Raw genomic sequence first — 57,671 nt, forward strand, 5'->3', positions numbered from 1 at the left:
AGTAATCGGCAGCCGGTGGCCACCGGGAGGTCAATTCTGAAATGTTATGTTCAGTAATCCAAGGCCAAAGCCTTATAAAACGAGCGATTGTCGTTGAACTGAACATAACGTGCTACCGCCCCAAATAAACCGCTGTAATTTGCTCGCGTTCATGTCCAAGCTCCTGAGAAATCGCATATCGAGCCACCGTATCGTTGGCACGCTCCTCTTCACTCAACTCACCACGAATTGGACCACCACAGGCCGGTGCGTGTTTGCCAGTTAGCTCCAGATAGCGCTCTTGTGCATAGCGATGACGTAAACCATGTAACTTGGATAAACCTACTTTTTGCGCCTCACGTTCATAGAGTCGCATTTGCTGCACATACATTAAATGCGACGGAATCAATGAGCCCTTCCCGGCCACTAACCGCGCCCGCCTTAGAACATCGCGCTGTTCATCTGTGCGTATAGGGATTTCTCGTGCCCGCCCTCCTTTACACCAGGTAGACTTCAATCGAATAAATGTATTTCGGTCTGCGTAGTCTGGGCTAAATTTGATCGCTTCTTCTCGTCGCAGGCCAAAGGCCTTTTGTAGCTCCAGACTTATTTTTAAATGGGGGTCGCTGATTTTTTCGAGCAGCTCAAGATCCAGGTCACGCGCTTTCGATACATTGGTAACAAAAACACGAGACTCGATGCCGTAGTAGGCATTATCTTTAGCGACGACGTTTTGCTTACCGATTTTTTCAGCCCACCAACGCAAATCGGCCAGGCGATTCTTGATCGTACCCGGCGCAAGATTTTCATCGAGGTATTTAGCCACTAACGCATCAACATGTTTTGGCTTGAGAGATTTAACCTCCATACGCCGATAGCCCAGCTCATTAAGGTGACTGGCCATCGTTTGTAACAACTGAAAACGTTCAGCTTGCGTACTGCGACTGCCATCCTGATTGCGTTCGCACAGGCTCTTTAATTGATAGTTTAGATCTTTCACAGACAACTCCTCGTCGAGAAATAAAACGTGTTTATATTCTCGACAAAGGGGAGTATTTAGTCGTGGAAAAACCTTTCAGCCAGGAAAGTAAAATTCATTACGAACTGGAAAAATAAACCAGCAGAACCATTGTTAGAGCGAAAAAAGGAGAACACATCCCTCAAAAAATTACATGTGAATTTTTCAACAGCCTTTCGGGGCCATTTTCCGACCCCTATTAGATAGGGTGAACTGTTTTTAATTGTCTATTCGTTCCGGTCAGGTTTGCTGTCTGCTCTTGTATAGAAATGACTGTTCAGAACAGACAAAGAGTCTCTCGAAACAGACATGCGACCGTTCAAAACGGTCATCATAAAACTGGAACAGTGCGGTGTTAAAGTCTTGGTCAGTGTTTATGACTGTCCAGCCACCGCAGTGAATGGAGAAGCAATCTTATTGATTACTAACGTCACGGGACACCACTCCCACAAACCTGAATAGCGGCATAACCAACAGTGCCAATCCCCGGATGGGTACGACGCTGTTTCGTTTTCACGCTTTAGACAGCTTTACTTTCTTTTGCCAGGCATTCCTCCTTATTTACGTATAAAGCTAAGTGATAAGTCACTCATCGCGGTTGCGTGAGTCAACTTGAAAAGCTCTTTCGAGCCGGTTTGCTATTGAGGATGCAATAGCCACATATGGAATTTGTATTGTCGATGTGTTGGACTAGAAGAACCCTAATAATGCTTTCGGCATGTTAGAAAAGTTACTGCAGGTCAGATTTCGTAAGGGGCCGCACCCCACGTCACTGCATTTTATTTGCAGTGACGTAGGGTAAAAAAGTGATGAATAAGATTGAGGGTAATCTTAATATTACATCTAAAAGCACCCATCTGATTATTCACAGGAGCTACAGATCGCTTTAACAGGCCGTTAAGTATTCAAACTACTATAAATCGCTGCTAGGGGCTTTGCCCCACGCGCATGGCAAGTGCAAGGCTTCGCGCTTCCTCACCCGTTCAGATTCTCTCGCTTCGCTCACTCACTTAGCTGCGGCTTCCGGTGAGCCACTGGCCATTTGCTACCCCCACGCTTCGCCAGCGGTTCAGAAGCGCAGCCGGGCGCTGCGCTCGTTAATCAATTAATGCACTTAAAAGTAATAATGAAAAGGCTGACAATCTTTAGCTTATAGTGAAGCATAAAGCGGTCATAAGCGGTGCGAACTGGTTTCGGCGTTCATTGATTTGAACACTGAACGGACATTACAAAAACCACCCATACGGGTGAGAGCAACTTTGTAAAATTACCGGTACTATTTTGTGGGATTATAAGAATCTATAATTGGACAGCCTGTCGCCGCTTGAATAAATTTGGCAGCTGTAGTGGTAATAGCTAAAAGAAGTAGCATTTGAAACTTAAAAACAGGACTAATAACAAAAGGAGAAAGGAACTATGGGAATTAAACCAGGGCCAAAAAAAACCGCTAAATCAACTGGGAAACCAGATAGGCGTCAACGGGATAATAAAAAAACTCCCGGGAATACACCATCACTTAAGCCTCACAAACACAAGAAAGGTGATTAAGGAACTTTTCGACAACCTTCAATTCATCTGGAATAAATGATCTGCTGTCAAGCCGAGAGCAGACTGCACGACCTTATCAGCCCTTAAAATCCTTTAAGGGCGAGATTAAGCTTGAGTCACTATTCATAAATATATCGATACTTAATTTACTGCTTTTGCCTATAACCTCAAGCACATTAAAGAATTATCTTTCTAAATACGTTGAACGCTAAGCCCTACCTTTTAATCGACCCATCAAATTAGTATTAGGCCATGTACAACTCAGGCTGACACAGTCCATGGCACAACTCAGATTTCCTCCTCGTCTTATCAGGTTACGTGATGCCCCCATTTATATGGGTATCGATCGCAATAAATTCAACAAGGACGTCCGCCCATACCTAACTGAAATACCTTTAGGAAAACAGTCGGTCGCCTTTGAACTACTTGAAATTGACGCTTGGATAGATAACTATGTTAAGTGCAATGGGCGTCGTCCTAAAGCCTCGAAACTGGAGGACGATGTATGTCAAAACGCAACACAATGCCAGGGCTCCGCCTTAAAGGCGACATCTGGCACATTGAAAAACGCTGTAAACACGCCGAAGGTGGCTGGCTCCGTGAAAGCACGGGAACGGCTAGCCGCATTGAGGCAGAGGAATACCTGATACAACGTCTAGCAAACGTTCGGCAGGAGACAGAAAGACGATCACTGGCTATTTATACCTTTGAGGAAGCCGCTCTACGCTATCTTGAGGATATTGCCCATAAGTCGTCTGCAGTTGCCGCAGCGATCCATCTTGATCAAATGCTGCCTTTCATCGGTCATTTACCGCTGGAGCAGATACATGATGGAACGCTTAAGCTCTTTATTGATAACGAGGCAAAGCGCGATTTAGCGCCTAAATCAATCAATAATGCTCTCGTCGTCATCACGGCAATCCTCAACCGAGCCGCACGGGTTTGGCGGCATGATGATGGTAGACCCTGGTTAAGGCAGGCTCCGCCAAAGATAACAAGGCTATCCACAAAAGGGCGTCAAGCAAAAGCTTACCCCCTTTCATGGGCTGAGCAGGATACGTTGTTTAAGATCTTGCCCAGACATTTAGCGGATGCAGCGCTCTACGCAGTACACACAGGATGCAGGGAATTAGAGGTATGCATGCTGCGATGGGATTGGGAAATATTTGTTCAAGATCTAGGGGTTTCAGTTTTTGTTTTACCGGAAACCATCACCAAGAATGGAACAGAACGAATTGTGATTCTCAACTCAGTGTCCGGTAGTGTTATTGAAGCCAGACGTGGCATCGACCCCCACTACGTTTTTACGTACAGGGGGCGGCCGATGAAAAGGCTACACAGCAGTGGTTGGCGGCACGCATGGAAGAAGGCAGGTTTGCCCACCCATGCTGGTGTCTTGAAAGGTGTACACAATCTCCGTCATACCTTTGGACGTAGACTGAGAGCAGCAGGTGTACCACTGGAGACGCGTAAAGCTTTATTGGGGCATGCGAATGGTGATATCACAACTCACTATTCGGCCGCAGAAATTGACGAACTGCTGACTGCCACAGAAAAAGTTGTAAGCCGAGGAATTGCACAAACACCAACGCTCTCTCTAGTGCATAAAAACGCACAAATGAGGAATGTCGGAAAAGTGTCGGAAGAAAACAAAAAAGGCCACCCGAAGGCAGCCTTTTGAGCTTTGTAAGCAATTGAAATGCTTACTAATAATGGTGGGCCGTGCTGGATTCGAACCAGCGACCAATTGGTTAAAAGCCAACTGCTCTACCAACTGAGCTAACGGCCCCAGAAAGTGGCGCTATAATAGTGTTTTGATGATAAAAAACAAGCCTTTTATAGAGTTTTTTTACTTTTTTTCTGTTTTTCTTCGCGTTCTGCCTACTTTTAAAACAACCTGTTTATTTTTCTATCAACTCATATAACGAGTTGGGTCGGTTACGCCTAAACGCTCAAAACCTTCGCGGCGTAAATGGCAGCTGTCGCAGTGGCCGCAAGCCTCGCCTTGGTCGTTAGATTGGTAGCAGGAAACGGTTAATGCGTAATCAACACCCAGCTCTAGGCCTTTGGCAGTGATTTCAGACTTGCTGAGATTCATTAACGGTGTGCGTATTGTTAGCTTATTACCTTCTACCCCCGCCTTGGTGGCCAGGTTGGCTAAGGTCTCAAAGGCCGCGATGTATTCGGGGCGGCAATCGGGGTAGCCGGAGTAATCCACGGCATTGACGCCTATAAATATGTCCTGCGCCCCCAGCACTTCAGCCCAACCCAACGCTATAGACAAAAATACCGTGTTGCGAGCGGGCACGTAGGTAACGGGTATGCCCTCACCGCCACATTCCGGCACATCTATGGCTGTGTCGGTAAGTGCTGAGCCGCCTATGCTGCTTAGGTCTAAGCTAATCACCTTGTGCTCTACGGCGCCCATTTGCTGTGACAACTGCTCTGAGGCCACTAACTCAGCCAAGGTGCGCTGGCCGTAGTTGAAGGCTAAGGTGTAACAGGCATAGCCTTCGGCTTTGGCCATGGCTAAAACAGTAGCGGAGTCTAAGCCGCCTGAGACTAAAATTACTGCTTTTTTCGCTGTATCCGGTGTTGCTATTGCTGTCATGCCTTAATGCCCTGCTGCGTCTTCCCATAAAAGTTTGTGTAATTGCAGTTGAAAACGCACCGCTAGGTTGTCTTCGACTATCCAGTTGGCCAGCTCAGTGGCGTCTATTTCGCCAAAGCTGGGGGAGAATAAAACCTCATCCACTTTGCTAAGCAGTTGATATTCATCCACTTTAAATCTTGCCCATTCATAATCTTCACGATTACAGATAACAAATTTAACCTGATCGTGAGGGTTGAGGCGCTGCATGTTTTGGTAGTCATTGCGGCCAACTTCTTGCGAGCCAGGGGTTTTCAAGTCCACGACCTTCACCACACGCTCATCTACCCCCTCGGTACTAATCGCGCCACTGGTTTCCAAGGAGACCTCATAACCCTGATCACAGAGTGCCTTTAATAGCGGCCAGCAGTTTTTCTGCGCCAGCGGCTCACCACCGGTAACGGTAACAAAGCGAGGCTTATAACTGGCCACCTCGTCCAAAATACGCTGCTGCGACCACTTCTCGCCGCCGTGAAAGGCATATTCTGTGTCGCAGTAGCCACAACGCAGCGGGCAGCCGGTTAGGCGTACAAATACGGTAGCAAGGCCTGCAGTGCGGGTTTCGCCCTGCAGGGAGTAAAAAATTTCGGTAATGCGTAAATCAGTCATTCATTGGGTTCTATATGGTGAGAGCCCGCTTTAAAGTCCACAGCTTGTTAGCTAAACAGTCTAAGAGCGGAAAAACGTGGCGGCTACAGTGATAGCCTTAAAATGCGCGCATAATAACGAAGAACCGCAGCTGTCGCCAGCTGCGGTTCAAAAAACAACCTACAATGTGGACTTACTAGAACCTATCGCGCAGGAACTCGCGGGCTTTATCTGCCGCTGAGTTAACCCCTTTGCCGTACTGGGCGACGACCTTCTCCAGCCAAAAACGCGATTTCTCTTTGTTATCTTTCAAGAAGTAGACAGTACCCAGCTTATACATTGCATCCGACTCTTTGGGATGCTTGGGGTATAGCTCTAGCAATTGGGTAAAAGACTGCCGCGAGGCCTCTAGATCTACCGGTTTAACTACCAGGTAAAGCTCACCCAACCAGTAGTAGGCATTAGGAGCATACTTGCCATCGGGAAAGTCCAGTAAAAAACTGTGGAAAGCGGTAATGGCCTGGGCGTATTGACGCTTAGGCACCAAGCTATACGCCGCATCATAGGCGTCTTTTTCGCCTTCGCTGCTGGGCTTATCAATCGACATGGCGGCAGAGCTATCACTAGCACCAGCTGAGTCATTTGCTGCGCCACTATTAGCCACCAATGTACCTAAGCGCTTATCTACATCTATATAGCGCTCGGTAGACTGCTGCTTAAAACGCTCTAACTGGTGGGCTTGCTCTTCAACCATACCGCGCAACATACGAACTTCATCTTGCAGCAGTTGCAGCTGATAAAACAATTCGCCTTGAGACTGCGCATTACCCAGCTGAGCTTGCTCTGGTGCAGCGGCCACGGGCATAGGTTTATGGCTGATGGAGGCATCTACCACCTCTACCTGCGAAAACACAGGCAGTGAAAATAGAAAAGCCGCGCTGCTGAGCAGCGCGGCTATGGAGGGGGCATGCTTTGGCATACTAACCTTCTCTATATTGATTACTTAAGTTCTACGCGACGGTTTTTAGCGTAAGCAGCTGCGTTGCTACCGCTAGCAACTGGACGCTCTTCACCGTAGCTGATCACTTCTATACGGTAGCGCTCTACACCGTTAACAATTAGGTAGTTGGCAACCGCGTTAGCACGACGCTCACCTAATGCCATGTTGTAATCGCGAGTACCGCGCTCATCAGCGTGACCTTCTAAACGAATTTTGCTGTTGCTGCCTTTTAAGAACGCAGCCTGTGCATCTAAATCAGCACGGGTATCAGCAGACAAAGTGGCTTGGTCAAACTCAAAGTAGAAAACGTTTTTAAGTTTTGCCATGGCTTCAGCTTTTGCTTTCGCTTCAGCAGCGGCTTTTGCTTTGGCGGCAGCTTCAGCAGCGGCTTGTTGTTCGGCAGCGGCCTTGGCGGCAGCTGCTTGGTCACTGTCATCCGTCTGGTTAGACGCACAACCAACCATCAAAGCACATGAGAAAAAGGCTATTAATAATTTATTTGTATTCATTTTTCATCCTAGGTCGTGAGCAGTTATTAAATTTTTCGTTGTTTAGACAGTAACAAACCATGTACAGCTAAGCGCAACTGCTATATACACTTTTGAGTGAGGTTATACTGCCAGCCCCCCACTCATTACGCAATGTTAGCGCGCATAGTTTATCTATTAATATGTCGTTGAGCTATTAAAATAGCTGTAGTTTTGCGAGCTAACCAGCATTTTTTACTTATTCTGCTAAAAAGGGTGACCAAGCAGGCTCCCTCACGTCACCAAAGCGTGACGGCAGATGAAATTTAACCCCGCCATCTACCGATACCGCCGATAAAATACCTTTACCTCTATGCTGGGTAGCATATAACAGCATAGTGCCATTGGGCGCTATGCTGGGGGATTCATCCAGCGCAGTCTCGGTTAATATTTCTATATCACCGCGCTCTATATCCATTAACGCTATATGAAAATCGCCCTCACCCTGATGCACCATAATAATACCGCGACCGTCGGGTAAAACTCTGGCACGGGCATTGTACTGGCCTTCAAAGGTTAAACGCTCTTCATAACCACTGGCCAAGGTTACTTGGTAGATTTGCGGCTTGCCGCCACGGTCAGAGGTGTAAACCAAAGATTTACCATCGGGCAGCCACGAAGGTTCAGTGTCAATCGCATAGTGGCGAGTAACCCGCGTTAATTGACGGCTAGCTAAATCCATCACATAAATATCGGGGCTGCCATCTTTTGAAAGCACCATGGCCAGTTTAGTGCCATCAGGCGACCAGCTAGGCGAGCCATTAATACCGGTAAAATTTGTTATTTGGGTGTGCTGTTTGCTTGCGAGGTCGTATATGTAAACTGCTGAGCGGGTAGTCTCAAAAGACACATAAGCAATACGGCGGCCATCAGGGGCCCAAGCTGGTGCTAACAAGGGTTGGTTTTGCTCTATTAACACCTGCTCGCGAGCACCGTCTATATCCGACAATAGCAGCCTATAGGTAAACTCACCCACACCCCGTTGCGCCGCAGAAACATACAGCAGCTTGGTGCTAAAGGCACCGCGTATGCCGGTTAATTGCTGGTAGACCTTATCGCTAATATGGTGTGCCAAATCGCGCAGCGCAGTTTTGGCTACGGTTTTTGAAATCGTTAAAATGGATTTTTGGCCGTAGACATCAAACAGCTCTACCTCAGCCTGTACCTGCCCCAGCACTTCACTTAGACGGCCTACCACCAAATAATCTGTATTAGAGCGACGCCAATCACTAAAGTGTACTTCGCTGGCGCTGTGCGGGTGATCCAACATATCGCTGCGTCGCATAGGCGCAAACTGGCCGCTGCGGTACAAATCGGATTCCACAATCTGTGCCACATCCTCGGCTAAGGAACTGCTCCCCTGCCAACTAAAGGGCACTATAGCCACAGGGGTTGGGTTATCACGCCCCTGGGTAATCTCTATGGTTAGCTCAGCCTGCGCTGTGGCGCTAAGCAGTACTAGGGTTGTTATAGCTAATAAAAAAACACGCTTCACCGGCGTAAATCCTCTGGTTTAAATTTCATTCGCAAACGACGGAACTGTTCTTGGAACACTTTGGGGGGCAATTGCTGCAACTCGGGGAATTGCCGGGCGCGTTTTACCGCCGCAACTGCCGAGCGATCAAAGGCCACATTGCCACTGCTTTTTACCACGCTGACATTTATCACTTCACCTGTGGGTACTAAATCTAAAACTAATTCGGCCTCCATACCATTTCTGGCGCTGGCGGGACGACTCCAGTTGCGCTCTATAGCCTGAGTGATCAGCGCGATTAGGCTGTTGGCTAACTCCGCCTCGGTTAGCTCCTGCTGCGTCTCTTGCTCATCGCTAATCGCATCGGCAATATCGGCCGCCACAGTTTGCAGCAGCTTATCTTTTTCGGCCTGCAGGCGACGCTGCTCAGCCAAACGCTGTTGCTCTTGTGCTAATTTATTGGGGTCTAGCACATCCTTATTCAATACCTTGGGCTGCTCTTTGGGCTGCGCCTCTATAATCGGCTTGATGGGCTGCGGCTTGGGTGGCGGCGCTTTTTTAACTTTGGGCTTGGGTTGGGCTTTGGGTTTTTCCAGCGTTACCAGCTTGGCCTCTACATATTTGGGTGTTTGCCGCTTGATCACGGTACGCTCACCCGACCAGTCGATCAGCAGCGCAGCCACAATTAAGCTGTGTATTAGCAAAGTTATAACCAAGGGCAGAGTCAGCGACTTTAACATGGCAGACTAGGGGCTCTCAGTCACTAGGCCTACCGAAGGGGCACCGGCAGCCTGTAACACTGTCATTAGCGTAACCACATCGCCATAGGGCACAGCTTGATCACCCCACACCAACACCACGGTATCGGGTTTACGCCGTAAAATTTTACCGACCTTATCTTGTATCACCCCTAGTGAGGCAGACTTTTCCTGATCATCACCCAGATTAATGTAATAGCTGCCATCGGCCTTTACCGACACGATTAAGGGTTCGTTATCCTGTTTACCCACTGGCAAAGCAGCGGCCTTGGGCAGCTCTACTTTAACCCCTTGCATGAGCATGGGCGCAGTGACCATAAAGATAATCAGCAGCACCAACATCACATCTATGTAGGGCACCACGTTAATCTCTGACATGGGCTTGCGGCGTTTATGTCGTCTAGACATGGCGCTACCCTTTCGCCGCGCTGCTGTGGGTTTGGCGGTGCAATATGCTAATAAATTCGTCAGAAAAAGTTTCGTACTTATTCATTAAGGATTCAAAGCGAGCCGAGAAACGGTTAAAGCCCACCACCGCCGGTATTGCCGCAAACAAGCCCATAGCCGTAGCAACCAAAGCCTCAGAGATACCCGGCGCCACGGTGGCCAAAGTGGCCTGATGCATCATGGCTAAACCTTGGAAGGCCCCCATAATGCCCCATACTGTACCGAATAAGCCCACATAGGGGCTGGTGGAACCTACTGTGGCCAAAAAGGCCAAGTGCTTTTCCATTTGTTCTTCTTCGCGAGACAAGGCCACTCGCATAGCACGCTGAGCACCTTCAATGATGGCATCTGGATCTATATGGCCCTGCTGGCGCAGGCGGGTGAACTCTTTAAAGCCAGCGCGAAAAATATTTTCCATACCCACTGTTGCCTTACCGGCTTCGGTATTGGCGGTGCCCTTGCGAAACAGCTGGCTTAAATCTATACCCGACCAAAACTGCTGTTCAAACACACGCATAGCCGTATCGGTAGCACGAAAATAAAACATGCGCTGCACAATCATAAACCAGGAAATCACCGAGGCTAAAAACAGCGTTAGCATAACCAGCTGCACGGTAATACTGGCGTTGAGAATTAAATCGATGACAGAGAGTTCTTCAGCCACGGTCGCTCCATTATTGTTAGCGTTGTTGGTGTGTAAATGCCGGCTAGTTTAACCGCCCTTGCGGTAACTTATAAGCCTGTTTAAGCACTATGGGTTCGCATTTATAGCTTTATTTTATGTTTTGAGCTGTGCAGCGGCAGTTATCGCTTAACTCAGGGCTAGCTAAACGCGACCAAGCCGCCACAAGGCGATAGGCGCTATAACTGTAACGCCTCGCGCATGGCCTTGGGGATGCGCTTAGGGTTCATACCCTGCTGGCTAACGCAGACGATTTTGACTACACCGCGGCATAGCAGTTCACTGCCGCGATAAATTAATTGCTCCATAGTCAGCTGGCAGGCACCGGCGGCAATTACCGTTGCGCTAACACTAAGCTCATCATCTAGAGCGGCGGGTTTAAGGTATTCAGTATTGACGCTTTGCACTACAAACATCAGCTCGGCGTTAAAAATATAGTTTTTACCAAAGCCTAAGCTGCGCAAATACTCGGTGCGTGCGCGCTCCATAAACTTAAGGTAATTGACGTAGTAAACAATGCCGCCGGCGTCGGTATCTTCTATATACACCCGCAGTGGCCATGCGAAGTTGTGACTCATAGTTATGTAAACTTATAGGTTGCAGTGGTTAACAAGTTGGGCCTACTAGCCTTCAGGGTAGTCATAGCCGAAGTGGGCATAGACTTTACGGGTAGCCATGCGGCCGCGATTCGTACGCACTAAATAGCCTTGCTGAATAAGATAAGGCTCTAGTACATCTTCTATGGTGCCGCGCTCCTCGCTAATAACTGCGGCGAGGTTATCCAGCCCCACGGGGCCGCCGTCAAACTTTTCTAACAGGGCTAGCAGTAAACGCCTATCTAACTGATCAAAGCCCTGATCATCGACATTGAGCATATTCAGCGCCAAGTCAGCGGTGGCGGCATCAACTGCGCCATTACTTTTCACCTCGGCGTAATCGCGTACCCGTCGCAATAGGCGATTGGCGATACGCGGGGTGCCGCGTGAACGCTTAGCGATTTCATGGGCACCCTCTTCGCTCATAGCCACCCCTAGGTGCTGGGCCGAGCGCTGTACTATATGGCTGAGGTCTTTGACCGAGTAAAACTCCAACCGCTGTACTATGCCAAAGCGATCACGCAGCGGTGAGGTTAACAGCCCGGCACGGGTGGTAGCCCCTACCAGCGTAAAAGGGGGCAACTCTAGCTTAATGGAACGCGCCGCCGGGCCCTCGCCTATCATAATATCCAGCTGATAGTCTTCCATGGCGGGGTATAACACTTCTTCTATATGCGGGCTGAGCCGGTGTATCTCGTCTATAAACAGCACATCACCGGGCTCTAGGTTGGTCATTAAAGCGGCTAAATCACCCGCTTTTTCTAATACTGGCCCCGAGGTGGTTTTAAGCGACACCCCCATTTCATTGGCCAGGATATTTGCCAAGGTGGTTTTACCCAAACCCGGCGGGCCAAAAATCAAGGTGTGATCTAAAGGCTCTTTGCGCAGGGTAGCGGCGCGTACAAAGATTTCCATTTGTTCGCGCACCACCGGCTGGCCACAGTAATCGGCCAAGGTTTTGGGCCGTATGGCTCTATCGATAATATCTTCGTTAGGTTCTTCGGTGGCGGCTATTAGCCTGTCGATTTCTATCATAGTGGCTTATTTATTTACCATGTTTTTGAGCGCTAAACGTATCAGGCTTTCACTGCTTTGGGCATCGCCATCGTTTACTTTGGCTATGGCTTTGCTGGCCTCTTGCGGCTTATACCCCAGGGCGATTAAAGCACTCTCGGCTTCGCTAGCATAATCCGGCCCTGCGGCGGCGGCCATCAGTGGCAAGCCGCTGGTGCTGGAGGTTTGCCAATCTTTAAGGCGGTCGCGCAGCTCTACCAGTAAACGCTCGGCGGTTTTTTTGCCCACACCGGGCAAGCGCACCAGCGCGGCGACGTCATTATCGTGCACACAGCGTACAAAGTCGTCAGTTTCCATGCCCGATAATAGGGTAAGCGCCAGCTTGGGGCCAACACCACTGACTTTAATAAGGGTTTTAAACAGCGCCCGCTCACGCAACTCGGCAAAGCCATAGAGCAGCTGGGCATCCTCGCGTACTACCAGGTGCGTGTGTAAGGTTACTGCCTGACCTATGGCGGGCAGCTGGTAAACCGTACTCATAGGGGCTTGTACTTCATAGCCCACGCCTTGCACGTCGACGAGTAGCGTGGGGGCTTGCTTCTCTAATAAAACGCCGTGTATACGACCTATCATACAAATATTCTCATTATCGGATACGGCCACGGCGCATACGGGTAGCACCGGCCATATTAATTAAACTGGCTTGAGTATGGGCATGGCATATAGCGGCAGCTAGGGCATCGGCGGCATCTTCCTGTGGCAAGGCGGGCAGCTTGAGCAGCATTTTAACCATGTGCTGTACCTGCTCTTTTTTAGCCGCGCCAGTACCCACTACCGCCTGCTTAATTTGCAGGGCCGAGTATTCACTAGCCTCTAAACCCGCCGCCATACAGGCCACTATGGCAGCTCCCCGGGCCTGCCCCAGTTTGAGGGCAGCACCGGCATTTTTTGCCATAAACACCTGCTCTACTGCCACCTGCTGCGGACAATAGGCCACGATGAGCTCATTAATGCTTTCAAAGATTATCTTTAAGCGCTCAGGTAACTCAGCATCGGGCAGGCGTATCACGCCGCTGGTAATATAATCGTGTTGATTACCTACCACATTGATAATACCAAAGCCGGTTTTACGCGAGCCGGGGTCTATACCTAGTATGATTGCCATAAGCCTTTAGCTATTGTGATTAGCACCCTTATTTTGCTGGCTAGCTTAGCGAACATCTGTATGTATTAACAGTGTTTTTAGCCACTAATTATATCAATATAAGCTTTAACGGCTTGCCGTAGGCACCCGCCTGCGGCTATGCTTTTAATACGCCTGCAGCTAGATCAACTTTTAACGCAATCTTAACAATAACAACACCCACCTTTTAAAGGCCGCTGTTACTCAACTATGAAGATATTTTTATTTGGCCTTAGCCTGCTGATAAGCGCTTTATGCTCAGCTGCCCAGCAAACCATCACTCTCTACGCCTACCACGATGCGCCACCTTTTGTGATAGATAGCAAAGCGGGCAAGGGCCTCAATTTTGATTTTTTCAACACCCTAAAAAACCATGCCCCAGCCGACATACGTTTTGAATACCAATTTATAACACGGCCCGAACTCAATAAACGCCTAGCCGCAGGCTTACCCACCATAGCTCTATGGGCCAACCCAGTTTGGTTTAAAGATACTCAACAAGAAAAATACTTATGGTCACGCGCCCTATTTAGCGATAAGGATGTGGTGATCGCCAGAAAAGGTAGCAGCCTACTCTATCATCAACCCAGCGACCTTAACGGCCTAACGGTAGGCACACGCACAGGCTATTACTATGCTGGGGTCAGCGAATTAATGAGCGAGAATAAAATACAGCGCATGGACGTAAGCAATGATAAGGCCAATATTGAGCAACTAATACGCGGCGATGTTGATGCCATTATTATTTCAAAATCCAGTTTTTTCTATTACGCCAAACTGTTAAAGGTGATTAGTTCCACCGCCATCGTAGGCCAACCTCACAGCAGCTATAAAAGGCATTTACTGATCAGCCGCCATTATCAGGCACAAGAACAGGCCATTAACGATATATTGCTGAAATTATCCAAGGATGAAAACTGGCGTTTTCGCCTAACCATCTACGGCTTGCAAGAGCTGTGGGGCTCAGAATCACAGGCACTAGACTTCACCACCGCCCAATAAGGCTAGTGAAAGCTAGCGGTAGATTTAAGAGCCTGCTGTGCTAAACGCCGCTGCCAATCGCCAGCACATTGCTGCTCGCAAGCCTGCTCACTATCCAATAGCAACTGCCTAGCGGGTGCGGTTAGCTTCACCCCTATTTTTAATAAGGCAGCTTGTAGCAAGCGGCGCATGTTTGCGGCATCGCCTTGCTGCTCAGCCTGCAATCTATGCTCCTCGCTATCAAACACACAGGTCACTATTAAGCTGGCGGGGAAACGGGCGTAATCAGCCCTATGGGTCAGCCACTGAAAGCCCGGCACTTGCTGCAACAGACTTTCGCACACTGCGGTCAGCGCCACGGTTATTGCCTGATCTAACTTTTTTTGCGTTTTACTTTTAGGCCTGGCCATGGAGCGCACTCTTGATTGTATATAAAAAAGCCGCTGGGCTTGAAAAAAACACAGCGGCTTGCGTATAGCTTTGGCGGTTATTCTAACTCTGCCAATACTTCATCGGAGATATCGGCATTGGTATAGACGTTTTGCACATCGTCTAAGTCTTCTAACATATCAACCAGCGCCATAATTTTTTCGGCACCGTCTTTATCTAGCGGCACCGTGGTAGCCGGCAGCATGGTGATTTCGGCATGATCCGGTGTTAAACCCGCAGCCTTCATGGCGTCTTTAACACTTAAAAAATCTTCGAAGGCAGTACTAACATCAATAGAGCCATCGTCGTTAGTCTGTACATCTTCGGCCCCTGCCTCTAGGGCAACTTCCATTATCTGTTCTTCATCACCTTGCTCAAAGCTAATTTGGCCGGTGCGGGTAAACAGGTAGGCCACCGAACCATCGGTACCTAAATTACCGCCGCGCTTGGAAAAAGCATGTCTTACCTCGGCCACGGTACGGTTACGATTATCGCTTAGGCATTCTACATAAACAGCCACGCCGCCCACACCGTAACCTTCGTAGGTGATGGCTTCGTAGTTATCTTCATCATTGGTGCCAGCGCCACGGGCCACCGCTTTTTCTATAGTGTCGCGCTTCATATTAGCGCCTAGCGCTTTATCTATAACAGCGCGCAGGCCGGGGTTGTCTTCTGGGTTGGGGCCACCGGCTTTGGCAGCCACCACTAACTCACGAATAATTTTAGTAAATATTTTGCCGCGCTTGGCGTCTTGCGCCGCTTTGCGGTGTTTAATATTGGCCCATTTACTGTGACCCGCCATGAATCTTTCTCCGGTTTTGCTTTTGCAACGCGCTAAGGAAATAGCGCTTGTATCTTGGTTTGGTTTTAGTGCGTGGTATTGTCTATGTGGTTTCCGGCTTGCGCCGGAATGACTAACTAATAAGAAAGGGGACAGAGCTGAAGATCTGTCCCCGTAAGCCTGCGGCTTACTCGGCTTACTGCTTAGGCTTTTCGCGCAATTTAATATTCAACTCACGCAACTGCTTTACATCGGCGGCACTGGGCGCGTCGGTCATAACACAGGCTGCACTTTGGGTTTTGGGGAAGGCGATTACATCGCGTATAGATTTAGCGCCTGTCATTAACATCACCAATCTATCCAAACCAAAAGCCAAACCACCGTGTGGCGGGCAACCGTATTTTAGGGCGTCTAATAAGAAACCAAACTTCTCTTGCTGCTCTTCGGCCCCTATACCCAATACGCGGAATACCGCTTTTTGCATAGCAGGCTGGTGTATACGTACAGAACCACCACCTAGCTCGGTGCCGTTTAACACCATGTCATAAGCTTTGGATAAAGCCGTGCCGGGGCTGGCTTCCAATTCTTCAGGCGTGCAAGACGGCGCAGTAAAGGGATGATGCAATGAAGTCCAGGCTTTACCATCGCTGGTTTTTTCAAACATGGGGAAGTCTACTACCCATAGTGGTGCCCACTCGCCTTGAATTAGGCCTAGGTCTTCACCGACTTTAACGCGCAGGGCACCCAGTGCTTCGTTAACGATTTTTTCTTTATCGGCACCGAAGAACACGATGTCGCCATCAACTACTTCTAAGCGATCCATCATTTGTAATACGATGTCGTCGGGCATAAATTTTAAGATAGGTGATTGCAGGCCTTCTATACCAGCCGCTTTATCATTGACTTTGACCCAGGCCAAACCCTTAGCGCCGTAGATGCTGACGTATTTGGTGTACTCATCGATTTGCTTGCGGCTGATTTGCGCGCCACCTGTGACTTTAAGAGCAGCAACGCGGCCTTCGGGGTCGTTAGCCGGGCCGTTGAACACTTTAAAGTCCACTTGTTGCATCAGGTCGTTAACATCGACCAACTCTAGCGGTATGCGCAAGTCTGGTTTGTCGCTACCAAATCGGTCCATAGCTTCGGCATAAGGCATGCGTGGGAACTCACCCAAATCTACCCCTTTCACCTCTTTAAACAGCTCGCGTATCATCTGCTCGGTGATGGCCATGATTTCCTGGTCATCCATAAACGAGGTTTCTAAATCGATTTGGGTAAATTCAGGCTGGCGGTCGGCGCGCAAGTCTTCATCGCGGAAACACTTGGCGATTTGATAATAGCGATCCATGCCCGACACCATTAGCAGCTGTTTAAAAAGCTGTGGTGATTGCGGCAGGGCGAAAAACTGGCCTTCGTGGGTGCGGCTGGGCACTAAGTAATCGCGCGCGCCCTCTGGGGTGGCCTTGGTCAAAATAGGCGTTTCTATATCTAAAAAGCCATTGGCATCTAAAAAGTTACGCAGGCTAGAAGTAATGCGTGAACGCAGCTTTAGCTTTTCTAGCATTTCGGGGCGACGCAAATCGATATAGCGATACTTTAAACGTACGTCTTCACCTACTGAAATATGTTCATCTAATTGAAACGGCGGCGTGGCAGCAGCGTTAAAAATTTCTAACTCTTTTCCTAAAACCTCTATGGCACCGGTGGCCATATTAGGGTTAACCGTGCTTTCGGCACGGGCGCGTACGCGGCCCTTCACCTGAATAACATATTCACCGCGCACACTGTCGGCACGTTTAAAATGCTCTTCGGTGTCAGGGTCAAATACGACTTGTACTATGCCCTCACGATCACGTAAATCTAAAAAGATAACACCACCATGGTCGCGGCGACGATCCACCCAGCCGTTTAGAGTTACTTCTTGATCGATGTGATCGGTGTTTAAAGTGCCACAATAATGACTGCGCATGGTTTGATAATCCTGTAAGTAAAATTCTATGCTTTGCGTGAGGCTAGGCTGCTATTAACCAGCGCTAGATGAGCTACCCGCATCGGAGCCGCCAGCCACATTCTTTTTGCTGCCGGTTTTAAAATCGGTTTCATACCAGCCACCACCTTTAAGGCGAAAACCCGCCGCTGATATTTTCTTTTTTAAGTCTGCCTTATTGCAGCTGGGGCAATCCACCAAAGGCTGCTCGCTAATTTTCTGCAGAGCCTCTAACTGGTGCTCGCAAGATGTACACTGATACTCATAAATTGGCATGATTAAAGCCCTCTACCACCACAAGCTGATCAAAAAACAAGCTATAGCTATAAATTAAAGCGCGCGATTATACCCTAAAACTAGGGCCACAGTGAAAGGCTATACGGCCGGTAGTGGGCTGAAAGTAAAAAAATACCGCTATGCAAGCGTATAACCCAACCAACGGCCGCCATAACAACAGCATCATGGCTTTTGCAGCGCCTAATGAGCGTGCTACATTGCTCCCAGCCATTCATTCAGCATAGGTAGCAGGCTATGAGCCAACAATTTGCCAGCGATAATATCTCAGGTATATGCCCCACAGCTATGCAGGCCATGACCCGCGCCAACCAAGGCCATGCCAGCTCCTACGGTGAAGACCGCTATACCGCCGAGGTATGTGAGCAATTTAGGGCCCTATTCGAAACCGACTGCGATGTTTACTTTGTGTTTAATGGCACCGCTGCTAACTCCCTGGCGCTGGCTAGCCTATGCCAAAGTTACCACAGTATTATTTGCCACCAGTCTGCTCATGTGGAGACGGATGAATGCGGTGCCCCAGAGTTTTTCACCCACGGCGCCAAGCTGCTGCAGGCCCAAGGCGAACTGGGCAAGCTAGACCCGCAGGGCATCGAAGCTCTAGTCAGCAAGCGGCAAGACATACACTACCCCAAACCGAAGGTGATCAGCCTTACCCAAGCCACCGAATGCGGCACGGTATACAGCCCCGAGGAACTACATAATATTCAAAAGGTGGCGGCCAAATGGAATCTCTATACCCATATGGATGGCGCTCGCTTTGCCAATGCCGTAGCCTCACTAGACTTAGCCCCTGCGGATATTACCTGGCGCGCCGGTGTGGATGTACTGTGTTTTGGCGGCTCTAAAAACGGCTTAGCCATAGGCGAGGCGGTGATCTTTTTTAATAAGCAGTTGTCCGAAGAGTTTGCCTACCGTTGCAAACAGGCGGGGCAGCTGGCCTCCAAAATGCGCTTTATGTCTTCACAGTGGCAGGGGCTATTGCATAACGATGTGTGGCTGCACAATGCCCAGCATGCCAATGCCATGGCTAGCCGCTTAGCACAAGGCCTAGCTACCATAGAACAAGTACAGCTGTTATTTCCGGTTAGCGCCAATGCGGTATTTGTGCAAATCCCCAGCGCCATTAAACAAGCCTTACACAATAAGGGCTGGCAGTTTTATGATTTTATCGGTGCTGGCTCAAGGCTGATGTGCTCTTGGGATACCCAGCCAGAAACTGTTGATCGCTTTATCAGTGATGTACAACAGCTCAGCCACTAGCAAAGCCTAGGCCCGTATGCGTCCCAGCGAGGGTCTGGCAAAAAAGCTGCGCTCGTTATCCACAGTAGATAACTCCGAAGCCTGCGCTGCTGCGCCGAAATGTTCGAGAAAATAACTAACCTCAGGCAAGTCATAAGCCGCCAAACGCGCCTGCAAATCCTGATAGGTATGCTGATACTCGTGGTTGCCATTATCCAGCTCGGCCTTGGCTTTTAATAAGGCAGAGAGACTATCCGCTGCTTTTATATATTTACGCTCCAGCCAATTACTGGCCTGTTCCTGTATATATTCAGCCATGGCCTGCTGTATTTCACTAGGCAACATGGCCAGCAAAGCCTGCTCGGCATCCTGTTCTATGACTCTATAGGCTTGCTGTATCTCTTTGGAATAATACTTAACCGGAGTGGGTAAATCCCCGGTAATCGCCTCAGCGCAGTCGTGATACATCGCCAGCGTAGCCAAGCGCTCAGGCTTGAGGCTGCCCTTAAAAACACTGCGATTAATCACCCCTAATAAGTGGGCTATCACCCCCACCTCCCAACTGTGTTCCATCACATTTTCAGGCAGCGTGTTGCGCTTTAGGCTCCAGCGCTGTATCCAACGCAAACGCCCAATAGTAGATAAAAATAAACTCATAACGGCTTTCCCCTCGTCATTATTTGACCTAGACTGCCTCACTATATGTCGTCAATGGCGACCTGTAAATATACACAGCTTTTGATGTGTCGCTTTTTCAAGCACATCTATAACTAAAGGGGAGTTTAAGCATGAGCGCAGCATGGCCCTGCCGCTGGGACTTATTATTACGTTACCGGCTAATAGAAATTATTGCCCTATGGGAGGGACGGCTCACCACCAAGCATTTATGCAAGAGTTTTGGCATAGGTAGGCAGCAGGCCTCTAAGGATATAAATCAATACCTGCGTGATATTGCGCCTGATAACTTACACTATGACAGCAGCCTTAAAGGCTACGTCCCCACCCCTCACTTCCAACCCAAGCTTACCAGTGGCAGCGCGGATGAATACTTACACATATTGTCGCGCAACCAAGATATCAGCCACAGCTTTGAAGGTTTAGATCTACAACTGGCCAATACCGAACTCATGCCCATACCCCAACGCAGCATACAGCCGCAGCTGCTGCGCCCTATAGTGCAAGCGGCACGTGAAGGTAAACGGCTGGAAATAGCGTATATTTCACTCAGCAACCCAACTATTGAAGAACGCATCATCGAGCCACACACCTTGGTGTTTACAGGGCTGCGCTGGCATGTGCGTGCCTATTGCGAAAAACATAGGGATTTTAGGGATTTTGTACTCAGCCGCTTTCGAGGCCAACCCGAACTGTTAGACAAGGCCTTAGTCGCTGCGCAACAAGATCAACACTGGCAGCACAGTGTCAGCATAATACTTAAGCCCGACCCTAGGCTCAGCCCAGAACAGCGCGCCATCATAGCTGCCGATTACGGCATGAGCCGAGGCGTGTTACGCATAGATAGCCGCGCAGCACTGGTCAAGTACAGCCTGCAGGCACTCAATATAGACCCACACACCGTAGACCCTAAGCCCGAGGCACAGCAAATTATTATTAGCAACCGCAAAGACATAGAGCCCTGGCTGTTTTAAGCGCAGAAAATAACTATTAAATAATCAAACACTTAGGCACAAAAAAGGCGCAGCCCCAAGAGGATGCGCCTTTTTATGCTGTGATAAAACTTAAGAAGCTGCGAATTCTTTAAGCTTTTTCAAAGGTCTAACCTTAACAGCGATGCTGGCAGGCTTGGCCTTGAACATTTGCTCTTCGCCAGTAAAAGGGTTGATACCTTTACGGGCTTTTTTAGCTGGTTTTTTAACCGTGGTAACTTTCATAAGACCGGGGATAGTAAATTCACCTAGGGCACGCTTTTTGATGCTGCGCTCAACCAATACTTCTAGCTCTTCAAATACGGAAGCAACCTGTTTACGGCTCAACTCAGTATTTTCAGCAATCTCATTAAGAATCTGACTCTTGGTCATTTTCTCTTTGATAGCTGTTGTTTTACGTTTTGGTGCAGGCGCAGCTTTAGCAGCAGCTTTTTTTGCTACTGGTTTTTTAGCGGCGGCTTTCTTCTTTGGTGCAGCTTTCTTTTTAGCGGTAGCCATGACAATCAACCCTTTTTATTTGTGTTCGGTTTGTAAGCATTTAAGTATTAGCCGCTATTTAACGTTTTAAAGGCATAACACAGGGTGCATTTAAACCTATATACATAGCGTCTGTGGGTTTTATAGATCAGTTAAACCTACAATACAAGGGTTTTTTAGCCATAAATTTGTAAACAGCAAAAAAATACCGCCGTTTTATTACTTGGGCACAAATTCTATAGATAATTTTGCTAATTCTGCGCGCAGCCGTGAAACCGCTAAGGCCAAATTTTGCTCACTATAGGCTAGCGCTGGCGCAAAACCCCAAACGGGGTTAGGCCAAGCAATATCAGTTTTAAAACGCGCAATATGGTGAACATGCAATTGCGGCACCATATTGCCCAAGGCGGCCACATTCATTTTATCGGCGTTGCAGTGCTCCATTAAACTGGCGCTGAGCGCGCTGGACTCTTTTAGCAGCTGCTGTTGATCTGAGCCATCAAGCTGATAAATCTCGCTTATGTCCTCACGCCTGGGCACCAAAATCAGCCATGGGTAGTGGCTATCGCGGTTTAATAACACCTGGCATAGGGGAAAATCCCCTAAGTGCACACAATCTTTGGCCAACTGTGGGTGTAATTCAAACATAGTTCTCTCTTATTAATAGCTTAGGGCTGTACGCTGTAGAGCTACACCCGTAAAATGGCGCTCTTATCTTCTATCGATTTTTTAAAAGGCAGTATACACAATGCGCGCTAGCCAGTACCTAATAGCCACTGTTAAAGAAACTCCATCCGATGCGGTGGTTATCAGCCATCAGCTGATGCTGCGCGCCGGCATGATACGCCGCCTCTCCTCAGGTTTATACACTTGGTTACCCATGGGTCTGCGGGTATTGCGCAAGGTTGAGGCCATAGTGCGCGAAGAGATGAATCGCGCTGGCGCACTAGAAGTCTTAATGCCTGTAGTTCAGCCCGCCGAATTGTGGCAGGAATCCGGCCGCTGGCAGCAATATGGCCCCGAGCTGTGCCGCCTTAACGACCGCCACAATAATGAGTTTTGCTTAGGCCCCACCCACGAAGAAGTCATTACCGACATGGTGCGCAATGAGTTGCGTAGCTATAAGCAACTGCCCGCTAATTTTTACCAAATACAGACCAAATTCCGCGATGAGATACGCCCCCGCTTTGGGGTGATGCGCTCGCGGGAATTTATCATGAAGGACGCCTACTCCTTTCACGATAGTGCCGAGTCTTTGCAGCAAACCTACGACGCCATGTATCAAGCCTATAGCCGTATTTTTGAGCGCTTTGGCTTAGACTTTCGCCCCGTAATTGCCGACAACGGTTCCATAGGCGGCAGCGGCTCGCACGAGTTCCATGTACTTGCCGACTCAGGTGAAGACGATATCGCCTTTAGCGATAGCAGCGATTACGCCGCCAACGTAGAAATGGCCGAGGCCTTAGCTCCCACTGGCGAGCGCCCAGCGGCCAGCCAAGCGCTAACTAAAGTAGCCACCCCTGGCCAACACAGCATAGAGGACGTTAGCCAAGGCCTGAATATTTCCCCCGCGCAAATTGCTAAAACGTTGATCGTATTAGGCGAAGCCGAAGATGATCAAGAGGCGCCTTTAGTAGCCTTAATTGTGCGCGGTGATCACGAGCTCAACGAGCTTAAGGCCGAAAAACTGGCCGGCGTGGCCAGCCCGCTACAGTTTGCCAGCGAAGAGCAGGTAAAAAATGCCACCGGTTCAGCACCCGGTTCAGTAGGCCCTATAGGCTTAGACCTTGCCATGATTATTGATCGCGCTGCCGCCCACTTGGCCGATTTTGTTTGCGGCGCCAATGAAGAAGGCTACCACTACACCGGTGCCAACTGGGATAGAGACTGCACCATCAGCGGCAACGATAAGGTAAGCATCGCCGATATACGCAATATTGTGAGCGGCGACCCCAGCCCCTGCGGCACTGGCACCGTGCAAATTAAACGCGGCATAGAGGTAGGCCATATATTCCAATTGGGTGATAAATATTCCGCTGCGCTAAATGCCAGCATCTTAAACAAAGAAGGCCGCGAACAAGTCTTAACCATGGGTTGTTATGGCATAGGGATTAGCCGCGTAGTCGCCGCTGCCATAGAGCAAAACTACGACGACAACGGCATTATTTGGCCAGACGCTATAGCCCCTTTCCAAATTGCAATTATCGGCATGAATATGCAAAAGTCTGAGCAAGTCAGCGAACAATGCGAGCTGCTTTATCAACAGCTAACCGACTTGGGCTATGACGTCATACTGGATGATCGCAACGAACGCCCCGGGGTAAAATTTGCCGACATGGAATTAATGGGTATACCTCACCGCCTAGTGATAGGCGACCGTGGCTTAAAAGATGGCAACATAGAGTACAAAGGCCGCCGCGACAGCGACAATCAGTATATCGCCATCGCCGATATACTGGACTTTGTAAACAATACCCTCAGCAAACCCTAAGCCGCTTATGCGTCAACTCTTTATCGCCAAGCTATTCCTGTGGCTATTATGCTTACCCATAATGGCCACAGCCAATAACCCGGCAACACTGGCCGAGCAGGCAGAACAGGCAGAGTTACGCGAGTTTTTAAAAAAAACCATTACCTCAGCAGACAGTTTTGATGATCGCTTTGATGCCGAAGTGTGGCTGGTAGATATGTCGGGGCGGCTGGCGCGCTTTGTTAAAAAACCCAAGCAGCGCCTTAAAATGCTGCGCGCCATACATAGAGAGGCCACCAAGGCAGAGCTAAAACCCGACCTGGTATTGGCCTTAATAGAGGTGGAAAGCCACTTTAATGAATACGCTATTTCCCGGGTAGGTGCCCAAGGCCTAATGCAGGTAATGCCTTTTTGGAAAAATGAAATCGGCCGCCCCGAAGATAACCTCACCGATATAGACACCAACCTCAGCTATGGCTGCCGGATTTTGCAGTTTTATCTAAAAAAAGAAAAAGGTAACTGGATGAACGCCCTAGCCCGTTACAACGGCAGCTACGGCAAATACTGGTACCCCGAGCGGGTTATGAATGCCTGGCGCAAGCGCTGGTTTGTGAATGAAACCTAAAACCTGTACTCGCCTTAACTGCCCGCCAACATAAATTGCACCAAGCCCGCCACCAAGCTTATCGCCACCAAAGCCACAATAATTTTAGACAACTTTTGCTGCTGCTCGGGTGCCATAGGCTTGGCATGCTTTTCGGTTAACTTAACCAACACAAATAAAGCCACAAACAAGCAGGCTAATATACTGAACAAGGTAGCCATAAACCGTCCTCTTAACTGGCGTTGGCAGCTCTTGCCGCCAACAGTTCTCTAGCCTGTGCATACCAAGCCGAAGGGTTATCGATTTCACCATCCTCTCGCAAGGGCGGATAGGCCAATTGATTAGCCAGGCAAAAATCCCGCACCTTGGGGTGGCCCCATTCAAAAAACAATCTGTCGTAAGTCGCCTGATCGATTCTTTGCTGATCATATAAACCCGCTTGCTGACGCTGATGGCGGGCTTCAGTCAAAATAATACCAGCGGCCACCGACACATTAAACGACTCCACCATGCCCACCATGGGCACGGTGATATGTACATCGGCATAGGCCTCGCCCTGCTCGCTAATACCTACCCGCTCTGCCCCCAACATTAGGGCAGTGGGTTTAGTGTAATCCACCTCGTGAAAATCTACCGCCGTAGGCGAAAGGTGAGCGGCGACTATTTGATAACCCTGCGTTTTTAGCAACTCTACCGGCGGTGCAAGCTCACGGTAGCGATGCACATCCACCCAGCTATGGCTGCCCATGGAAGTACCTAAAAAGCGCTTATAATCACTGTCGCCTATTACACAGTGCACATCGCTAATACCCACCGCATCGGCCGTGCGAATGATGGCTGAAAGATTACGGCCCTTGTGTACGTAGTCGGTCAATACTGTTAAGTCGGGTTGGCGGCGCGCTAAAACTTGGCGCAGGCGCTCAATTCTTGCTGGGGTCATAGATGGCTATCGTTTATGAGGTCAAAAAACCTATAATAACAAAACTACTAGGCTTGGACTAAGCCTCTATCACTGCCAGCCATGGCAAGCGCTGGTACAAAATACCAATACCGCTCCCTGCCAAGCATAAAACTGCGTGGCTGGCACAAGGGGCATGATCATTTTAAAAAACAAACTAAGCTGTAAGTTATGAATCCATACCTACTTACTTTGCCTACTTACTTAGGACCACTCGCCCTATGAGTAAAAAGCTATCGCTAGCACGCTTGATAAAAAATACAGCCCTTATTTTATTATGCCTATTACCTATTGCCGCCCTAGGCAGCCGGTTTAATATTTGGCCCTACAGCCTGGGCCTGGCCTTATTTGCGGCAGCACTGGTAGGCGGCCTAGCCTTACAAGTTATCTGCGCGCTATGGCTAATCCAAAAGCCTCAGCCACAATACGCAAGGCCACTACGCCAAGCGGCGCTCTTTTCGCTGCCAGCGCTTATCATCATTGCCTTTTTTATGCGCGAGACTAGCAGTGGCATGCCACTACACGATGTCAGCACTGACACCAGCCAGCCCCCACTGTTTGATAAAGCCATACTGCTACGTGGCGATAATGCCAACAGCCTGGTATACACAGCCGCAAAAGCCCAAATACAGGCGCGGCTGCATCCAGAGCTAAGCCCCATCAACACGCCTTTCAATAAGCAAAAAAACTATACGCTGGCACTGGCTAGCGCACAACAATTAGGCTGGCAAGTGCATCACCACGATGCCCAGCTGGGAATAATCGAAGCGGTAGACAGCACCCTGTGGTTTGGCTTTAAAGACGACATAGTGATACGCACCAATAACCAGCGTGTAGACATACGCTCTGTCTCCCGTGTCGGCAAGAGCGATCTGGGCACTAATGCTAAACGTATAGGAAAATTTATCAGCCATTTCCAAACACTGGCCAGCGATTAATCTACACTGCTGATAACCAATAGTTTATAGTCAATTGCAGCGCACTCACTATCTTGAATTAAGTGGACACCAACAATAATGCCTTTAACCAGCCACCTTATACGAACACTATGGTTGTTCTGCGCCCTAGTCTTGCTGATACCAGCCAAAGCTTTAGCCGTCGACCTGGATGACGGCCGCAATCACTATAATTTAAATGAAGACATTTACTGGTTTGAAGATAAAAGCCAGCTAATGACTATCGCGGATATTATTCAACCGCAAAATCTGGATCGCTTTCAACTCAACCAAAAAAAGCTGTTTAACTTAGGGTTTAAGGAATCTAACGTATGGCTGCACCTACAATTACAACGCCCACAATCTCAAGCAGCCAATAAAGAATGGTTTTTAAGTATTGATAACCCTTTGCTGGACCATATTGAAATTTACCAATACAGCCAAAAGACATTAACAAAAACTACGGTATTGGGTGACCTGCTAAGTTTTGAAAAACGGCAGGTTAAGCATAGATCCTTTATCACCCCACTACGCTTTGAAAGCAATAATATAGACCTATTTATAAAAATCACTAGCAGTAGCGTACTAAAAGTCCCCTTATATCTGTTTGACGATATCAAGCTGGCCGAGCAGTATGGTTATACCAGTAACTATTACGGTATGTACTTTGGTGTCATTTTTTGTGCGTTTATCTATTGTTTTTTTAAGTTTATAAAAACTCGTGAGCGCTTTTTACTCTACGGGTTTAGCTACATACTTGCCTTTGCCTTTATACAGGCCACTCTTAGCGGCTATGCTTTTCAGTATCTATGGCCTCAGCGGCCAGAGTTCAACCAAGCCTCTATTATTCTTTCTGTGAGTTTAAGTTGCCTCTTTGGTCTACTAACCTGCAGGCATTTTTTAGCTTTACCAGAGAGTAAATCCAGCTTTGAAATAGCTCTTAATGGCAGCATAGCCTTGGCCATAGTGCTAACTCTACTCGTGCCTTTTGTCAGCTATCAAACAGCACTAGAAATCACCTTAATGCTAATCCTAAGTGCTTCCACTGCCGTGTTTGCCTGCACGATTAGCAGTATCAGCCTAGGCGACAAAACTGCCAGGCTGTTTTTATTGGCATGGCTGTGTATGGCACCAGGCATCGTCAACTACTGCCTTATTACAGCCAACTATGTAGATGTGGGCCTATTAACAGAAACGGCCATATTGGCGGGTTCAGCGCTGCAGGTAATTTTGCTAAGCCTGGCGCTAGATAACCGAAGTCATGAGCACTTTAAAAACAGCTTTGCCCTGCAAGCCAGTGCACAGCAGCAATTAGCACAACAAGTTGCCGAATTAGAAACCAAGCTTAACCACAGCCAAAGAGCAAGCCTGTTAAAAGATAGTTTTTTAGCCACCATCAGCCATGAGCTACGCACCCCTGTAAACAGCATAGAGGGCTCACTATCTCTGGTTGATACCAACACCATGGATCAACAACAAAGCCATTATATTAATGCCGCTTACAACTCAGCCCAAAACCTCACTACACTCATTAATTCCATTTTACACTTCTCTGAAATACAGGCAGGCACAGCAAAAACAAAGAAAGAAAGTTTTGAGTTAAGACCCATTTTTAATCGCCTTGCTGACGCTTTTAGACATCGCTGCAATACTAAAAACATCACTCTCAATTGGCATATCGATAAAAATGTACCTAATTATATTGTTAGTGACAGCGACCAGCTTAGCCTAATACTTTCGCAACTAGTCGATAATGCTATTAAATACACTGAGCAGGGTTCTATTACTGTTACCATTTCCACAGAAAAACAACAGCTGATTTTTTCGGTACATGATACTGGCCAGGGCATTAACCCCACTAAACTATCCTCCATCATTAAAGAGTTCCAGCACAACAACAGTGACTATATGCGCCATCACCATGATATGGGTATAGGCCTGTCTATATGCCATCGCATATGCTTACTACTTAATGCCGAGCTGCACATAGAGTCCACTTTAGGACAGGGCTCACTCTTCACTTTTGTGGCACCGCTGCAGCTACCTAATATAACCCAGCCACAAGACCATAGTGCTGAGCCGAATAGCCATAAGGAAAAAATTGTTTTAATTGCTGAAGACAACCCTGTAAACCAAATGGTTTTGAAAGGTATGTTAGAAAAGCTAGACTGCATAGTGCTAACCGCCAATAATGGCCAGCAAGCACTAGACACCTTGCAACAACAGCCGGTAGATATTATTTTAATGGACTGCCAAATGCCTATTATGGACGGCTTTGAAGCCACTAAAAAAATACGCCAAACCAACAGTGCCTATAGCAACGTACCTATTATTGCTGTCACTGCCAATGCCATGGCAGGTGACAATGAACAGTGCATAGCTCTGGGTATGAATGACTATATTAAAAAACCTATTAACCGAGAGTTGCTGGCACAAAAAATACAGCACTGGTTAAGAGAAGCCAGCTAATTCGCCAAGCGCCAGCCTATCAAACCGCAAATTGGCCCGCACTAGTAAGCGCCCTGTTGTAAAAGCGCGTGGCTAACGCTAATCTTAGGTCGACAGCTTTTAAGGATGTATGTTCCACGAATGAATTCTCAGTATATCAACCCTCTTTTAACCGCCACCGTTAATGTGCTAACGACTATGGCCATGGTTGAAGTGAAAGTGGGAAAACCCAGCCTTAAAGAAGGGACCAACTGCCTAGGTGATATCACTAGTGTCATTGACCTCAAAGGTGAAAAGCATCACGGCTCCCTTGCTATCAGCTTTTCTCAGGCGGCTATACTCAATATAGCTAGCAATATGCTGGGGGAAAGTTTTGATACCATTGATGAAGCCATTGCCGATGTAGTGGGCGAAATAACCAATATGATTACTGGCAATGCCAAGCAAATATACTCCGAAGGTGGCTTGGACTTTGCGCTTGCCACCCCCAAGACCCTTATAGGCAAAGACACCCCTGTTGCCCACACTGTTACCGGCGCCACTATCTTAATGCCCTTCAGCACTGATGCCGGTGAATTTTATGTAGAAGTCTGCTTTAATTAGCGGCGTTTCTTGTTTGAAAGCCCCCATGCCCCCTGCCCAACACAGTCCACACTGGCACATCTTAGGTGCTGGTGCCATAGGCTCACTCTGGTCAGCTTATTGGCAGCAACAACACTTTGCCACTACCGTTATTAGCCGCCGTCACTCAGGGCCACGCCAGCTAGAGCTGATCGCGCCACAGTCTCGCTTTGCCTTTAGCCAGCAGCAGCTCACCGCTGTAGACCTAGAGCAAGAGATACAACAGCTGCTCATTACCACCAAAGCCCACCAGTGCTTAGCGGCGTTTAACAGCATTCAACATAGGCTTAGCGATGACGCGGTAATCGTCGTATTACAAAATGGCATGGCTGTTAACACCCTACCAACACGCGCCCAACAGCGCCTCTACGCAGCCACCACCACGGATGGCGCCCACTTTAAAAATGATAAGACCCTGGTACATGCGGGCCAGGGTGAGACCTATCTAGGCCCCATCAACGCCTATGCCAAACAATTACCCGCAGACGCTCTAATGCAACAGCTGCCATCGGCCTTACACTTGCATTACTGCTTGGATATAGAGCAAAGGCTATGGCGCAAACTGGCAATTAACTGCGCGATCAATGCATTAGGGGTTAAATACCAATGCCGCAATGGCGAGCTTATTAGCAATGCAGCTATACGGCAGGAACTCATCGACTTGTGCCAAGAAATCAGCATGGTGGCAGCAGCACTGGAGCTGGGCCCTTGGTTTGACAATCTCTATCAGGAGGTAGCCAAGGTTGCGCAACTCACTCACAACAATATTAACTCCACTTTACAGGATATAAACCAAGGCAAAACCACTGAAATCATAGCCTTAAACGGCTATTTATGTGACATTGCCAAGAGTTTGCAACTTGCCACACCGTTGAACCAAGCGCTGTTAGAGCTGGTATTGGCCAACAGCCCAGCGCAGTAAGCCTGCCCTGAATACTAGCGGCTCAGGGCCTCTGCAAGCCTGCTGACCACTTACACCGGTAGTTATTCTTTAGCCGTTGCTATAGCGACCACCACATCTTGAATAGCGCCACCCTCGGTATTCCAGCGATCCAAAATAGAGGCCAATTGCTGCGCCTGCTCATAGAGAGACAACAACTCTTCGGGAGTCTCTTTGGCACCGGCATAAGACTTCACCTGTCGCAACTCCAACGCCAGGGGATGCTGGCCGTCTTCCATACGCTTTTGCTCTAGGCGCCAGCGTATGCTGTGCACCATCGTGCGGTAAAAAATAAGCTTGGTATGCAAGCTCACCGTATCGAAGTGATGTATATCACCAAAGGGCTTAAAATCAGTGGCAAATAAGGTGGCTGTTTTGCCGTTGTTGTCAGCCGCTACCGTCGCTTTGCGCTCGTGGTCACACAGCAGCGCCAAGTCTCCAAACAGCTCACCCGGGGTTATATGGTTTAAGGGGTGCTCCTGCTGCGGGGAGTTTAAATATACCGACAGCCCGCCCTTAATCAAAAAATATAACCACGAGCCTCTATCGCCGCGGCGCATGATTGTTTCGCCAGAGTTCAGCTCCACGATGCAGGAAAAATCCATCAACACGGCGAGCTGCTGCTCATCTTCACGTTGAAGCTGATTAAAAAAAGGGATTCTGCGCAGCAGGGAGGCTATATCTTCGGGCTTAAACTCACTTAAATCTTTAATTTTCATTCGTTAATATTTTTATAGTAAGGCGTTAAATTTCAAAATGTCCCCTCAAGATAGACTGTATCTAGGCATAAACAAAGCCTTGATACAGCCTATGGCTATAAAGAGCCATAACAGTCGCTAGCTAAATGATCCCAGCAATAGCGCAATTGGGGGTAAAAACCGCAAAAACGGCTAAAGCCACCGCAAAAATCACAATTACTGGCAACTAACTCTTTACATTAGCAACCACTGCGCTACATTAAAGCTGTAAGCAAAATGGAATAAAAATCACTCAATGCTTGATGATTGTATTATATATACGGCATAGCAAGCTAATCGTAGTCGCATCGGTCAATACTGGCTCTGCCATAGACAATGTCATAGAATAAAAGCCGATCGTATTAGATATACCTGCTTGCTGTGTCAGGCAGAACTACAATAAAACGGCTAAAAGCCAGAAAATACTCAAAACAATGAATAAAATAAGCTCACTGATACTCGTTTTTTTAACGCTAATATTCACCGCAAACAGCCATGCGCAAGATAGCGCTTTTGATGAGCTGACCATGAATGGCCTAGCCTCTTTTCAAAAGCTGCGCAAAGAATATTACATAGGCGCGCTATACCTAGAACGCAACAGCCAAAACCCCGAAGAGATTATCGCCATGCCCGGCAACAAGCGCATGGACATACGGGTGGTAGACGACACTTGGTCACCTAGACGCTTTGCTAAAGAGTGGACCGGCTCCATACTACTGAATAACGAGCCCTCCAGCTTAGAAAAGCTTACAACGCAAATTCAATCCTTCACCCAAATCCCCAGTAACGACCTGGTAACCGGTGACCGCCTGACTATAGATATGGCTGAAGGCCGCCACACGACTATCTACCTTAATAACCACCGCGTTTTTAGAACAATTAACAATGACTTCTTCTACGCCCTGCTTAACACTTGGATAGGCTCTAAGCCCCCCTCTACCGAATTTAGGCAAAATATTTTAAAACTGCCGCGCGATGAAGACGGTGTCGCTTTGTTGACCCGTTATGAAAACCTGAGCTACAGCGATAAGCGCAAGCGCCAGATTATAGGCTGGTCTAAATCAGCACAGAGCACAGCTACTGCCGGTAGCTCTGCCGCCTTTGCCCCGCCTGGCATTAACGGCAGTGTTGGCGCTGTAACAGCAAATGTTAGCCCCGAGCAGGACAAGGCCAAAAAAGCCGCTGCCGCCAAAAAAGCTGCCGAAGAAAAAGCCGCCGCCGAGGCACTAGCTAAAGCCAAGGCCGCTAAAGAAGCCGCCGAAGCCAAAGCCGCTGCAGCTGCAGCTGCATTAGCCAAAGCTCAAGCCGAGCAAGCTAGGCAAGAGGCTATGAATAAGTATCAATCGGCCATGTATCAAGTTATCTCTAAAAACGTGAGATACCCCAAGCGCTCACAGCAACGCGGTGAACGCGGCCGCGCAGTGGTAGTGGTAGAGCTAGACCGCGAGGGCAAGATTCTTAATCTCACACTTAAAGAGCCCACACAGTTTGCTCGCTTAAATAATGCCGCTGAGAAAGCCTTTAAAGTGTCAGAGCCCTTCCCACCCATACCCACAGAATTATCGGGCAATAGCTTTGAGTTTGTGTTCCCAATTAACTTCTAGGGTTTAGCAAACAGCGATACACTCTTAAGCAAGATATAAAAAAAGCGGGCTAGGCCCGCTTTATTTATATCTGCGCAAACAGCTTTTATAAATTAATAATCCTTTGCCGCTGCTCATCGTTCAATAACTTCAGCAAAGGCTCTAGTTCATCCAGTAGATAATCCATTTGCGTCATCACGTCTTTTTCACCGCCCTGCAGAATTTCGCCTATAGCTTCATCTATAGAAACCCCGGCCGCCTCTGAACGGCGATTCTTTTTGCGATACTGATCCAAATCTATGTGGTGCACTTGGCCTAAGCCACGCCTAGCAGCACGTTTTTGCGCATCACTGGCACAATTAATCAGCAACTGAGGGTCAGCATGTACACCTTGGGCCACTATACAAGCCCCTACTGACACGGTAATTGGTAAGGCTTTACCCTGCAAAGTAGCTTTAAAGTTACTCACGGCCATACAAATGCGATGCGCTATCAATAAAGAGCCGTCGGGGTCAGCCCCTGGCAATGACACATAAAAACTCGATAGACCGGTGCGCGCCACGGTATCTTCTTTGCGTACCGCCTGGCTAAGTACTGCGGCTATACGCTTGATAATGGTTTCAGCACCACTACGCCCTATGCGTACAAACAGGTTTTTAAACGCGTCAACCTCGACATTAAGCACGGTCAGCTCATGATTATGGCGAGTGCTGAAGGACACGTCTTTAGCTAATTGTTTTTCAAAACCTCGGTAATTAAGCAGATCGGTTAGTGGGTCAATAATAGACGTCTCTACCAAGGACTGCGTGGCCTCTTGGTAACGTAAATGTGCCTGCGCACGGGCGTTAATATCTGCGGCATCAAAGGGCTTGGTTAAAAAATCTGTAGCGCCCAACTCATAGGCTTTATTTTTAGCGTCCTGGCTATTGTCAGCGCCAGTCACGACTATCACCGGCAATTGGCGTATGCGTTCATCACTGGAAGTTTGCACTAAGTTCAACAGCTCGAAGCCATCTAGCTCAGGCATTACCAGATCGGTAAAAACCACCTGTATCTGTTCATCGTGCTGTATCATCTCCCAACCTTCTTGGCCATTTTCTGCCAATTGCAAATCAAAGTTTTCGGAGAACATTTTTAGGGCAGCAGCGCGTATCAGCTTAGAGTCATCTACAAACAAAATTTTAGGCTTGGCTAACTGGCTGCTAAGTGGCTTAGCTTCAAATACTGTAGGCATAAGTGTTAATCATTATTATTAGGTGAGTTTACTATAGCTAATAATGCCAGATATTCACTATAAGTAACTGAAAATATTGCTTATTTTTATATTTATTGCTGGTAAGCGACAAACTCTACGGTGTTTCGGCCCTTACTCTTAGCGCTGTACACCCCTTCGTCAGCGCATCTAACCAAGCGCTCGCTCACCAGTGCTTGCTCGCAGGCAGTCGTACCTGGCTGCCAGCAGCTCACCCCTATTGATAGCGTGAGATTGAGTGATTGACCGGCATCGTTATAAATGGGTAACTGGCTGACCTGCATGCGTATGCGCTCGGCAATTTCCAAGGCTCGCTCAGGACTGCAGTTGGGCAATAATAAAGCAAATTCCTCCCCGCCATAGCGGCACACATGATCGGTTTTACGCAGCATCTGGTTAATATGCTGCGCTACAATTTTTAGCGCTCTATCACCGGTAGGATGGCCGTGACTATCATTAATACGCTTGAAATGATCCAAGTCTACAAATAGCAGGCTAAGTAATTCTTTATTACGAGAGGCCCTGGACACTTCTTTTTCCAAAGCCTGATTAAAAGCACGACGATTTTTAACCTGGGTAAGCATGTCGTACATACTCAAGCGATGTAAGCGCTCCTGGTTGACCACGTTTTCAAAACACACCGCCACTACTGAAGCCAGGTGATTAATAAAGTCGGTGGATTTATCCAGCGCAAAACGCTTATGCCCTCTGGCCCCCATATGTAAACTGCCCACCAACACGCCCTGCCGCACCAAAGGTAGCATAGCCGCCGAGCGCAACGCTGCGTTGTGAAAAATGGCCGGACTCTGCACCCTGCCTAGAGAAACCAGCTGCACACTAGGCTTAGCGCCATACAATTGCTTTAGTGGTTCGCTTTTAGGCAATAGCAGTAAATTACTATAGTCGTCGAGATTCTCTATATGCTCAGCGACGGTCTGTTCGGGGTCGTACAACCACAGCTCTATCGCATCCAGCTGGAAATAAGCCAGGCTATCATCTAACAGCAAGTTTAATAATTCGGAAAAACCGGATGCATCCAGTAAGCGGAGCTCAAAACGTTGATAGCGCTTTAAAATTTGCTCGTTCTGGGCGGCTTTTTTCAGCAGCTCTTGCACGGTAGCTTCATCCGCCGGAGCACGGCTATGACGGGGGGTATCCGGCAGCACGCTACCAGCCTCCAGCATTCTTTTTTTCACCCGCTCAAAACTCACCCAGCCACCTCAACGAATATAAGCCGCTCAACGCTTAGCCTGTATAAGCCTCTAATATAGTCAACAATGTCATTGTATCGCTATGTTGTTGTTTTATATTCCGCAATAGCTCATCTTGTGAACCAAAGCGCTTTTTATCATAGAGGCTTACAGAGCTAACAGGCTGTGCCTGATTTGAGTTTGGACAAGACCGCAAAGACTTAGCCTTAGTAGCTGCTGTGGCTGCCAGTGCCAAGGGCTGCTCAGTGGGCTCACTGACTGTGGGCTCGGCCCATGGTTTAAGCTTGGCCGACATCTCTCGCAACTGATAATCGTCACGGTCAGGGCTTAAAATCAGCTGTTCTATAAAACTGGGGCCATCTAAAGGGCTGTGTTGATAGCTTGTAAAATAAGCCTGCACAGCAGCGCGCAGCATACGCTCTACCGCCTCCCTATCCGCACTGCCCTTTTCTATGGCCAATAATAATCGCGAGTGCAGCTCGGCGACATAGTCATTTTCAAGCAGCTTATCTTTCTCTGCCGACTTGCCCCCAGCCGACTGCAGCTGAGCTTTGGACTTGTGCTGCTCAGATTGTTTAAATTGCTTATACCAGTAGGCACTAAACGATTTGCCAGCTGGCAAGCTGTTGCTGTCCTGGGTTAATGCTTGCGCCAAACGTATAAAGCTTTGGCTGGAAGGGTCGGTATCCGGAAACATCGCCACCGGGTTTTGCAAGGTAACAGCTGCTCTTACGCTCTCATCGCGAGGTAAATACCCCAAGTACTGCAACTCTACTCCTATGTACTTTTCTACCGCCGCAGCAAAGCGGCTAAAAATAGCACGGCCCTCATTACTGCCCTCGCACATATTCACCACCACCCGAAATAAAATCCGGCCTTGGCGGCGTTTTAATAACTTAATTAATGAAAAAGCATCGGTAAGCGAGGTGGGCTCTGGGGTAATAACAACCAATGAATACTGGGCAGCCGCGATAAAATCTAAACTGGCATCGGCGATGCCGGCCGCATTATCGATTAATAAATAGTCAAACTCATGCTCTATGCGCGCCAGCTCGCGGGTTAAACGCAGCTGCTGACGAGGATGTAGGGTAGCGCATTCACTAATACCGTTTGCACCGGGGATAATTTTAAGATTATGCGGAGCGGCGACCATCACTTCGTCTATGGCTTTAGCGCCGTATAATACATGCTCCAAACTATACTTGGGCTGCACGCCTAGCAGTATATTAACGTTGGCCAATCCGGTGTCGGCATCTAGCAAACAAACGCGGAAACCTTGCTTGGCTAGGGTGATGCCTAAATTAACCGCAATACTGGACTTTCCCACCCCGCCTTTACCGCTGCAAATAGCAATAACGCGAGGCATGGCAGGCTGCGGCGAGCTTTGGCGAGTCACTGATTGCACAGGGCAGATCATTCCGTTAGTGAGTTGTTATTATCAATAATTTGACACTTTTTTATAAAACTGTGACGTAGCGCATATTATCAAACTGTAGGAAAAAAGCGATAGCCACAGCAATAACGGTAATATTCACACTTTGTAGCTATCTCCCCCTATTCCCCTTTATCATTAGCCTGTATTTTAACCATCCTGTGGTATCTGCTAGGGCGGTTAGCTATACTCAGCTATAACAGTTTTACTTAACTGCGCTCTCAACGATCGCGGGGCTGGCTGCCATAGCCGGCTTTAAAGCCTATAAAAACAAAAAAGCCATGAGCAAAGCCCATTGAGTACTCATAAAGCGATTGATCAACTGCCTAGCCTGCCACAAGTATTAATCAAAATTCTTGATGCTATACACAGTGAATCGGCAGACTTCCAACAACTAGCTGATATTATTCGGCAAGATCCTGCTGTGGCCAGCAAACTCATACAAGTGGCTAGCTCAAGTTACTATGGCCGCTCACAAAACTGCTCTACCATAGAGCGCGCACTAATGCTGCTGGGCACCGATACCGTTAAAACCATAGTCATCACCACCGCCATTAAGCATTTTTTCAATCACTTTAGTCAGCAGCACAGCCACTTTTTAAAACAGTTTTGGCGCCGCTCGTTAGTAACCGCTAATTTCGCGCAAGCACTAGCCACACTCACACGCTTTTCAGCTCCCGAAGAAGCTTACCTCTGTGGCCTGCTTACCGATGTAGGGCAATTAATTTTGCTCACGGAGTTTAACGAAGATTATATACAGGTGGTTAACCTAAGCCCTTCCGACCACCGCTTACTTGCAGAAGAACAAAGCCACTTCCACTACAACCACTGTGATGTGGCTGCCGACCTGATTGATAGCTGGAATATTTCCACCTTTATGGGCGACGCCGTGCGCTACCATCATGAAGACCTGGCACAGATTCAAGACGCCCAGCACCTGGTTAAAATCATTTACTTATCCAGCCTGCTGGGCAATAGCCAAGAAATTAACGACAACACACTCACCGCTTGCCATGATTTATTTGGCCTTAACGAGGCGCTTACCAGAGAGATACACAGCCGTATACTAAGTGATGTAGAGGGCATTGCGGGCAGCTTAAATATAGATCTCGATGACAATCCCAAAAACGAGCAGCAAGCGCACCAAGATTTAGGCCAGCGCCTGAGCGAATTAAGTGAGATCACGCAAGTTAACCAAACCCTGTGGTTAGCACAAAGCCATGAAGCCCTAGAACAAACCATAGGCCGAGCCCTGCTGTTAACTTTTGGTATAGAGCACTGCCTGCTTTTAGAATACCAGCCCGAGCAAAACCGGCTCACAGGCCTTAACACGCAAGACCAAGCAGCTAGCTTAAACATCACCGTTGCGGCCGGCCGCAGCCTTAGCAGTGACGCCATGCTAACGCTAGCCATACAACACAGCATGGCTAGCGAACAAAAACTCTCGGTTATCGATAAGCAACTAATCCGGCTATGCCAGAGCCAGCATATATTATGCCTACCCTTGATCAGCGGCCAACAAGCCATAGGCGTATTAGTATTAGGGCTAAGCGACAAACAATTACCTGCACTGCAACCCCGCTTTGGGCAGCTGCTCACGCTGGGCCGCGAGCTTGCCGCCAGCATGCAAAAACTCAATCAAGCAGGCGGGGTTGATAACAGCGACACACAACAGCAACAATTGCAAAGTAATATTCTCGAAGCTATACATGAAGCCAGCAACCCCCTTAGTATTATTCGCAATTACTTAGAGTTGCTGCGTATAAACCTAGGTAGCGAGCACAGTGCCAATGAAAATCTAGACCTAATCAAAGACGAGATAGATAGAGTAGGGCAAATATTACTGCGCTTAAAAGACCCCGGCGACAATAGCGATAACGATAGCATCACCGACATCAACAAAGTAATTAGTGATACCGCCCAAATATTTATCAACTCTAGCTGTGCCTCTAAACACATTGAGCTCAAGCTAGAGCTGGATAAAGACCTTAAAGCCAGCAAGGTAAACAGCGCTTATTTAAAACAAATACTCACTAACTTAGTTAAAAATGCCTGCGAGGCCTTAAGCAGCGGCCAGCAAATCACCCTGCGCAGTGATGCCCATGTCAACGCCAATGGCCGCTCATATTTAGCAATAATAGTTAGCGACAACGGCCCCGGCATGAGCGCCGCAGTTAAAGAGCAACTTTTTTTACCCCAGCAATCGACGAAAGGGGGCAAGCACTCAGGCTTAGGCCTGAGCATTGTGAAAAAACTGGTTGATGAAATGGGCGGTATTATTAGCTGTCGCTCACGTCAATCTACAACTGATACGGAGAGCAGCGGAACGGAGTTCCACCTATTACTCCCTAAATAGCACTTATGAACAAGGCTTGTGCATAGTGATAATAAAAGCAAAAAAATATGGCCAACACCGAACTGTACAAAAATAGCGACGCCAGAATACTACTGACTGACGACGACCCGCGTATGCTTGAAAGCCTCAAAACCTTATTGGAGCTTTACGAGTTTAATGTCGATACCGCCCTAGGCGGTCAAGAAGGTATAGACAAATTATCCAGCCAGGATTACGACGTACTGCTGCTAGATTTAAAAATGCCCGATATCAACGGCCATGATGTCATGGCGTTTATGGCTAAGCACCAGATTAACACCACCACCATAGTCGTTAGCGGTGAAACCTCTTTAAGTGATATTAGCAAAGCCCTGCGTCACGGCGCCTATGATTATTTAAAAAAGCCCTATGTCCCGGAAGAACTTACCGCAACCGTCAGCAACGCGGTAAGAAAAAAACTGCTAGAAAAATCTCATCAAAATATACAATCCAAACTAAATCAGTCGGAAAAGTTACACCGCTTTATCGTCAATAACTCACCCGATATTATTTTTGTGCTCGACAGCCAAGGTAAGGTGAGTTTTATCAACTCACAAATTGAATCTATTTTAGGATTCTCTAGAAAAAACCTTATGGGCAAGCCCATCACCAATATAATTGATGACAACGACGAGCGGGTCAGCTTCTTTTTTGAACGTGCGCTAGCGCCTCACAAAACCCCACAAAGCACTGAAGTCACTCTTAAAAATTTCAACAATGAGCACAAACGTCACTTTGAAATAACCATCTGGTCAATTAGTGACACCAATGAGCGCATTCCCTCTAATAGCGAACATTTTCACGCCTATGGCACCGCCCGTGATATCACCGAGCGCAAAGAGGCCGAGGCATTTATTAATTTTCAGGCCTACCACGATTTACTCACCCGGCTACCTAACCGCTCACTGTTTAAAGACAGGCTTAGCACCGCCATCAGCCAGGCTGAGCGCAACAACAGCCGCCTGGCGGTAATGTTTATAGACCTAGATCGCTTTAAAGTGATTAACGACTCCCTGGGCCACACCATGGGTGACAGACTACTGCAAGCAGTTAGTCAGCGCCTGCAACAACACATACGCAAGAGTGATACCCTGTCGCGCTTTGGCGGCGACGAGTTCACCCTACTACTGCCCGAAATTGCCGACGACCAGGCAGCCATACAAGTAGCCGATAAAATTTTAGAATCTATAAAACAGCCTTTTATTTTAGGCGGGCATGATATTTATGTGGGCGCTAGCATAGGCATAGCCACTTACCCCGAAGCCGGCACCAATATGGACGCGCTGATTAAAAACTCTGATATAGCCATGTATCAAGTTAAAAATACCGGCAAAGACGGGGTCAAAACCTTTAACCCAGAAATGAGCGACAATCCCACCGAGCGGCTGATGTTAGAACAAGATATCAGGCGCGCCATAGAGCTCAATGAATTTGATCTCTGCTATCAACCACAAGTGGACACATTGACCCAGACCATCTGCGGGGTGGAGGCCTTAATACGCTGGAACCACCCCAGCCTAGGCCGCTTATCGCCAGTAGAGTTTATCCCCATAGCTGAAGAAAGCCGCTTGATTATTGATATAGACAAATACACCCTGCGCAAAGCCTGCCGTGAGATTCGCCACTACCATCATCAAGGCATGCCCAATCTGCGGCTGGCGGTTAATCTTTCCCCCATTATGATAGAGCGCGAAGATTTTGTAGAAACCGTCTTAGGCATACTTAAAGACGAGGGTTTCCCCACCAACCTGCTAGAGCTGGAGATCACCGAAAATGTGTTAATGGGCGATAGAAAAGACATTATCGACAAACTGTTACTGCTGTCGTCTAAAGGCATCAACCTGGCACTGGATGACTTCGGTACCGGCTACTCATCGCTAAGCTACCTACAAAAATTTCCCTTAAAAACCCTAAAAATTGACCGCAGCTTTATCCACAACATTAAAAGCAGCGAAGACGAGGCCTGCATAGTCAACGCCATTATCTCTATGGCTCAAGGTTTACGCATGTCTATTATTGCCGAAGGGGTAGAAAACAAAGAGCAACTGGATTACCTCAAGGCCTTGGGCTGCGACATAGTGCAAGGCTTCTTCTTTGGCGCCGCTACTAGCCTAGAGCAAGTGGCCACCCTGTTTCACCAACGGCAACACCTATACACCACCCAAATTGCCGAGCTGGGTGCTTAGCCACACAAACAGGCAAGGGCTAACTTCTATGATAGCCCGCAGCCTGCTAGAATTGCCGCCCCATTATGAGCAACCTTCAGTAAGTATTACTTATGTTAATTGATCAGTATTACAGCCAAGACCAACAAAAAATAAGCTTTAGCAGGCAACAAGCCAGCGACTTTGCCAAAAACATCGCTGACGACTTTAACCCCCTACACGATGCTGATGCCAAACGCTTTTGCGTACCCGGCGACTTACTGTTTGCCATAGTTTTATCCAAATATGGTATTAGCCAGCACATGCAGTTTACCTTCTCTGGCATGGTCAGTGATGGCGTGGCGCTACAACTGCCCGCCGCCAGTACTCAGCTCAGCCTTAAAGACGGCGCCGATAAAGAGTATTTGAGCATAGAACAAAGCGGCGACAACTGCCGCGATCAACAATTAATAGACACACTGACTCAACGCTATGTGGCCTTTTCGGGGCAAACCTTCCCGCATATATTAATGCCGCTGCTCAAAGAGCAAGCGGTAATGATCAACCCCGACCGGCCTATGGTCATTTATGAAAGCATGCTCATAGAGCTCAACCGCCTAGACCGCAGCGACATAGAGCTAGCCTTAAACAAAGAGCAAACCCATTTAGAGAGCAATGGTAAACGCGGTAAAATCTGCCTGGCCTTTACCCTGCTCGCTGGCGGCGAAGAAATAGGCCGCGGTGAAAAACGCATGCTGCTTAGCGGCCTCAAGCCCTATGATCAACAAGCCGTAGATCAGTTGGTAAACAACTATAACGAGGGCAAAGCTCGCCATAAAAGCTAAACAGTTAATAGCCTATACAGCGTATTCTAATCTATCGACTATAATTCTAGGGTTCGCGCTAAGTAAGGGACAACTGGCCACTCATTAACACCGCCTATAAAATTGGAATTTTAGGATTAGATGAATACGCATATAGACGCCTTACCCAAAGAGCGAATCATAGAAAAGAGCCGGCTCGCCATTAGTAAATGGTCCAGTACTCACTTAAGCCGCTACCTAGAGCTATTGGCCGAAAAGTTTTTTAATCTCGCCGATAAGTCTGATAACAACGAAAGCCAAACTCGCTACTTTCAAGTGCGCGATGAGATCATCAATCAACAGGCTCATATAGAGCAGGTTTTTAGCCAGCAGCTAAGCCAGGCTTTTAAAAATTATCAAAACCTGCGCCCCACCAATAGCGCCATCAATATTAGCGAGCAGCCAGCAGAGCAAGAACAAACCTTAAGCTTGGTCGATAACGATGATTTAGAAGAAGCCCTAGCCATCAAGACCATGACCCTAAAAGCCAGCAGCGATTGCTCTGCGGGTATTTATGCACTCAACCAACGCCTTGCCGCCTTAAGAGGCGGCAGCAAAATGAGCGACTACGACAACCCCATCGCCCCTGGGGTTTTTGCCGAAGCACTGCAAAGCGCCATAAAAGACTTACTGCTAGACACCCAGTCGCGGCTAATTGTTTATAAAATGTTTGACAGCTTGTTTATGCGCAAGCTGGACTCGCTATACAAGCTATTAAACCAGCACTTTGAGGCCCGCGGCCTACTACCCCATTTAAATTACGAAACCCATAAGTCCCCCTCAGACCTATTACCCGAAGAGCTAAAAGGCCTAGAGAGCCAGCCCTCTTTAGATCATCAAATTGATCTATTTAAATCCATACAGCAATTGCAGCAACTATTTCCCATACCCGCTATCCCAGCGGGTCAGGCCATCACCGTAGACCAGCTGATACACAGCATACAAGCGCTGCAACACAATGCCGCTGGCGAGCTTAGCCATATTAAAAACCCACAGCAATTACAAGCGGGCTACCCACAACAACTACGTCAACAAGCCGAGCAAGACGCCAAAAAAACCGCTGAAATAGATACCCATATTATAGAAATTGTAGGCCTGCTATTTGAGTACATGCTCAACGATGAAAAGCTACCCGACTCCGTCAAAACCTTATTAAGCTATCTACACACCCCATTCTTAAAAGTCGCCGTGGTTGATAAAGAGTTTTTTAACCACCCCCAGCATCCGGCCAGGCAATTACTCAACAACCTGGTTGCCTCTGGCGAGCGCTGGGTAGAGCCCAACAGCAAGCACAAAAGTGAAGTTTTTTTACAAATTAAAACCGTGGTCGAACGCATACTCAATGACTTTGACAACGACATACGCTTATTTTCTGAGCTGGCTTTTGAGTTTAACCGCTACATACGCCAACACGCACGGCGTATACGCCTCACCGAAGAGCGAGCCATGCAGGCTGCTAAAGGCGAAAACAAACTCAAAGAAATACGCTTAAAAGTCGATGCCTTTATTAGAAAAAAAGTTGGCCAGGTCAAACTACCCGACTTTGTCAGCGCCCTGCTATTTGAGCCCTGGTCCAACTACATGGCCTTTAACCTGTTGCGCTTTGGCTCACGCAGCGGCCAATGGCAGCACGCCGCCACCATGGTGGATGATATTTTATGGTTTGTGCAAATTATTCAATACTCTACCCAACCGGAAAAAAACCTGCGTTTTAACGAGTTGCTAGAATCCCTGCCCTCGGCCCTGCAACAAGGTTTTGACACGGTGGGCTATGATTCCAGCCAGGGCCAGCAAATCATCGACAAGCTCCTACACCTGCATGAGCAACAACGTCATAACCTCGAACCCGCCAGCAACACCGACGCCAGCGCAACTGAGGCCGAGATACAACCCGAAGTCATAGACGCCCATATTGATGAGGTGGACATTAACCAGTCCATAGAGGCCGAGACCAAAGGCGATGATATAGTTCAGCAACTCAAGAAAACCGAGTTTGGCACTTGGTTTGTTTTTGACGCCAATAGCGATCAAGCCCAGCACGTTAAGCTGGCCTGGTCCAACACCACCACCCTGCACTTTATGTTTGTAAACCGTATGGGCCAACAAATTGCCGTAAAAAGCGGCCAGGAATTAGCCCAAGCCATGCGAGCTGGCGAGATAAAAATACTAGGCAAGGAAGAAGATAAACCTTTCTTTGAAAAAGCGCTTGAACGTATTCTCAAACAGATACAACATAAGCAAAAATAATAGTAATAAAGTGAGCCACTAATGACTAGAAAGCAAGAGCGCGTAGAACTCAATCAAAGCATTACCATTAACGACATTATCAATGGTGGTGTGTTTGGCGAGCTTATCAATGTCACCACCGAAGGCCTGATGGTTATGACCCACCAGGAAATCCCCACCCACGCCATTTACCAACTTTCACTCAAGCTACCCAGCCCTATCCTAGGCAGCGATAGCATAGAGCTGGGCGCCGATTGCCTGTGGTGCAAAGCCGAAGAAAACTTCAACCGCCACTGGGCCGGGCTACATATTATTGATGCCTCCGAGCAGGCTATGGCGCAACTAGCGCAGCTGATAGATCACTACAAGAAATAATCACTATTCATCGCATTAAGCCCCGCAACAGCTTACCCCGCCCATTTTTTCAGCTATAATTCCGCCCCCGTGAATTAGCCATAGCTCAAAAGGCCGTGGCTATTTATTACTCAACATCTACATAGATTAATCTTGAGGGTAATCCATTGCGACTCAGCCAAGCCGCCCCCCAACAACTGCGCGAATTAGAGCAAAGCTTAAGCGAGCAGTATCAGGCCTTTCAAACCGCCAAACTAAACCTAGATTTAACCCGCGGTAAACCCAGTGCAGAGCAACTCAGCCTATCTAATGAGCTAGATGGCATTTTAAATGGCGATTACCGCGACAGTAGCGGCACCGACTTGCGCAACTACGGTGGCCTAGACGGTCTGCCCGAAGCCAAGCAATTGTTTGCCGATATGTTAGGAGTGAGCGCTGAGGATATTTTAGTGGGCGGCAATGGCAGCCTGCCCATGATGTACTTCAGCCTACAAACCGCCCTCAGCCAAGGCCTAGCTGGTAAAGACAGCGCCTGGAACCTGCAAGGCCCAGTAAAATTCCTAGCCCCCGTACCCGGCTATGACAGGCACTTCACCGCCTGCCAACACTTAGGCATAGAGCTTATCCCCGTGGCCATGAACGAGCACGGCCCCGACATGGACCAAGTAGAAGCCTTAGTGCAAGCCGACCCCAGCATTAAGGGTATCTGGTGCGTACCCCGCTTCTCCAACCCCACCGGCATAGTCTACAGCGATGAAGTGGTAGCCCGCATGGCCAAACTAGGCCATATAGCTGGTGAGCACTTCCGAATTTTTTGGGATAACGCCTATGCGGTACACAGCCTAGACGACAACGCCCCAGCCCTAGCTAACCTGTTTGAGCTATGCAAAAGCGCAGGCACCGAAGATAGCGTACTAATCTTTGGCTCTACCTCAAAAATCACCTTTGCCGGCGCCGGGGTAGGCTTTATGGCCGCCTCTGCCAATAACCTTAACGCGCTTAAAGATGCCCTAGGTTTCAGCACTATAGGCCCCGACAAGGTCAACCAATACCGCCATGTGAAGTTTTTAAAAGATCAGGCCACTCTAACAGCGCATATGCAAAAGCACGCTGCAATTATGAAGCCTCGCTTTGATGCGGTATTAGAGCAGCTTAACGCCGAACTAGCCGATGGTGACATAGCCAGCTGGACAGCGCCGCAGGGTGGTTATTTTATCTCCTTGGACACACGCCCAGGTCTAGCCAAACAGGTCATACAACTAGCTGCTGACGCCGGGGTTAAACTCACCCCCGCAGGTGCTACCTTCCCCTACGGCAAGGACCCAGAGGACCGCAATATCCGTATCGCGCCCTCTTTCCCCAGCATAGAGGACTTAAAGCAGGCCACTGCAGTGTTTATCACCTGTTTAAAACTGGCCACTGTCAGACAGGCACTGGCTCAGCAATAAACCTCCAGATTCATTGTTTAATACGTAAAGCTCTTACCTCGGTAAGAGCTTTTTTGTTTTTCCACCTATCCCGCCCCAGCCATCTCACATCGTGCCAATATTTAAGATATTAAAAGCTGAATCCTCTACGGCCGCAGGGAATGCCCCAAGGTTCTTGCGGAATATAAAAGATGAGCGCTGAGTGAACGGATGAGACCGGCTTTCCCGAAGGGCGGGCTCAGTAGCGAGCGAAGGTAGCCCGGAGGGCCGCCATCATGGAGCAAGGACCTTGGGGAATTGCCGTGTTTAGAAAACTTAACCTTGCCTAAAGAACGATACATACTTTTAGTTTTTTAGATCAATACACGCTGCAATGCTGGATTACTTACACGATGCCTGAGCCGGGTGCACTCGCTCCATGGACTGGCCCCTCTAGGGTTCCCTCATACGCTACTGAGCCTTAAAACGCTGCGCTGTCTCATCCGCTGCTTCGGCCAGCCCTCTTATATTCCGCGAGCACACCCGCCTCAGCCCTCTCACATCGTGCCAGTATTTAAGATATTAAAAACTGAATCCTCTGCGGTCGCAGGGAATGCCCCAAGGTTCTTGTGGAATATAAAAGATGAGCGCTGAGTGAACGGATGAGACAGCGCAGCGTTTTAAGGCTCAGTAGCGAGCGAAGGCAGCCAGGAGGGCCGCCATCATGGAGCAATGACCTTGTGCCATTGCCGAGTTAAGTACGCTAATCATAGCGGCTAATACATAATGACTTTATTAATAAAGCAAAAAGAGCTTAATCAGTACTATCCGGCGCTTTAATCACCGGCCTAGCCATAGTGGGGAACTTAGAAACATTGCTAGCCGTACCACTGGACTCCACAATCTTGCCTACGCCCTCTTTTTCCACCTCATCGATACGTACTATAGAGTGCATGGGGATATAGGATCTGGCCACGCCATTAAACTCGGTTTTTAACTTTTCTTCAGCGGGGTCAACAATCATCTGGCTGCGCTCACCAAACACAAACTCCTCTACCTCTATAAAGCCATACATCTCGCTTTGGTAGATAGCCTTAGCATATAACTCATAGATTTTGTCTTGATTATAAAAAATCACTTTATAAATAGGGGTTGTTGCCATGTTAAAACCTATGTTGCATGGGGGTTGACACTTTCGGCGCGCATATTACCACAAGCGCTACCTTAGCCACTAGACAACTTTTGGCAGCTAAATATTCACCTAAGCCACTATCTATATGGGCCTCCCAAAGCTTTGATTAGCACCACTGCGCCATACCCCCCAGCATAAGTTTACGGTATAATCGCCGCCCTTTTTAAACACACGGTTTACCGAAGCGTCTAAAACTTTCCCGTAAACAGGTTATAGCAACATGTCAGACAATATTATTATCAGTACTAACGATAGCCCTCAGGCGCCATCGGCCCTCACCAGCAGCGACGGCAAGCCCAAAAAGCTGTTTATTAAAACCCACGGCTGCCAAATGAACGAGTATGACTCCTCACGCATAGAGGACTTACTGGGCAGCAGCCACGGTGTAGAAACCACTGATAACCCCGAAGAAGCCGACATATTACTGCTTAATACCTGCTCCATACGTGAAAAAGCCCAAGAAAAAGTATTTCACCAACTGGGCCGCTGGAAAAAACTCAAAGACAAAAACCCCAACCTAGTCATAGGCGTAGGCGGCTGCGTTGCCAGCCAAGAGGGCTCGGCCATTAGTGATCGCTCCCCGTTTGTGGACCTCATCTTCGGCCCACAAACCCTGCACCGCGTACCCGATATGATAGAGGCCAAAAAGCACGACGGCCCAGTGGTAGTGGATGTTACCTTCCCCGAAATAGAAAAATTCGACAAACTGCCCGAGCCCTCAGTAGACGGCCCCTCGGCTTTTGTGTCGATTATGGAAGGCTGCTCTAAATACTGCACCTTCTGCGTAGTACCCTATACCCGCGGTGAAGAAGTGAGCCGCCCCTTTGACGATGTGATCGCTGAAATCGCCGGCCTGGCCGATAAGGGCGTACGTGAAGTTAACCTGCTAGGGCAAAACGTCAACGCCTACCGCGGCCTTAATCACCTGGATGAAGTGGTGGATTTTGCCGAACTAGTCACCTTTGTGGCCAGCATCCCCGGCATAGAGCGCATACGCTACACCACCTCCCATCCAGTGGAATTTAGCGACGCCCTCATCGAAGCCTACGCCAATGTGCCCGAGCTGGTCAGCCACCTGCACTTACCGGTGCAAAGCGGCTCTGACAGAATCTTAGCGGCCATGAAACGCGGCCACACCCGTGAAGAATACATCAACAAAATCAATCGCTTAAAGGCTATACGCCCCGGCATCAGCCTGTCTTCTGACTTTATCATAGGTTTCCCCGGCGAAACCGACCAAGACTTCCAAGACACCATGGATTTAATCCACGAAGTGGGCTTTGACCTGTCCTTTAGCTTTATTTACAGCGCCAGACCCGGCACCCCCGCCTCGGAGCTAAAAGACGACACCCCAGCTCAAGTACACAAGCAGCGCCTACAAATACTGCAGGATCGCATCAACCAGCAAACCCAGCAAATTAGCCGCCGCATGGTCGATAATATAGAGCGGGTACTAGTCACCGGCGTGTCCAAAAAGGACCCCGGCGAGCTACAGGGCCGCACCGAAAACAACCGCGTGGTTAACTTTGCCGCCCGCGACCACAGCATCATAGGCGACTTTGCCGACGTGCTGATCACCGAGGCACTGCCCAACTCCCTGCGCGGCATACTGCAATAAGCCGCGCGCCCCTAAATCATGCCCTCAATGCAGCATTGTTACCGGCCTCAAAAAAGCGGTTTAATTCGCCGCTTTTTAGGTATATGCTGCCAGTATGTTGGTTGCCGCCATTAGCGGCTTATAAGTAAGCATTTGAACAAAAACACCTCCTACACAAAAGCTCTACATCTAGAGCCCAACGACGCTCGGTATTTAGCCAATCTCTGCGGCCAATTAAATGAACACCTACGCCAGATAGAACAACGCCTGGCGGTGACCATACATAATCGCGGCAACCACTTTACCATCGCTGGCCAGCAGGCCGATGTCGATGCCAGTGCTGGACTTATCACACAACTCTACCGCGAAGCCCGCAATGGCATCGAGCTTACCCCGCAATCCATACACCTAAATCTGCAACAGGCAGGTATAGACGAGCTTGCACAATCATCCGAGGATAACCCCTTAACCGTGAATACCCCCACCGAGCCCGCAACCGATAACAGCGTTGAGCCATTCACCCTGATACACACCAAAAAACTCACCATTAAGCCCCGCGGTAAAAACCAGCAGGGCTATGTGCGTTCGGTACTCAACCACGATATCAACTTTGGCATAGGCCCTGCCGGTACCGGTAAAACTTACTTAGCCGTAGCCTGCGCAGTACAGGCACTGCTTAACGAAGAAGTGCAGCGTATTTTATTGGTACGCCCCGCCGTAGAGGCCGGTGAAAAACTGGGCTTTTTGCCCGGTGACCTGGCCCAAAAAATCGACCCCTATCTGCGCCCACTCTACGACGCCCTTTACGATATGCTGGGTGACGAAGCGGTCACCAAGCTGATAGAGCGCAATGTTATAGAGATAGCCCCGCTAGCCTATATGCGCGGCCGTACCCTTAACGACTCCTATATTATTTTGGATGAAAGCCAAAACACCACTAAGGAACAAATGAAAATGTTTCTTACCCGCATAGGTTTTGGCTCTACTGCGGTGATTACCGGCGACGCCACCCAAATCGACCTACCCCGCGGCACCCAATCGGGGCTCACCCATGTCATCAAGGTACTAGAAGGCATAGAAGGCATTAGCTTCACCTACTTTGAATCCAAAGACGTGGTCAGGCACCCACTGGTAGCCCGCATAGTTGATGCCTACGAGGCGCAAGAAAACCACGAACAGTCCATTAAAGACCAAGCTCGCGGTAGCCAAAACAGCTAATGCCCCCCTTATACCTAGACCTGCAAATCGCCGATAACCTAGCACCGGTAGCCGCCAGCCTGCCCAGTAGCGCACAGCTGGAGCTTTGGGTGGCCGCCGCCTTAGCGGGCCGCAAAGACGAGGCCGAGCTAACCATACGCTTAGTGGACGAACAGGAAATCAGCCAGCTCAACGCCACTTACCGGCACAAAGACAAAGCCACTAACGTTTTATCGTTTCCGGCCGATTTACCCGAGCATATAGACATACCGCTACTGGGCGATATTATTATCTGCCCAGCAGTGGTCGCTGCCGAAGCCCAGCAGCAACAAAAGACTTTAACGGCCCACTGGGCCCATATGGTGATACACGGCACCTTGCATTTGCTAGGCTATGACCATATAGAAGAGCAACAAGCCGTAGCCATGGAAGCGATAGAAACTCAACTACTCGCCGACTTGGGTTACCCCAACCCTTATCTAAGCTAGCCTTGATAAGCGTTGCCAACCCGCTACGGTATTAAAGACCAACCCACAGGAAGACAACAAAACGCCATGAGCGAAGATCGATCTAGCAACGAGCCAGAAGAAAAATCCTGGCTCGAAAAAATTGCCAACGCCTTTTCATCGGAACCCAATAGCCGTGAGGAGCTCAACGAGATACTCAAGGTTGCTGAGCAAAACAAAGTCATAGACAGCGATGTGGTCAGCATTATCGATGGGGCGCTAAAAGTCGCCGACCAGCAAGTGCGCGAAATCATGGTACCGCGCTCGCAAATGGTGGTGATTAAGGCCGAGCAATCACTCAAAGAAATCCTGCCCAAAATGATTAAGAGCTCGCATTCGCGCTTTCCCGTTATCGGCGAAAACGTGGACGAGGTCTTAGGCATTTTGCTGGCCAAGGATTTACTGCCTCAAGTCATAGAAAACGACAACGACAACTTCGACATTACCTCGCTGTTGCGTGCGGCCACCGTGGTGCCCGAAAGCAAACGCCTCAATGTACTGTTGCGCGAATTCCGTGAAAACCGCAATCACATGGCCATAGTCATAGACGAGTACGGCGGTGTGGCAGGCCTAGTGACCATAGAAGATGTGCTGGAAGAAATCGTCGGTGAAATCGAAGATGAAACCGATGTAGAGGCCGACGAGTATATTAAAAAACTAGGGGCTAACGATTTTATCGTTAAAGCGCTTACCCCTATAGAAGACTTTAACGAGCATTTTAACAGCGATTTTAGCGATGAAGAGTTCGACACTATAGGCGGCATTATTCTGCGCGAATTTGGCCACCTGCCCAGACGCAACGAAACCACCCAGCTCAACGGTTTTGAATTTAAAATCCTTAGCGCCGATAGCCGGCAAGTGCATTTGCTGCGCATGGCAATTATTGGTCAGGACGAAGAAGACTAAAATACAATAACGAGTCGCCGCTCACCGAGCCTTATACCTCATGCCCTACACCTCACTAAGCCAAGGCTGGCGGGGCCACCTGCTAGCCTTGCTGGCGGGTGGTCTTATCACCCTGTCATTAGCCCCGTTTAATTACTGGCCACTGGGTGTAGCTAGCAGCGCCTTATTCGTTATTTTATTTCACCATCTCAGCCCCAAGGCCGCCGCTTTGCGCGGTTGGTGCTTTGGCTTTGGTCTGTTCGCCAGCGGTGCCTCTTGGGTGTATGTGAGCATACATGAGTTTGGCTATGCCCCGGTGCCACTGGCCATCTTTATCACGTTTTTATTCACCGGCGGTTTAGCACTTACCTGGCTGATCTTTGCCTATGTGTATGCGCGCTTTATACGGCCACTGCCCTATGGCAACAGCTTGGGCTACGCTGCTATTTTTGTTTTATGCGAGTGGTTTCGCAGCTGGTTTTTAACGGGCTTCCCTTGGCTGTATGTAGGCTATGGCTACCTAGATACGCCACTGGCAGGCTGGGCACCGGTAGCCGGGGTCTACGCCCTGAGCTTTATCGTCGCTCTCAGCGGTGCCGCCATTGCTATTGCTCTGCAACAAAAAAAACCACGGCAGCCGCTATTAATCATCAGCACCTTATTATGGTTGGGCGGCTATGCTCTGCAGCAAGTCAGCTGGGTAAGCCCCGCCGAGCGAGCGCCGCTAAAAGTCGCCATGGTGCAGGCCAATATCTCCCAAGCGGTCAAATGGGATCGCGATCAATACTGGCCCACCCTCAACCTCTACAACCGCATGAGCCAGCCTCTATGGTCGCAGGCTGACCTGGTGATTTGGCCAGAGGCCGCCATACCCGGCATGTATCACAACGCCCAGCCCTTTTTAGAGCATATCAACAAGCGGGCCCTCAAACATGGCAGCAGTTTGATTACCGGCGTACCCAGCTCAGCAAACGTCAACGGCCAGCGCCTAGCCTATAACAGCATCGTAGCGCTAGGTAATGGCGAGGGTATGTATCACAAACAACGCTTAGTCCCCTTTGGTGAATATGTACCGCTGGAACAGTACTTAAGAGGCCTGATCCAATTCTTTAACCTGCCCATGTCGGCCTTTAGCGCAGGCAGCAGCGAACAGCAGCCGCTGCAGGCGGCGGGTATGAGCTTTGCCCCCTTAATCTGCTATGAAGTGGTGTACAGCGAGCTGGTCAGCAACAGCGTGCCCGCTGCCGATATGTTGCTCACTATTAGCAACGACGCCTGGTTTGGCGACTCTATAGGGCCGCTGCAACATTTAGAAATGGCGCAAATGCGCGCGCTGGAAAGCGGCCGCTACCTGCTGCGCAGCACCGGCAGTGGCATTAGCGCCATAGTCGACCAGCGCGGCAACATTGTGGTGCAAGGCCCGCAATTTCAACAGGCCGTCATCCGTGGCGAGGCCAAGGCCATGCAAGGTGCCACCCCCTTTGCCCTTAGCGGCAACTGGCCCATTATAGGCCTGTGCTTTGTCCTGCTAGCAGGGCTGGCACTGACCACCCGCCTGCGCTCATAAAGGCCAGCTAAAGCCACAGCAACACATGCGCTGCCAGCTAATAGCTGTTAGAATGCGCCGCTTATTTTTAATCATTTTCACTGATATTTATGCGCAGCAAGCAAGCCCTGCGGCTGCGCGGTAAGGCCAAACATGCAAGAACAGTATTCACCCAAAGAGATAGAGCAACAGGCACAGCAGTACTGGGCCAACAACAAAAGCTTTGAAGTTGAAGTCGACACCAACAAAGACAAATACTACTGTCTGGCCATGTTCCCCTACCCCAGCGGCAGACTGCACATGGGCCATGTGCGCAACTACACCATTGCCGATGTGATCTCGCGCTACCAGCGCATGTTAGGTAAAAACGTCTTACAACCCATGGGCTGGGACGCCTTTGGCCTGCCCGCCGAAAATGCCGCCGCCAAAAATAACGTAGCCCCGGCTAAGTGGACAGACGAAAACATCGCCTATATGCGCGATCAATTAAAGCAATTAGGTTTTGCCTACGACTGGACCCGCGAGCTGGCCACCTGCAAGCCCGATTACTATCGCTGGGAGCAATGGTTTTTTACTCGCCTGTACGAAAAAGGCTTGGTCTATAAAAAAACCTCTGCCGTTAACTGGTGCCCCGTGGATGAAACCGTACTGGCCAACGAGCAAGTGATAGACGGCTGCTGCTGGCGCTGTGACACCCAGGTGGTGAAAAAAGAAATCCCGCAGTGGTTTATTAAAATCACCGAATACGCCGACCAGCTATTAGCCGACCTAGACCAACTAGACGGCTGGCCCGAGCAAGTTAAAACCATGCAGCGCAACTGGATAGGCCGCTCAGAAGGGGTAGAAATGACCTTCGCCCTGGAGCAGGCCGTTGCCGGCATAGACAACTTTGATGTGTACACCACCCGCCCCGATACCCTAATGGGGGCTACCTATGTGAGCCTAGCTGCCGAGCACCCTATCAGCTTGGAGCTGGCCAAAAACAACCCCGAATTAAATGCCTTTATCCAAGAGTGTAAAGTCAGCTCGGTAGCCGAAGCTGATATGGCCACCATGGAGAAAAAAGGTGTCTACACCGGCATTAACGCTGTACACCCCATCACTGGCAAAGCGGTACCGGTATGGGTGGCCAACTATGTATTAATGGATTATGGCTCAGGCGCCGTGATGGCCGTACCCGCCCACGATGAGCGCGACTTTGATTTTGCTACTCTTTATGGTTTACCAAAAATCAAAGTCATTAAATCAGACAAAGAAATCGCTCTTGAAAAAGAGCTTACTGCTCTTCAAAGCGCCCCCCAAGATCCTGAGTTAATTGCCAAAAAACAACTAATTGAATCCATTGAAAAAGATCTTTCTCATTACCAATCTTTAAGCTTTGCAGTTACGGAAAAAGGAGAGACAATCAACTCTGGCGAGTTTGACGGCCTAGATTTTGAAGCCGCCTTTGACGCCATCGCCGACAAATTAGTCGCCCTAAAAAAAGGCAAGCGCACCACCAACTACCGCCTACGCGACTGGGGTGTATCCCGCCAGCGTTACTGGGGCTCACCTATACCCATGTTTAACCTGCCCGAAGGTGGCGAAATACCGGTGCCTGCCGATCGCTTACCCGCACTGCTGCCCACAGACGTGGTCATGGACGGTGTTAGCTCACCGATTAAGAGCGACCCCGAATGGCGCAAGGACAACCTTGATGGCAAACCCGTAGAGCGCGAAACCGATACCTTCGATACCTTTATGGAATCCTCTTGGTACTACGCCCGCTTCACCAGCCCCAACTACGAAGAAGGCATGCTGGACAGCGACGCCGCCAACTACTGGCTGCCCGTAGACCAATATGTGGGTGGTATAGAGCACGCTATTTTACATTTGTTATACGCGCGCTTCTTCCACAAGCTAATGCGCGACGAAGGCCTGGTCAATTGCGACGAACCCTTCGACCGCCTATTGTGCCAAGGCATGGTGTTAAAAGACGGCAGCAAAATGTCCAAGTCCAAGGGCAACACCGTAGACCCGCAGCAAATGATAGAGCAATACGGTGCCGATACCGTGCGCCTGTTTATTATGTTTGCCGCGCCTCCCGAGCAATCGCTGGAGTGGTCGGACTCGGCTGTGGGCGGCTCCTCTAAATACCTTAACCGCCTGTGGAAAATTATTCACAAACATTTAGCCAGTGGCGCAGCCCCCGAGCTAAACAAAAATAATTTAACCACAGCGCAACAAGACCTGCGCCGCAAAACTCACGAAACCATAGCCAAGGTTAGCGACGACTGCGACCGCCGCCTAACCTTTAATACCGCCATAGCCGCGATTATGGAGCTCACCAACGACTTGAATAAATTTCAAGATCGTGAAGGCCAAGGTTTAGCGGTAGAGCGTGAAGCCATCGAAACTATCGTGTTATTGTTGTCACCCATAGCGCCGCATATTTGCCACAGCCTATGGCAAAGCTTAGGCCATGCAAAAGCCATAATCGACACGCCTTGGCCCAAGGTAGACGAAAAAGCCTTAGTGCGTGACAGCATAGAAATGGTAGTACAGGTAAATGGCAAGGTACGCGGTAAAATTGAAGTTGCCGCCGATGCCAGCCAAGACGCTGTTTTAGCTTTAGCCATGGCCGATGAGCGTGTGCAAAAGTTTATCGAAGGTAAAGAAATTAAAATGCAAAAAGTGATACCCGGTAAACTGGTCACTATCGCTGTTAAATAATAAACCTATAGAGAAACGCTATGCTGAAAACCACGACGTTTTACACCGCACTTGCTACCGCCCTATTAGTCAGCGCCTGTGGTTTTCAGCTACGCGGTAACTTGGAGCTACCCGCCGGTGCCGAGCCTATTAGCATACGCTCGGCCAATAGTTATTCGCCGCTAAGCATAGCGCTTAAAAACAGCCTCACCAGCCAACAGGTTAAAGTGGCAGACGATGCCGCAGTCGCGGCTGAACAAATTATTAATGCCGAGACCCTAAGCGAACAAGGTGAATACAAAGTCAAACAAGAACAAACTCAGGGCTTTCAAATTCACCTACTGAAACAAAACCGTGAGCGCCGCACCTTAACCCTGGGCGCGGGTGCCAGCGTAGCCGAGTACCAGCTAATAGAAACGGTAACCTTTGACCTGCGCAATCCCTTAGGCCAAACCGTACTGGGGCCGGTCACCCTTAGCGAATACAAGGCCCTGCCCAACGACCCCAACAAGGTGATTAGCAGCTCGGAAGAAACCGATTTAATACGCCAGGAAATGCTATTGGCCTTAGCGCAAAAAATAGCGCGCCAAATCAGTCGTTTTGATTTTGCTAAAGAGCTAGATAAGCTAGCCAAAACCACTGCGCCCGCTGCTAACAGCCAGCCCTAATCATGAAAATTAAAGCCGAGCAATTAGCCCAGCAATTAAAAAAACAATTATTGCCCGTCTATCTGTTGCACGGTGATGAACCGCTTTTAATACAGGAATGCGCCGACCATGTGCGCAGCGCCTGCAAGGCCCAAGGCTTTGGCGACCGCGACATTATTCACGTAGATAATAATTTTAACGGCGAAGAACTATACGCCAGCAATCAAGCCATCTCGCTATTTGCCGAACGCAAAATTATTGAACTGCGCATGCCCAGCAGTAAACCCGGCACCGCGGGCTCTAAAGCACTGCTGGATTACGTAGCCAACCCCAGCCCCGATAATGTACTGCTTATTATTTGCGGCAAAGTTGAATCTGCCAGCCAACGCAGTAAATGGTTTAAAACCGTAGAGGCCGCTGGCGCCTCGGTGCAAGTTTGGCCCATCAACGCCCGCGACCTGCCGCGCTGGATAGAGCAGCGCTTGCGCGCACAAGGCATGCAAGCCAACCCCGATGCCATAGAGCTACTAGCCGATAGAGTCGAAGGTAACTTACTGGCTGCCGCCCAAGAAGTACACAAACTGCAACTCTACGCCGAGCAACAAACCATTACCGTAGAAACCGTGATGGCAGCGGTTGCCGACAGCGCCCGCTATAATATTTTTGGTTTAATCGATAGCTGCCTAGAAGGCGACACCGGCAGCGCCCTAAAAATGCTGCAAGGCCTAAAAGCTGAAGGCAATCAGGTATTTGCCATACTGCCCCTGTTTACCCGCGAGCTGCGCAACCTCTACGCCTGCGCGCAACAAATCAGCGCCGGCCACGGTGTAGACCGGGTGCTGCAAAACCAGCGCATCTGGGACAGCCGCAAACGCATGACCAAAATGGCACTGCAAAAACTCAACGTCGTGCGCATAGCGCAACTCATACAACTGGCCAATCGCATAGATCAATCGGCCAAAGGCATGGGCAAAGACAATAGCTGGGATTTATTAGAACAACTCATCGTAATGATGACCGGAAAGAAGCTAGCGGTAAGCTAACTGCAAGCCGCAAAAAATTTCACCCACTCCCCACCCAAAAACACTGCTTATTTTCTTTACTTGCCGCTTATAGCTTGCCACTTACAGCTCGTTTTTTATGCTTTTAAACATATCCACAATATCTGTGGATAAGTCTGTGTAGAGCTCAGTGATAAAGCTGGCTAAGGCAGTGGCGGCAGGCGCTTCAGCATTATGATTAAAAATGAACCCGCCACAAAAAGCGCTTATTTTATAGGCTTTTTTGCCTTTTTTACGTTTACTATTTGCACTACCAGCCCGGTAGTTAACGCCACCCCGAACAAAATTAATACAGCATCCTGCAGGATATTCACAGTTATACCTGCAGCTAAAATTAGCGCGCCTACAACAAAGCCAATACGGGTATAAGTGAGGTCAATATTAAGAGCGCGCATGGCGCTAACCAATGTCATCTAGGTAAACACTTATGGGCTAAGCCTGATCGTACTCACCCATAAAAAACTGGGTG

The 57,671-nt window shown here is 48.8% G+C and carries 54 protein-coding genes and 1 tRNA gene (1 of these 55 running past the window's edge); 25 read left to right on the plus strand and 30 right to left on the minus strand.

Annotated elements, in window-relative coordinates:
* Nucleotides 1-112: 112 nt before the first annotated feature.
* Nucleotides 113-979, minus strand: a complete 867-nt coding sequence (locus NO559_RS00005) for a phage integrase N-terminal domain-containing protein (RefSeq protein ID WP_258329709.1) — start codon at nt 977-979, stop codon at nt 113-115.
* A 2,071-nt stretch (nt 980-3,050) separates the two neighbouring features.
* On the opposite strand from NO559_RS00005, the gene NO559_RS00010 reads away from it, so the two are divergent.
* Nucleotides 3,051-4,226 carry a site-specific integrase gene (locus tag NO559_RS00010; RefSeq protein ID WP_258329710.1) on the plus strand — a complete coding sequence of 392 codons (1,176 nt, stop codon included), beginning with the start codon at nt 3,051-3,053 and terminating at the stop codon, nt 4,224-4,226.
* A gap of 32 nt (nt 4,227-4,258) precedes the next feature.
* Here the strand turns inward: NO559_RS00010 and NO559_RS00015 are convergent.
* From NO559_RS00015 to ruvC, 13 genes are all read right to left on the minus strand, one after another.
* A tRNA-Lys gene (locus NO559_RS00015) sits at nt 4,259-4,334 on the minus strand.
* 123 nt (nt 4,335-4,457) lie between these two features.
* The gene (queC, locus tag NO559_RS00020; protein WP_258329711.1) at nt 4,458-5,156 is read right to left on the minus strand and encodes a 7-cyano-7-deazaguanine synthase QueC; all 699 of its coding nucleotides are present in this window, start codon (nt 5,154-5,156) and stop codon (nt 4,458-4,460) included.
* Nucleotides 5,157-5,159: 3 nt separating this feature from the next.
* The gene (gene queE, locus NO559_RS00025) at nt 5,160-5,804 is read right to left on the minus strand and encodes a 7-carboxy-7-deazaguanine synthase QueE (protein WP_258329712.1); all 645 of its coding nucleotides are present in this window, start codon (nt 5,802-5,804) and stop codon (nt 5,160-5,162) included.
* 175 nt (nt 5,805-5,979) lie between these two features.
* The gene (gene ybgF, locus NO559_RS00030; RefSeq protein WP_258329713.1) at nt 5,980-6,762 is read right to left on the minus strand and encodes a tol-pal system protein YbgF; all 783 of its coding nucleotides are present in this window, start codon (nt 6,760-6,762) and stop codon (nt 5,980-5,982) included.
* Nucleotides 6,763-6,782: 20 nt separating this feature from the next.
* Entirely contained in the window at nt 6,783-7,292 is a 510-nt protein-coding gene (gene pal, locus NO559_RS00035) for a peptidoglycan-associated lipoprotein Pal (RefSeq protein WP_258329714.1), read from the minus strand.
* A 217-nt stretch (nt 7,293-7,509) separates the two neighbouring features.
* Nucleotides 7,510-8,805, minus strand: a complete 1,296-nt coding sequence (gene tolB, locus NO559_RS00040) for a Tol-Pal system beta propeller repeat protein TolB (protein WP_258329715.1) — start codon at nt 8,803-8,805, stop codon at nt 7,510-7,512.
* Complete coding sequence (locus tag NO559_RS00045; RefSeq protein WP_258329716.1) at nt 8,802-9,524, minus strand: energy transducer TonB; 723 nt, start codon at nt 9,522-9,524, stop codon at nt 8,802-8,804. Before NO559_RS00045 ends, tolB begins: the two co-directional genes overlap by 4 nt.
* Before the next feature lie 6 nt (nt 9,525-9,530).
* Nucleotides 9,531-9,950: a protein TolR gene (gene tolR / locus NO559_RS00050; protein WP_258329717.1), complete on the minus strand. Its 420-nt coding sequence runs from the start codon at nt 9,948-9,950 to the stop codon at nt 9,531-9,533.
* 4 nt (nt 9,951-9,954) lie between these two features.
* Nucleotides 9,955-10,653 carry a protein TolQ gene (gene tolQ / locus NO559_RS00055; protein ID WP_258329718.1) on the minus strand — a complete coding sequence of 233 codons (699 nt, stop codon included), beginning with the start codon at nt 10,651-10,653 and terminating at the stop codon, nt 9,955-9,957.
* A 197-nt stretch (nt 10,654-10,850) separates the two neighbouring features.
* Nucleotides 10,851-11,249, minus strand: a complete 399-nt coding sequence (gene ybgC, locus NO559_RS00060; protein ID WP_258329719.1) for a tol-pal system-associated acyl-CoA thioesterase — start codon at nt 11,247-11,249, stop codon at nt 10,851-10,853.
* Between the two features lie 45 nt (nt 11,250-11,294).
* Nucleotides 11,295-12,302, minus strand: coding sequence for a Holliday junction branch migration DNA helicase RuvB (gene ruvB / locus NO559_RS00065; protein ID WP_258329720.1), 1,008 nt, complete (start codon nt 12,300-12,302; stop codon nt 11,295-11,297).
* Between the two features lie 6 nt (nt 12,303-12,308).
* Nucleotides 12,309-12,914: a Holliday junction branch migration protein RuvA gene (gene ruvA, locus NO559_RS00070; protein ID WP_258329721.1), complete on the minus strand. Its 606-nt coding sequence runs from the start codon at nt 12,912-12,914 to the stop codon at nt 12,309-12,311.
* A gap of 13 nt (nt 12,915-12,927) precedes the next feature.
* Entirely contained in the window at nt 12,928-13,446 is a 519-nt protein-coding gene (gene ruvC / locus NO559_RS00075) for a crossover junction endodeoxyribonuclease RuvC (protein ID WP_258329722.1), read from the minus strand.
* Between the two features lie 228 nt (nt 13,447-13,674).
* On the opposite strand from ruvC, the gene NO559_RS00080 reads away from it, so the two are divergent.
* Nucleotides 13,675-14,466 (plus strand): ABC transporter substrate-binding protein, encoded by a 792-nt coding sequence (locus tag NO559_RS00080; RefSeq protein ID WP_258329723.1) that lies wholly within the window; start codon nt 13,675-13,677, stop codon nt 14,464-14,466.
* Between the two features lie 2 nt (nt 14,467-14,468).
* Here the strand turns inward: NO559_RS00080 and NO559_RS00085 are convergent, their stop codons facing one another.
* The 4 genes from NO559_RS00085 to NO559_RS00100 all read right to left on the minus strand — a co-directional run bounded on the left by NO559_RS00085 (nt 14,469) and on the right by NO559_RS00100 (nt 17,918).
* Nucleotides 14,469-14,855 (minus strand): Fis family transcriptional regulator, encoded by a 387-nt coding sequence (locus tag NO559_RS00085; RefSeq protein ID WP_258329724.1) that lies wholly within the window; start codon nt 14,853-14,855, stop codon nt 14,469-14,471.
* Nucleotides 14,856-14,932: 77 nt separating this feature from the next.
* Nucleotides 14,933-15,676: a YebC/PmpR family DNA-binding transcriptional regulator gene (locus NO559_RS00090; RefSeq protein WP_258329725.1), complete on the minus strand. Its 744-nt coding sequence runs from the start codon at nt 15,674-15,676 to the stop codon at nt 14,933-14,935.
* A 175-nt stretch (nt 15,677-15,851) separates the two neighbouring features.
* Nucleotides 15,852-17,624 carry an aspartate--tRNA ligase gene (aspS, locus tag NO559_RS00095; RefSeq protein WP_258329726.1) on the minus strand — a complete coding sequence of 591 codons (1,773 nt, stop codon included), beginning with the start codon at nt 17,622-17,624 and terminating at the stop codon, nt 15,852-15,854.
* Nucleotides 17,625-17,678: 54 nt separating this feature from the next.
* Nucleotides 17,679-17,918, minus strand: a complete 240-nt coding sequence (locus NO559_RS00100; protein ID WP_258329727.1) for a zinc ribbon domain-containing protein — start codon at nt 17,916-17,918, stop codon at nt 17,679-17,681.
* A gap of 255 nt (nt 17,919-18,173) precedes the next feature.
* Here NO559_RS00100 and NO559_RS00105 point away from each other — a divergent pair, with 255 nt between their 5' ends.
* Complete coding sequence (locus NO559_RS00105; RefSeq protein ID WP_258329728.1) at nt 18,174-19,199, plus strand: low specificity L-threonine aldolase; 1,026 nt, start codon at nt 18,174-18,176, stop codon at nt 19,197-19,199.
* 6 nt (nt 19,200-19,205) lie between these two features.
* Here NO559_RS00105 and yfbR read toward each other — a convergent pair whose 3' ends face one another.
* Nucleotides 19,206-19,835, minus strand: a complete 630-nt coding sequence (gene yfbR / locus NO559_RS00110) for a 5'-deoxynucleotidase (protein WP_258329729.1) — start codon at nt 19,833-19,835, stop codon at nt 19,206-19,208.
* A 131-nt stretch (nt 19,836-19,966) separates the two neighbouring features.
* Between yfbR and NO559_RS00115 the strand changes: the two genes are divergently transcribed.
* Complete coding sequence (locus NO559_RS00115; protein ID WP_258329730.1) at nt 19,967-20,827, plus strand: YafY family protein; 861 nt, start codon at nt 19,967-19,969, stop codon at nt 20,825-20,827.
* A gap of 90 nt (nt 20,828-20,917) precedes the next feature.
* On the opposite strand, the gene NO559_RS00120 is transcribed toward NO559_RS00115, so the two are convergent.
* Nucleotides 20,918-21,343 (minus strand): HU family DNA-binding protein, encoded by a 426-nt coding sequence (locus tag NO559_RS00120; protein WP_258329731.1) that lies wholly within the window; start codon nt 21,341-21,343, stop codon nt 20,918-20,920.
* A 198-nt stretch (nt 21,344-21,541) separates the two neighbouring features.
* Nucleotides 21,542-21,970 (minus strand): HIT domain-containing protein, encoded by a 429-nt coding sequence (locus tag NO559_RS00125; RefSeq protein WP_258329732.1) that lies wholly within the window; start codon nt 21,968-21,970, stop codon nt 21,542-21,544.
* A 100-nt stretch (nt 21,971-22,070) separates the two neighbouring features.
* Here NO559_RS00125 and NO559_RS00130 point away from each other — a divergent pair, with 100 nt between their 5' ends.
* Entirely contained in the window at nt 22,071-23,813 is a 1,743-nt protein-coding gene (locus NO559_RS00130) for a proline--tRNA ligase (protein WP_258329733.1), read from the plus strand.
* 7 nt (nt 23,814-23,820) lie between these two features.
* Nucleotides 23,821-24,417, plus strand: a complete 597-nt coding sequence (locus tag NO559_RS00135; protein WP_258329734.1) for a lytic transglycosylase domain-containing protein — start codon at nt 23,821-23,823, stop codon at nt 24,415-24,417.
* Between the two features lie 14 nt (nt 24,418-24,431).
* On the opposite strand, the gene NO559_RS00140 is transcribed toward NO559_RS00135, so the two are convergent.
* Nucleotides 24,432-24,617, minus strand: a complete 186-nt coding sequence (locus NO559_RS00140; protein WP_258329735.1) for a hypothetical protein — start codon at nt 24,615-24,617, stop codon at nt 24,432-24,434.
* A gap of 11 nt (nt 24,618-24,628) precedes the next feature.
* On the minus strand, nt 24,629-25,336 hold the full coding sequence (gene trmH, locus NO559_RS00145; RefSeq protein ID WP_258329736.1) for a tRNA (guanosine(18)-2'-O)-methyltransferase TrmH: 708 nt from the start codon (nt 25,334-25,336) through the stop codon (nt 24,629-24,631).
* Between the two features lie 239 nt (nt 25,337-25,575).
* On the opposite strand from trmH, the gene NO559_RS00150 reads away from it, so the two are divergent.
* The 4 genes from NO559_RS00150 to NO559_RS00165 all read left to right on the plus strand — a co-directional run bounded on the left by NO559_RS00150 (nt 25,576) and on the right by NO559_RS00165 (nt 30,280).
* Nucleotides 25,576-26,292, plus strand: coding sequence for a DUF1499 domain-containing protein (locus tag NO559_RS00150; protein ID WP_258329737.1), 717 nt, complete (start codon nt 25,576-25,578; stop codon nt 26,290-26,292).
* A 78-nt stretch (nt 26,293-26,370) separates the two neighbouring features.
* The gene (locus NO559_RS00155) at nt 26,371-28,758 is read left to right on the plus strand and encodes a hybrid sensor histidine kinase/response regulator (RefSeq protein ID WP_258329738.1); all 2,388 of its coding nucleotides are present in this window, start codon (nt 26,371-26,373) and stop codon (nt 28,756-28,758) included.
* Nucleotides 28,759-28,878: 120 nt separating this feature from the next.
* Nucleotides 28,879-29,340 (plus strand): chemotaxis protein CheX, encoded by a 462-nt coding sequence (locus NO559_RS00160; protein ID WP_258329739.1) that lies wholly within the window; start codon nt 28,879-28,881, stop codon nt 29,338-29,340.
* A 25-nt stretch (nt 29,341-29,365) separates the two neighbouring features.
* Entirely contained in the window at nt 29,366-30,280 is a 915-nt protein-coding gene (locus tag NO559_RS00165; protein WP_258329740.1) for a ketopantoate reductase family protein, read from the plus strand.
* A 62-nt stretch (nt 30,281-30,342) separates the two neighbouring features.
* On the opposite strand, the gene NO559_RS00170 is transcribed toward NO559_RS00165, so the two are convergent.
* Complete coding sequence (locus NO559_RS00170; RefSeq protein WP_258329741.1) at nt 30,343-31,017, minus strand: cyclic nucleotide-binding domain-containing protein; 675 nt, start codon at nt 31,015-31,017, stop codon at nt 30,343-30,345.
* Between the two features lie 452 nt (nt 31,018-31,469).
* Between NO559_RS00170 and NO559_RS00175 the strand changes: the two genes are divergently transcribed.
* Entirely contained in the window at nt 31,470-32,639 is a 1,170-nt protein-coding gene (locus NO559_RS00175; protein WP_258329742.1) for a TonB family protein, read from the plus strand.
* A gap of 85 nt (nt 32,640-32,724) precedes the next feature.
* On the opposite strand, the gene NO559_RS00180 is transcribed toward NO559_RS00175, so the two are convergent.
* The 3 genes from NO559_RS00180 to NO559_RS00190 form a co-directional block, all read right to left on the minus strand.
* Nucleotides 32,725-33,852 carry a diguanylate cyclase domain-containing protein gene (locus NO559_RS00180; protein ID WP_258329743.1) on the minus strand — a complete coding sequence of 376 codons (1,128 nt, stop codon included), beginning with the start codon at nt 33,850-33,852 and terminating at the stop codon, nt 32,725-32,727.
* A gap of 92 nt (nt 33,853-33,944) precedes the next feature.
* Nucleotides 33,945-35,081, minus strand: a complete 1,137-nt coding sequence (locus NO559_RS00185) for a sensor domain-containing diguanylate cyclase (protein WP_258329744.1) — start codon at nt 35,079-35,081, stop codon at nt 33,945-33,947.
* 34 nt (nt 35,082-35,115) lie between these two features.
* Nucleotides 35,116-36,486, minus strand: a complete 1,371-nt coding sequence (locus NO559_RS00190; protein WP_258329745.1) for a MinD/ParA family protein — start codon at nt 36,484-36,486, stop codon at nt 35,116-35,118.
* 322 nt (nt 36,487-36,808) lie between these two features.
* Between NO559_RS00190 and NO559_RS00195 the strand changes: the two genes are divergently transcribed.
* The 6 genes from NO559_RS00195 (at nt 36,809) to NO559_RS00220 (ending at nt 45,922) form a co-directional block, all read left to right on the plus strand.
* Nucleotides 36,809-38,869 carry an HDOD domain-containing protein gene (locus NO559_RS00195; protein WP_258329746.1) on the plus strand — a complete coding sequence of 687 codons (2,061 nt, stop codon included), beginning with the start codon at nt 36,809-36,811 and terminating at the stop codon, nt 38,867-38,869.
* 47 nt (nt 38,870-38,916) lie between these two features.
* The gene (locus NO559_RS00200; RefSeq protein ID WP_258329747.1) at nt 38,917-41,073 is read left to right on the plus strand and encodes an EAL domain-containing protein; all 2,157 of its coding nucleotides are present in this window, start codon (nt 38,917-38,919) and stop codon (nt 41,071-41,073) included.
* A 92-nt stretch (nt 41,074-41,165) separates the two neighbouring features.
* Nucleotides 41,166-41,876 carry a DUF3581 domain-containing protein gene (locus NO559_RS00205; protein WP_258329748.1) on the plus strand — a complete coding sequence of 237 codons (711 nt, stop codon included), beginning with the start codon at nt 41,166-41,168 and terminating at the stop codon, nt 41,874-41,876.
* A 120-nt stretch (nt 41,877-41,996) separates the two neighbouring features.
* Nucleotides 41,997-44,141 (plus strand): DUF1631 domain-containing protein, encoded by a 2,145-nt coding sequence (locus NO559_RS00210; RefSeq protein ID WP_258329749.1) that lies wholly within the window; start codon nt 41,997-41,999, stop codon nt 44,139-44,141.
* 21 nt (nt 44,142-44,162) lie between these two features.
* A complete protein-coding gene (locus tag NO559_RS00215; protein ID WP_258329750.1) occupies nt 44,163-44,495 on the plus strand; it encodes a PilZ domain-containing protein in 333 nt (110 codons plus the stop codon).
* Nucleotides 44,496-44,641: 146 nt separating this feature from the next.
* Nucleotides 44,642-45,922, plus strand: a complete 1,281-nt coding sequence (locus NO559_RS00220) for an aminotransferase class I/II-fold pyridoxal phosphate-dependent enzyme (RefSeq protein WP_258329751.1) — start codon at nt 44,642-44,644, stop codon at nt 45,920-45,922.
* Between the two features lie 772 nt (nt 45,923-46,694).
* Here the strand turns inward: NO559_RS00220 and NO559_RS00225 are convergent.
* Nucleotides 46,695-47,042, minus strand: a complete 348-nt coding sequence (locus NO559_RS00225) for a DUF1820 family protein (protein ID WP_258329752.1) — start codon at nt 47,040-47,042, stop codon at nt 46,695-46,697.
* 250 nt (nt 47,043-47,292) lie between these two features.
* On the opposite strand from NO559_RS00225, the gene miaB reads away from it, so the two are divergent.
* The 8 genes from miaB to holA all read left to right on the plus strand — a co-directional run bounded on the left by miaB (nt 47,293) and on the right by holA (nt 57,184).
* On the plus strand, nt 47,293-48,690 hold the full coding sequence (gene miaB, locus NO559_RS00230; protein ID WP_258329753.1) for a tRNA (N6-isopentenyl adenosine(37)-C2)-methylthiotransferase MiaB: 1,398 nt from the start codon (nt 47,293-47,295) through the stop codon (nt 48,688-48,690).
* 132 nt (nt 48,691-48,822) lie between these two features.
* The gene (locus NO559_RS00235; RefSeq protein WP_258329754.1) at nt 48,823-49,887 is read left to right on the plus strand and encodes a PhoH family protein; all 1,065 of its coding nucleotides are present in this window, start codon (nt 48,823-48,825) and stop codon (nt 49,885-49,887) included.
* Nucleotides 49,887-50,354: an rRNA maturation RNase YbeY gene (ybeY, locus tag NO559_RS00240; RefSeq protein WP_258329755.1), complete on the plus strand. Its 468-nt coding sequence runs from the start codon at nt 49,887-49,889 to the stop codon at nt 50,352-50,354. The genes NO559_RS00235 and ybeY overlap by 1 nt, the downstream gene beginning before the upstream one ends.
* Nucleotides 50,355-50,420: 66 nt before the next feature.
* On the plus strand, nt 50,421-51,278 hold the full coding sequence (locus NO559_RS00245; protein ID WP_258329756.1) for an HlyC/CorC family transporter: 858 nt from the start codon (nt 50,421-50,423) through the stop codon (nt 51,276-51,278).
* Nucleotides 51,279-51,318: 40 nt separating this feature from the next.
* The gene (gene lnt, locus NO559_RS00250; RefSeq protein WP_258329757.1) at nt 51,319-52,824 is read left to right on the plus strand and encodes an apolipoprotein N-acyltransferase; all 1,506 of its coding nucleotides are present in this window, start codon (nt 51,319-51,321) and stop codon (nt 52,822-52,824) included.
* 132 nt (nt 52,825-52,956) lie between these two features.
* On the plus strand, nt 52,957-55,515 hold the full coding sequence (gene leuS, locus NO559_RS00255) for a leucine--tRNA ligase (RefSeq protein ID WP_258329758.1): 2,559 nt from the start codon (nt 52,957-52,959) through the stop codon (nt 55,513-55,515).
* Nucleotides 55,516-55,535: 20 nt separating this feature from the next.
* Nucleotides 55,536-56,162, plus strand: coding sequence for an LPS assembly lipoprotein LptE (gene lptE / locus NO559_RS00260; protein WP_258329759.1), 627 nt, complete (start codon nt 55,536-55,538; stop codon nt 56,160-56,162).
* Nucleotides 56,163-56,164: 2 nt separating this feature from the next.
* Entirely contained in the window at nt 56,165-57,184 is a 1,020-nt protein-coding gene (gene holA, locus NO559_RS00265; RefSeq protein ID WP_258329760.1) for a DNA polymerase III subunit delta, read from the plus strand.
* Between the two features lie 224 nt (nt 57,185-57,408).
* Here holA and NO559_RS00270 read toward each other — a convergent pair whose 3' ends face one another.
* Together NO559_RS00270 and NO559_RS00275 are read right to left on the minus strand one after the other, a co-directional pair.
* Complete coding sequence (locus tag NO559_RS00270; RefSeq protein WP_258329761.1) at nt 57,409-57,597, minus strand: hypothetical protein; 189 nt, start codon at nt 57,595-57,597, stop codon at nt 57,409-57,411.
* Nucleotides 57,598-57,634: 37 nt separating this feature from the next.
* On the minus strand, nt 57,635-57,671 hold the final stretch of the coding sequence (locus NO559_RS00275) for an alpha/beta fold hydrolase (RefSeq protein WP_258329762.1). The gene runs 782 nt beyond the window's last position; 37 of the gene's 819 nt are visible here — the last part of the coding sequence; its start codon lies beyond the right edge, outside the window; it ends in the stop codon at nt 57,635-57,637.

It is taken from the genome of Dasania sp. GY-MA-18 (assembly GCF_024734385.1).
GTDB classification, from domain to species: domain Bacteria; phylum Pseudomonadota; class Gammaproteobacteria; order Pseudomonadales; family Dasaniaceae; genus Dasania; species Dasania phycosphaerae.

What these genes read in the sequence shown, in the direction of transcription:
- NO559_RS00080 (WP_258329723.1), top strand. Translation starts at nt 13,675, where the DNA reads ATGAAGATATTTTTATTTGGCCTTAGCCTGCTGATAAGCGCTTTATGC.
- ybgF (WP_258329713.1), bottom strand. Translation starts at nt 6,762, where the DNA reads ATGCCAAAGCATGCCCCCTCCATAGCCGCGCTGCTCAGCAGCGCGGCT.
- NO559_RS00155 (WP_258329738.1), top strand. Translation starts at nt 26,371, where the DNA reads ATGCCTTTAACCAGCCACCTTATACGAACACTATGGTTGTTCTGCGCC.
- NO559_RS00120 (WP_258329731.1), bottom strand. Translation starts at nt 21,343, where the DNA reads ATGGCTACCGCTAAAAAGAAAGCTGCACCAAAGAAGAAAGCCGCCGCT.
- NO559_RS00225 (WP_258329752.1), bottom strand. Translation starts at nt 47,042, where the DNA reads ATGGCAACAACCCCTATTTATAAAGTGATTTTTTATAATCAAGACAAA.
- NO559_RS00125 (WP_258329732.1), bottom strand. Translation starts at nt 21,970, where the DNA reads ATGTTTGAATTACACCCACAGTTGGCCAAAGATTGTGTGCACTTAGGG.
- NO559_RS00210 (WP_258329749.1), top strand. Translation starts at nt 41,997, where the DNA reads ATGAATACGCATATAGACGCCTTACCCAAAGAGCGAATCATAGAAAAG.
- NO559_RS00090 (WP_258329725.1), bottom strand. Translation starts at nt 15,676, where the DNA reads ATGGCGGGTCACAGTAAATGGGCCAATATTAAACACCGCAAAGCGGCG.
- ybgC (WP_258329719.1), bottom strand. Translation starts at nt 11,249, where the DNA reads ATGAGTCACAACTTCGCATGGCCACTGCGGGTGTATATAGAAGATACC.
- aspS (WP_258329726.1), bottom strand. Translation starts at nt 17,624, where the DNA reads ATGCGCAGTCATTATTGTGGCACTTTAAACACCGATCACATCGATCAA.
- NO559_RS00010 (WP_258329710.1), top strand. Translation starts at nt 3,051, where the DNA reads ATGTCAAAACGCAACACAATGCCAGGGCTCCGCCTTAAAGGCGACATC.
- leuS (WP_258329758.1), top strand. Translation starts at nt 52,957, where the DNA reads ATGCAAGAACAGTATTCACCCAAAGAGATAGAGCAACAGGCACAGCAG.
- NO559_RS00245 (WP_258329756.1), top strand. Translation starts at nt 50,421, where the DNA reads ATGAGCGAAGATCGATCTAGCAACGAGCCAGAAGAAAAATCCTGGCTC.
- NO559_RS00165 (WP_258329740.1), top strand. Translation starts at nt 29,366, where the DNA reads ATGCCCCCTGCCCAACACAGTCCACACTGGCACATCTTAGGTGCTGGT.
- NO559_RS00200 (WP_258329747.1), top strand. Translation starts at nt 38,917, where the DNA reads ATGGCCAACACCGAACTGTACAAAAATAGCGACGCCAGAATACTACTG.
- miaB (WP_258329753.1), top strand. Translation starts at nt 47,293, where the DNA reads ATGTCAGACAATATTATTATCAGTACTAACGATAGCCCTCAGGCGCCA.
- NO559_RS00175 (WP_258329742.1), top strand. Translation starts at nt 31,470, where the DNA reads ATGAATAAAATAAGCTCACTGATACTCGTTTTTTTAACGCTAATATTC.
- NO559_RS00045 (WP_258329716.1), bottom strand. Translation starts at nt 9,524, where the DNA reads ATGTTAAAGTCGCTGACTCTGCCCTTGGTTATAACTTTGCTAATACAC.
- yfbR (WP_258329729.1), bottom strand. Translation starts at nt 19,835, where the DNA reads ATGAGTTTATTTTTATCTACTATTGGGCGTTTGCGTTGGATACAGCGC.
- NO559_RS00105 (WP_258329728.1), top strand. Translation starts at nt 18,174, where the DNA reads ATGAGCCAACAATTTGCCAGCGATAATATCTCAGGTATATGCCCCACA.
- holA (WP_258329760.1), top strand. Translation starts at nt 56,165, where the DNA reads ATGAAAATTAAAGCCGAGCAATTAGCCCAGCAATTAAAAAAACAATTA.
- NO559_RS00205 (WP_258329748.1), top strand. Translation starts at nt 41,166, where the DNA reads ATGTTAATTGATCAGTATTACAGCCAAGACCAACAAAAAATAAGCTTT.
- ruvA (WP_258329721.1), bottom strand. Translation starts at nt 12,914, where the DNA reads ATGATAGGTCGTATACACGGCGTTTTATTAGAGAAGCAAGCCCCCACG.
- NO559_RS00215 (WP_258329750.1), top strand. Translation starts at nt 44,163, where the DNA reads ATGACTAGAAAGCAAGAGCGCGTAGAACTCAATCAAAGCATTACCATT.
- queE (WP_258329712.1), bottom strand. Translation starts at nt 5,804, where the DNA reads ATGACTGATTTACGCATTACCGAAATTTTTTACTCCCTGCAGGGCGAA.
- queC (WP_258329711.1), bottom strand. Translation starts at nt 5,156, where the DNA reads ATGACAGCAATAGCAACACCGGATACAGCGAAAAAAGCAGTAATTTTA.
- NO559_RS00130 (WP_258329733.1), top strand. Translation starts at nt 22,071, where the DNA reads ATGCGCGCTAGCCAGTACCTAATAGCCACTGTTAAAGAAACTCCATCC.
- lnt (WP_258329757.1), top strand. Translation starts at nt 51,319, where the DNA reads ATGCCCTACACCTCACTAAGCCAAGGCTGGCGGGGCCACCTGCTAGCC.
- ruvC (WP_258329722.1), bottom strand. Translation starts at nt 13,446, where the DNA reads ATGGCAATCATACTAGGTATAGACCCCGGCTCGCGTAAAACCGGCTTT.
- NO559_RS00140 (WP_258329735.1), bottom strand. Translation starts at nt 24,617, where the DNA reads ATGGCTACCTTGTTCAGTATATTAGCCTGCTTGTTTGTGGCTTTATTT.
- ybeY (WP_258329755.1), top strand. Translation starts at nt 49,887, where the DNA reads ATGCCCCCCTTATACCTAGACCTGCAAATCGCCGATAACCTAGCACCG.
- tolR (WP_258329717.1), bottom strand. Translation starts at nt 9,950, where the DNA reads ATGTCTAGACGACATAAACGCCGCAAGCCCATGTCAGAGATTAACGTG.
- NO559_RS00115 (WP_258329730.1), top strand. Translation starts at nt 19,967, where the DNA reads ATGAGCGCAGCATGGCCCTGCCGCTGGGACTTATTATTACGTTACCGG.
- NO559_RS00170 (WP_258329741.1), bottom strand. Translation starts at nt 31,017, where the DNA reads ATGAAAATTAAAGATTTAAGTGAGTTTAAGCCCGAAGATATAGCCTCC.
- pal (WP_258329714.1), bottom strand. Translation starts at nt 7,292, where the DNA reads ATGAATACAAATAAATTATTAATAGCCTTTTTCTCATGTGCTTTGATG.
- NO559_RS00100 (WP_258329727.1), bottom strand. Translation starts at nt 17,918, where the DNA reads ATGCCAATTTATGAGTATCAGTGTACATCTTGCGAGCACCAGTTAGAG.
- NO559_RS00135 (WP_258329734.1), top strand. Translation starts at nt 23,821, where the DNA reads ATGCGTCAACTCTTTATCGCCAAGCTATTCCTGTGGCTATTATGCTTA.
- NO559_RS00160 (WP_258329739.1), top strand. Translation starts at nt 28,879, where the DNA reads ATGAATTCTCAGTATATCAACCCTCTTTTAACCGCCACCGTTAATGTG.
- NO559_RS00150 (WP_258329737.1), top strand. Translation starts at nt 25,576, where the DNA reads ATGAGTAAAAAGCTATCGCTAGCACGCTTGATAAAAAATACAGCCCTT.
- lptE (WP_258329759.1), top strand. Translation starts at nt 55,536, where the DNA reads ATGCTGAAAACCACGACGTTTTACACCGCACTTGCTACCGCCCTATTA.
- NO559_RS00085 (WP_258329724.1), bottom strand. Translation starts at nt 14,855, where the DNA reads ATGGCCAGGCCTAAAAGTAAAACGCAAAAAAAGTTAGATCAGGCAATA.
- NO559_RS00270 (WP_258329761.1), bottom strand. Translation starts at nt 57,597, where the DNA reads ATGCGCGCTCTTAATATTGACCTCACTTATACCCGTATTGGCTTTGTT.
- NO559_RS00180 (WP_258329743.1), bottom strand. Translation starts at nt 33,852, where the DNA reads ATGCCTACAGTATTTGAAGCTAAGCCACTTAGCAGCCAGTTAGCCAAG.
- ruvB (WP_258329720.1), bottom strand. Translation starts at nt 12,302, where the DNA reads ATGATAGAAATCGACAGGCTAATAGCCGCCACCGAAGAACCTAACGAA.
- trmH (WP_258329736.1), bottom strand. Translation starts at nt 25,336, where the DNA reads ATGACCCCAGCAAGAATTGAGCGCCTGCGCCAAGTTTTAGCGCGCCGC.